The sequence below is a fragment of the Paenibacillus sp. Soil787 genome, from assembly GCF_001429545.1.
GTDB lineage: Bacteria > Bacillota > Bacilli > Paenibacillales > NBRC-103111 > Paenibacillus_E.
The window spans coordinates 193,485-251,155 of sequence record NZ_LMSP01000003.1; the positions used below are offsets into that span (position 1 = coordinate 193,485).

Consider the following 57,671-nt stretch of genomic DNA (forward strand, 5'->3'; position numbering starts at 1 on the left):
AGTTCCCAGATGCGCTCTGGTTCATACCATGCCCGAACCGGACGTTGTTGCAGCCGCCAGGCCTCTTCGAGCATCATTCTCCACGACGTGCGCGGTTCGGTGTACGCATGAAGCGCCAGAAACGCACGGGCCGTAAACGTCTCGCCCTGCACAAAGGTCCTTTCCGCTTCGTATGCCTCACCGTAACGGTCGCGGCCATCGTAGGTCGCGGGCGTCTCTGCCTCCGGCCAGATCAGCCGATGGATGACTCGTCCTGCAGCCGGCACGAGTGAGCAGGAAAAACCTTGCATATCCCGGGGAGGCTCCCCGAACAAGGCCACGGCAATCCCGCTTCCCTCGGAGTAGGTAGCGCCGGCCACTGCCGTCCGATGCCACGCAAATACCCAAGGCTGCCCATCACGCTCCAGTCCTTTCGGCTCCAGGCCGCTGCCCCAACTGTTCCCGTTGTAGGTGACGGAAGGAATCATATAATACTCAGGCTCGTAGTCGGCAGCGAAATCCATCNAGTCCTTTCGGCTCCAGGCCGCTGCCCCAACTGTTCCCGTTGTAGGTGACGGAAGGAATCATATAATACTCAGGCTCGTAGTCGGCAGCGAAATCCATCGAAAGTTTGCACGCCGCGGGCGATTCGCCTCGATAGGTGAACTTCCTCGTCCACTGCACCAGTCCTTCCCTTAACTGTTCGAACGTATCGGTTACTGTGAAGCGTTCGTCCTCGAACGCCAAGACGTCGCCAATGGTCCTTTCGCCCAAGAGGAACCTATAGCCGTTGTCATTTTCACGTTGTTTCCAGTTGATCAGCACGCTCATCACCATTTCCCTCCAATATTTGACCGGGTAATCTAAAGAGTTCAAGAAAGCGCTTCAATTCGCCATCGTCATCATACTTAAAATCCCTTTGCATGCCCGGCGCAAAATACAATACTTTCGGCGTCTCGCCTCCAACGGGTTAGCAAACAGATCCTGGCCGGAAAGTCTCCAGGAAATCCTGTTGTTGCTGCTACGCTTAATACTAATATGTCTGTCCATGCGAAATCTGAAAAGCTTAAATAACGGAACATTGTTTAATAACGAGAAAACGGCGTATTTAAAAACGTAAATTTAGAGAAAACCTTCAAAACAAGCATAAACAGCTTTCGCCGTCTTCTGGTGGCAAAAGCTGATTCATTTTGTCTTTTCCGAACCTGTCGTACCATATTCTTTAATCGTTACATCTACGCTGAACTTAACAGGAACTTTACTAAAAGTTGTATCCCAATCTTTTTTTACTTTATCCCATACTTTAGGATATTTGATTCGTAATTGATCACCAAAGCCGGCAACGTCCGCCTGGTAATTCTTTTGAATCTTAACTAATGTTTCCTGGACTAATCGCTTCACTTCGGTTTCGGTGACTTTTTCGACTCTCTTCAGAAATTCATTTTCGAAGGCTTTTTCTTTCATCATCCAATGTTCAGAGAGAATTCCCTTTGATTCTATTTTCACTTCGAAAAAGATGTTGTCTCCTATCACATGAGGTTCAATTTTGCTTTTCATTGATGAAATCTCATACACCAATAGTTTCCCTGTTTCCTTATCAAAACATTTGACCATCCCCCCCTTACCTTTGCCGGTAATCCAGACTAACCCTTCCAATTCAACTTCGTTTAGAAAACCAACCAACTTGTTTGACTTACCTAGGATCACGCCGGCTCCGGCAAACTTCGTCTCTTTATCGGCTGATATGACATTCTGCAGGAGAAAGCTGGACTTTGAATGCATCTTGCCTATTAACTTCATTAATGGCATTGGAGGCAAAAGCCTATTCGTTCTGTTTTCGTTATCTGTAATCCCGAGCAAATTAAAAGAGGGGATCTGTGACGGATCCTCTAATTCCAAAGTCTTGCTGGCCAGCCCTTTGCTGATAAATACAAGAGCGCTCGGCCTAAATTCGTTATCCCGAATAAAGAAATCAAGGTATTGCTGCATACTGATCGTACGCGCAAGGTCCTCGCCGATTACTATGATTTTGAAGTGTCCCCCGGTAATGGGCCGATCCCTTCTTAAAGAGATTTCCCGAGTATTTTGTAACATGGAATCTCCCGTCTCAGAAATATTGGTGTATGGTCTTTGCTGCGAAGCGCCTCCCTTGCCTTCCCCGCCGGCTGCTTGCGGGTTGACAACCTGATACGTTACAGTAATCTTGTCTTTTTTAGGGTAACCGCCGCCATGTTCCTTCAGTTTTTGTTCAACCTGAGTCACGTCTCCTTTGTCCAGCGCCAACCCTACAGTTATGCCGAGATCTTCAATTTCTCTTCGGCTCCAACACCCGGAAAGGAACAAAAGTGAAATACCTAGAAGCCAAACAAAGAAAAATCTGAAGCTAATTTTTCTCACTCTTGTTCCCCCCTTGCTTTTGAGAAAATAAGCAGCAGCAGCATTAACCCGGTTAATAACAGGGAGAGATATCCGATAAAATCCGACAGTTTAAATAATTCATTGATGTTTTTAGGAATCGTGGCAGTAATGTAAATCGCGGGCAGTAAACCATATATAAACGGATGAATGTTTTTCCCTGTAAGCTGCGCCAACCCCAACGCCGCGCCATAATGGCAGATCGTATAGGTGGCAAACATTTGCATGATCCATATCACGAGAAACAAAGACTCAAACCGTTCAAAGAAGACGCCGCGCAACTCAAAGCTTCGCACCAGATCAATAGTTGGAAATGTCCTTGTGGTAACCCCGTCGACCGAAAACACCCCGATTACTATTACCATGGTAATGATGTAAAATATCATGGGAATGAGAATTCCGATCATAACCGCTGTTACTGCCTTGTTTGGCCGATTCATAAACGCCGAAATGAGCAAGATGACTTCAAACCCTGTATAAGCAAAGACTGTTGTCTCCATCCCTTTTATGACAGGCATGATGCCAGAACCGAGTACCGGACGCAGGTTATCCATCTCAAATAATGGAATCCCCAAAAACATTGTCAGAAAAAATATAATCACCGTGATAGGAAAAATGATTTCAAACAGACGAGCGATCGGGTTGATGCCGCCTAGTATCAAATAGAGGCCTACCCATACAAATGAGATCATGACAGCCCAACTGGGGGTTCCCTCTAGCAGGAACAACCCGGTCACTTCCGCCAACGCACGAAGCTCGAAACCGCATAGTAAGACAAAGTAAACAAGTAAAGGGAGACTGAGCAACCAGCCCATCCATTTTCCCATCATTTCCAGACTGTACTGAAAAAATGTTTTGCTGGGATACCGTTGATTTAGTTTAGCCATAATTACCCCCGCTATCATGGCGACCAAACCGCCAAGGATAACGCTTATCCATACATCAGGCGTATTCGCTTTCTCTACAGATGTTCTGGGCAAGGTGAGGATCGCAACTCCAAGAATGATATTGGTTACTAGAACAACTGCCTGCGGAGTCGTAATTCGGTCTTCTGGGATGGGTATCATTGCTTGCTCCTTTCATAGTTGGTTATCGTTTACGCACCGGGTTTTTTGTATGCATCATTTTGGGACGACGTTTCATTAGCATAGGCGGCATCCGCACCAAAAAATCTTTCCAGTCACTCATCAGATAAGAAACCGCCGGACTCGCGTAAGGTACGCCGAAACTCTTCATCTTAACCAGATGACTGCAAAGCAGCAAGAAGAACAGAATGACCCCGTACAATCCAAAGACAGCGGCACTAAACATCGCTGCAAAGCGAAGCATGCGAAGCGAAAGCCCTACGCTGTACTGCGGGATGGCAAAGGAGGAAATGGCCGTTATCGCCACGACAATCACCATGATTGGGCTGACAATTCCCGCTTTTACGGCGGCTTCACCAATGACAAGACCACCGACAATACCAATGGCTTGACCAACCGGTTTTGGCAGACGCAGTCCGGCTTCCCTTAAAATCTCGATAGAAACTTCCATAATGACGGCTTCAATCCACGAGGGAAATGGAACACCTTCTCGTGTTGCAGCGATTGAAATAGCCAGCTTGGTCGGAATCAATCCCTGATGAAAAGAGATGAACGATATATATAAGGAAGGTGCGAACGTAGAAATTAGTGCCGCCAAAAAACGCAAAAGCCGAATCAGTGATGCGGGAATCCAGCGTTCATAGTAGTCTTCCGGTGATTGAATGAACATGCTTAACGTAACCGGCACAATCAGGGCAAAAGGGGAACCGTCCAACAGGATGGCTACTCGACCTTCCAGTAACCCGCCTATCACACGGTCCGGTCGTTCCGAGCTCTGTGACTGCGGAAAGGGACTAATGTAATTATCTTGGATGAATTGCTCCACACTACCTGAATCCGGAACATTATCGATTTTAATATTCCCGATTCTTTTCCGTACCTCTTCCACTAAATCTGGATTGGCAATATCATTGATGTAGGCGATGATCAAATCTTTTTTCACGCGTTGTCCTACTTCAAATCGAGTAATCGTTAAGCTGTCATTTTCACCGTGCTGCCTTAAAAGTGCGATATTATCGCTTAGATTCTCATTGAAACCGATCCTCGGACCTCTTACCAATGATTCGGAAGCAGGTTCTTCAATACCACGCGATTTCATTTTCCTCGTACCGAGAATGAGCACGTCTGGCGAACCGTCAATCATGAGGGCAGTCGAGCCTCTCCATACTTCGGATACCATTTCATGTAAACCTTCTACTTCTTTGACGCGACTGACGGTTAGGACTTGATTCGTAAGAAAATCCAGAGAAACCCCATCTTCCTTGCAAACAGCATCCCTTGAAAAGTCAGACATAAGTGAATTCATAATTTGCTTTTGAATTAAATCAAGATCTACTAAACCGTTCACAAAAACAAGGGCCGCTTGAATACCAGTATGCCCTAAGAGAAATGCTCGGAAAGTGACATCGGCATTATGTCCAATCTCTTGTCTGACAAGTTCCAGATCTTTCGAAAGGTCACCGGAAAATGGAGTGGGAGAATGATGTGGGGAATCATGTGGGGAATTATATTCATTTACTTTCAAATGAGCTTTTGAGAACATCTTTGATATGCTAAATGGAATGACAGCCGCAAGAACGGCTTGTATAAGAATCTTCCATTCCGGAAGATAGGAAACAATAGTTTTCCACATTTTTCATCACCTTACCTGTATTGTGCATCAAACGGAAAATGATTATACAAACTGTCCAAATGTGCTTATTGAGCAAATGTTCCTCCATTTGAAGACTCCTGGGTCTTTCGCTTGGCTTGGGTCAACGTAACAGGCGTCGAACATCAATGCCATTTTTGGTGAAATATGCACCTTTAGGTTGCGGTTTATCCAGGGAACTGGTCGCGAGGTCGAGTGGCGGATAATCCAGTATCTGGAAACAAATTGGAATTCCCCTTCTTTCTTTGCCTTCATGCAGGTGACCGTGCTTATTGGACATAAGCTGAGGTACCATCATTTCATTGGAGAAACTCCAATGGTTCAAGGATATTTACAAAAATGAAATTCAACAAGGAGTCGCTCCCCATTCTCTCTAGCTTTGTAGCTATCGATTCTGTCAGATTTTTAACAGACGGTCCATAAATATGGGAGTTGGTTTCCTCACCCGTAGTGTCAACATAGTGTGTCATTTTATGTTAATACCCGTTTTTTATCCTGTTGTACTCTTCCATTGTTATTGAAAGCACAGTTAGTAAGGCATTTGCTTCCCTCTCTGACGATGTTCTTTCAGCTTCCCCTTTACTTCGTATTCAAACAGTTGGTAAGGCTCAAGTCGGTGGCAAGAATATAAAATTTGCCGTACTTTGTTCTTACTGCTCTCACTATCAATAACAAGAAACAGCTGTCACTCAATGAATGACGGCTGTTTTATTTACGCATTTGTTTTCGCAATACTCTTTATTTCACTCTGAATACAGTAATGGAATGTTTGGGAAAATCGTAGTGAAAACTGCAGCCTTCTGTACGGAATTCCTTTTGTTTCGGCAGCACCCGTTCAGGCGACTCAAATGTATTTTCATCATCCAGCGCATGGCCGGACATCTCGTATACATCAACGGTCAAAGACGTTTTATGCAAATCCGCCAAAGCAATCTGTGCGCGAACGCTATTCTCCTGTACATTGACAAGAAGAAAATGCCGAACAAGTCTCCTAATTCCGCACCAGGCTTTTGTGTATAGACAGTTAATGTTGGTTGTGTGGCCCTCATATCCCGAAGGCGCTGATCGCCGTAAGCTTTCCAACTTCTACCCTTTAACACCGGAAGTGACGACCCCTTCAATTAAGAACCGTTGACCGATAAAAAACAATAGAATGACCGGCAGCATAAACAGAAGGGATGCAGCTGCCGCAACTTGCTGTATAACAATGGTTGCATTTCCTGGCATTGTATAGCCTACAGTACCTAACGCAGCGGCCAGCGGGTAATTGGATTCGTTCAGAAACATGAATGGACCGATAAAATCTCCCCATGAGCCTTGAAAGCTCATAATCGAAACCGTCGCCATCACAGGCAGCGAAAGCGGGAGGAATATATTCCAATACGTACGGAAGATCGAGCATCCATCTATCCTTGCTGCTTCTTCCAATTCCTTAGGAATCGCTGAAAAGAATTGTCTGTATAGAAATATAAATAGTGCCGAGCCGCCAATCCCCCAGATTAACCAAGGATAAAATGTATTGAGCAAACCATATTGATGAAATAAAAGAAAGGTCGGAATCTGCGTCACAATCCCAGGCACCATCATCGTTGATAAGACAATCATAAACAACAACTTCTTGCCGGGCGCTTGAATCCGCGAAAAAGCATATCCGACTAACCCGCTTGAAAAAGTCGTCGTAGCGACAGAAATAACGCAGATAATGACCGTGTTTTTCAAATATTTCCAAAAATCAATCATGGTTGTCGCAAACTTATAATTTTCGATATGGAAGCCTTGCGGCAAAAATCCCGGTATCGAGAACCATGGGCTTAATGAATTGGATGCCGTTAGAAAAAGCGGAATGATAAAAACGACAGAAAATACAAGCAATAAAGCATAAACCAAATACAGACCAAACCGACTTGCCCCTGTGTTCTCCATCTTCTATCCCTCCTGATCCGTTTCATAATAGACCCAATATTTGCTTGTCGCAAAGACAACAACCGTAAGCAGAAGAATGACGATAAACATGATCCAAAGCAAAGCCATCCCGTAAGCATACCGTTGGAAGGCAAACACCTGCTGGAAGGCATGTACGGCGTATAAGTAATTGGGCCGGATAGGAGCATCTAAAAACTTTAACCCAGTTAAGAGTATGGGTTGAATGTACATTTGAAACGCATTTATGATTCCCGTAACAACATTAAAGAAAATAACCGGAGTCATTAAAGGCATAGTAATGCTTATAAACCGTTTAAAAGCAGAGGCGCCGTCAATGGCTGAGGCTTCGTACAAGTCTCTCGAGATGCCCTTTAATCCGGCAAGATTGATTAGAATAGACCCACCCGCTCCCCATAGCATCATAATGACCAATGAAAGGGTGGCGTGATCATATCCCAGCCAGCTTACGGAAGGAAGGTGAAGAAAACTTAAAATATTGTTGATGATGCCATCCTTGTCAGCATACATAAAACGGAACATTAAACCTATGGAAACGACGGGAACAATAGACGGGAGGTAAAAGATCGTCCGATAAATCCCCATTCCTCTAATTTTTTGATTTAATAACAACGCCAGCAGCAAGCCAATGAGTGTTGCGATAGGCACATATAGGATGGTAATAAGAAATGTTCTCCCAAGAGCATACATGGCGTCCGTATCTGTGAAAACATTTTTATAATTTTGCAGCCCTACTAATTTTAAATGGTTAATGTTAAATCCGACAAAATTGGTAAAGCTTAAATAGAGACCATAGAGTAAAGGATATAAACCAAAAATCAAAAAAACAATGAACCATGGTGAAATCATCAAGTAAAATGCCGCCGTACGGCGCGTCTTTTCACTTATTCCCTTACGAGCTTTGCTCTTTCCAACCGTTGTCGCGCTCAGAGCAGGTGTATGCATGGCAGGTTCTCTCCTCTTTATTTAAGAGGGAGAGCGCAGGCTAAGCTCCCCCTCGGGTATGCATTCCTTATTTACTTGCTTGATGCTGCGCTTTTAGCTTCCTCAATAATTTTGTTCGCATCTTTATTTAAGGCAATCATCGCGTCATCCAGTGTTGCTTTACCAAAATAGACAGGCGTTAATTGCTTCTTCAAAAGGGTGTCTCCATTTAACAAGTAAGGGTTCATTTCGATAAATTTACCGCTGTATTTCAATTCATCTTGAAGGACTGCGTATGTTTTTTTGTCAAATACGGTTTCTTGTGGAATCATCGGAAGCATATGTTTATAGGCAGGAACTCCCCAACCGCTTTTCGCGCGATCTTCCGCTGGTTTACCGCCAAAAAACCATTCATATACTTTCCATGCTTCTTTTGGATGCTTCGTTGCCTTATTTATAATGGCGCCTGTTGCTGAGCCAGTAGGAGATATGCGTGTTCCGCCATCAGCAATTGGAGCAGGAAGCATAAGATAGTCGTCTAAATGCGTTTTTGCTTTTTCATCACCGCGCAGCACCCCTGAAAACCAATAACCGGATTGATACATGGCCAATTTATCAGCCAGAAAGACTTCGCCTCCCCACCCTGCTTTATCTTGGTTAACTAGGTTCGGTCCATAGTTGCCTTTAACCCCGTCTACCCATAACTGTAAGGCTTGTTTGACTTCCGGTTTTGTAAAGTCAATTTTACCGTAATCGTCTGTGGAGAGCTTTACACCTTTACTCAATAAATATTCCATCAAATAGGGTAAATCCGCTTCTCCCTTCCCACCTTCTGATAGACCGTATTGCGTGACCGTATCGCCATTTTTAATTGTTAATTTTTTTGCAAGATCGAAAAGCTGGCTGTATGTCATGGGGACGGTTTCACTCGGGATTGGGACGCCGGCCGCAGCAAACAATTTCTTATTAATCCATATCGTGAAATCCGAAGAAAAATCTTTAGGAATGCCGTAGATAGGGCCTTGGCCTTGTACCTTTCCGTCAAAGCGGTAAACATCAACCGCAGAAACAAAATCATCTTTCTTTATCACTGTACTTGTATCAATGAGTTTGGTTAAATCCATAGCAATGCCGCGAATGACATAGGACGGGAGATCGTTTACGCCAGTCAACCGAATAATGTCCGGTGCTTCGCCAGTTGCTAATTGAGCAGCTAGTTTCGTAGTATCTCCATCTTCTCTTTGAATTTTAATGGTCGGATTTGCCGTTTCAAATTCTTTGATTTGGTCCTTGGTAATTTCACCGTCATTCATGTTGAAACGTACCGTTACAGGTGCGCCGTTATCCGCCGAAGCTGTAGACGAAGTGCTAGTGCCCCCGGCAGTCGTGTTTTCGGTTGTCGTTTTTGCACTGCCGCAAGCCGATAGAAACAATGCGGTTGAAAGGATAAGAACGAGAGGCTTAGCGAAATTCTTTATCAATTTAGACCCTCCTAGAAGTTTTTTATATTGAGAGCGTTTTCTTTCTCTCTGATTAAAGTATATTGCTTGCAGGAGGAGACCTCAATCCGGTAAAATGACGACTTCTATGGTATTTTGCGGTTATTCCTGATAGAGAGGAAACGAAATGGTTACCGTCGTTCCTTTCATTGGGCTGCTGCCCACCTTCATGGCTACTTGTTCTTTATAGAACAAATGGAGGCGATGGTACACATTGCTCAATCCGATGCCGCCTTTATTTTCGTATCCGCCGATATGATTATCCAAGCTCTTCTGAATCTCTGCATTCACCCTTATAACTGTATCCGTATCCATTCCAATACCATTATCACTAACTTCAATGAACAGCAGCTCATCATTTTCAAATGCTTTTATTCGTATGACCCCGCCTTCTTCGAAGCCGGACAAACCATGCTTCAAGCAATTTTCAACGATTGGCTGCAGGATGAATTTGACTACAGCAAAGTGGGTCAAGTGTTCAGGGACCTCTAATTCATATTTGAATTGATCGCCAAATCGGACTTGTTGAATGGACATATAGTTCTGCACATGGTTCAGCTCCATCGCAAGCGGCACCTTCCCTACCCCATTGCTTACGCTGTAGCGGAACATTTCGGCCAATGAACTGACAATCAGACTTATTTCACTATTTCCGTTTTTCATACTCCGCATATTGATCGCTTCAAGCGTATTGTATAAAAAATGAGGATTGATCTGCGCTTGCAGCATTTTCAACTCCGCTTGGGTCTTTAAGGACAGCAACTCATTTTCCCTTAGTTTATTTGTTGCATTTTCCTCCATTATTTTCATATTCTCGTGAATCACGCCATTTAATCTTAGAACCATATCATTATGGCTTCGAATAATCTCGCCAATCTCGTTATTCCCGCTATAGCTCGTCATATGGCTGAAATCCCCCTTGCCAACGATCCTCATCGTTCGTTTCAGCATTTCGACAGGCTTTAGTAAGAAGGAAGCGATAATAAACGAAATAATAATGGACAATATAAGAATGAGAACGATAATTAGCAATAATCTATAATAATATTGACTGTTTTTAAGAACAATATCTTCATAGGAATATTCAATGCTCAGCTGCCATTGCGTGTCTGGTATTAGGCCTGACCATAGCAAAGAATTCAATTGTTTAGTAGAAAATGGCTGGAAAGAATATATTGGCTTGCCTTGCGAGTCTTTAATTCCAACGGTTGACTCCATCGGACTAACCTCTGTTAGAAATGAATCCCTTGGAACCAGCAACAAATAACTTTGGGTTATGCTGCCCTTATGCCAATAATTAATTCGTTTGATTATCGCTGGTGTGGTGTGATTGAACACATCCGTATATCCGGAAATCCAATAAGGAGCGTCTCTTTCCGCCAGATTATCGACTTCGATATTAAACATTTCGGGATTGTTTGAAAAAATAGATGAATAAAAACTATGCCCGTTGCTATCAAATAAGACAAAATAGTTGACTTCATTCAACCCGGGGAACATGGATAAATTAATGGGTGATTTTATATTCCGGAAGGCAACCGAACGCAAAGCATCCAGATCCTGTTGAGTGGTAAGGTATTCTTGCAATTGTCTGCTTGCGGATAACTGGTTAATTAACTGATTCATAAAGTCCATACGGTTTTGGATGGATACGTTCATAAACTCTCCCACCTCATGAACCGTTTCTTTCATTTGGTTTTGGACGGCTTGGTTCAAAACCCGGGAATATAAAAACCCGTCCGATAGGGTTGGAATAATGACGGCAATCGAAAAGATCATGATCAGCTTGGTGCGAAGCGATAATGAATTTATTCCTTTTTTTATCCACTCATCCGAGATGTATTTCAAAATCAACTCATCCGACCGCACCTGATCTTGCATTTTTTTTGTTAACATCAAGTACGGATAAAAAATTTTCTTTGTATAAAAATAACTAATCAAAAAGGTAACAAATGCAGTAAGACAAGATAATGCAATAAAAACAGAAAAAATGGACTTTTTAGAAAAGAGCACAAAATCTGAAGTTTGCTTAAAAATGACACGATACGGGTATGGATTTAATTCCTTTTCTAGCTTTACACATGTTTGACAATTGGTTTGAGTGTGATTATCTGCCAACACTAGCGGATCAGCGGATGACCAGACCAGCTCATCTTTATGGTTTAGAATCGAAAATTGATAGTCGTCGGAATAATCATCAGGCAAGCCAGACCGGAATAAATCGTTATTTAACTCCATAATGATAAGCACGCCATTCACATTTCCGTTTGAAATGACAAGTTTATTATTCAAGCCATTAATAAAGCTAGACAGTTCAGCTTTTCTTTCAACATTGATATTAAGCTGATTACTCATTGTGAGATGTTCAAAGTCATTTGGCGAATATCGGGTCAACCGATTATTATCTTTCAAAAAAACTTGATCCATATTATTTTCTTGAAGTAGGTCCATTCTCAGGTTGGGAAGCTCATCTAAGGTTGCACGGTCCGTATCTTTACTAAATGACAATTGATTCATATCGCTGCCTATAAAATAAATTCGCCGCACCATTTTGGTTGATAAATGAAGATCGTTTAATTTACTTAATAAATCGTTTTTTTGCTGAGTGACTGTTGTCAAATCCCGTACATTCATAGAGCTTTTAAAAAAATCACTAAAGTCCGGGGATTGCAGCAGTTGCATCAAATTGCTAAGTTCACCGAATTGTGTCAATGTATTTTTGTAAAATTGGTTCGATACATTGGTCTCTCTTTTATCCTGGACGGAATGATTCATATTATTCACATAAGACAGCCCAATAGTAAGAAGCACAATTTGTGCCAGTAAGGTGAGCAATACAGAGACAATAATGATGTTTCTGCGTGTGGGACTAAGCTTGTTGAAATACGGGTTTGCCATCCTATCAGCAGCCCCTTTCTATCCTAATTTGCTGCATCTCTATATTCCATCGGTGTTTTACCCGTATGTTTTTTAAATATCTCTGAGAAATAAGCCTGATCTGAATAACCGACTAACTCAGCAATCTCATATATTTTAAAGCGAACATCCGCTAATAGCTCAATCGCTTTATTCAACCGTTGCGATGTCACAAATTGCAAATACGATTCCCCGGATTCACGGAAAAGCGCACTCAAATGGCCGGGAGTTACATGTACTTCATTGGCTACTTGCTTTAAAGTAATACTTTGATGGAAATTGTGCTTTATAAATTGTTTAGCTTGTTGCACAACCATGCTATCTTTCTTTTTATCTTTGGCATGGCTCATTGAAGTCGATTCTTTAGCAGCTGTAACGTCCAGCTCTTCAGCTTGTACAAGTTCGCTGTATTCAAGATTGCTGTCTTCTTCGGGCGAGTTTTCCAATAGTTGCTTGGCAGATTGAGCTGAACTCCATATCTCTGTTAAATGCTGTGCGGGTTTTCCGATACTTAGCGAGAGAGTTGATTTTAACAAACCCATAAATTTGGTCAGCTGCCGTTTGACTTGAATAAAATCATCTTTAGGCGTAGATTTCGCAGTAAGCAAATAAAATTCTGCATTTTCTTTATTAACAAGATGATAAGCTGATCCTTGCATATCCCAAATATCGTATAAAATATTATCCAAAGAAAAAGCAATCAGCTTCAATTCACGATCTGATACCATTTTTGTGTTTAAAGATATTCGATCAAGCCGAATCAACGCAACTGTGTATGCGAGGCCATCGAGTAAAATTTCGCTCTCCGAACATCCCAGCTCAATATCATCCACCGACATCCTGCTCTTGAATAACATGGTTAGGAACTCTTCCCGCAGAAGCTTCGACAACAGCATCTCTTTGCGAACAAGAACGGATTTTCTGAGTTCCTCCTGTTTTTCAGCATCCAACTTGCGAACCAATCTCTCAAAAGTTTGAAATAGAATGTCAAATTGAGTAGGTTTCAATAAATAATCAACGGCACCATTTTTCAACGCTTTTTGCGCATAATCAAAATCGCTGTGGCCTGATAATATAATGACTCGAATGTACGGTTGTTGCCGCAGCAAAACAGTCATCAATTCAATCCCATCCATAAATGGCATTCGAATATCAGTCAATACAATATCTATGGGATGTTCCGAAATAAATTGCAACGCTTCTAGACCATGTTTTGCGGACCCCATTAATTTCACACCCATGGTTTGCCATGGAATAGCTGATAAGCCTTCACGAATTTCTATTTCGTCATCGACAATGAGTAAATTATACATGTGAAACGCCTCCCTCCTGATACCTATCGGTGAAATAACAGGATTGCTGTCTATACCCTTCGTTTGAAACCGTTTTCATCTTCATGTATCCTTTCATTCATTCCATTATGCCAAATCCGATAAAGTTTGAACAGCGTATCCATTTTTTTGGAATCAAACAAAAAAAAGCCAGCACTGGTTCTCAACGCTGGACACGATATCGCACCTGAATTGGTGATAATGATGATTCTTTATGATTGCGGTTATTGAATGGTGATCATGTAAGAGGCCCGATCCGTTTGAATCTCCATTCCTTTTTCATTTTGAATACCATGGAAGTTTCCGTCGAATGGAATTTCGTAGCTATCTTCAGGAAGGCTTTGCTTTTCACCATCATGTGTCTGGATGCTTCCACTTCCGCGCAGTACGATCGCTTTGGGCGATAAATAGGCGTCTAAGGTGTCTGAAAAGCTCACGACTCCAACTTCATGTACGTTAATTTCTATCTGATCTATATCTTGTTGATCTTCTTTTTTAATCATGATGCTCTTGTCTTTATTGGCTTCAAACCAGCTACAAACCTCTTGCATAGTTAAATCGCCCATCGTATTATCCATCCCTTACTTTATTTTATTTTATGTAAGCATAAGTATTCTTTACATTAGTGTGGATCGGCTATTCTATACTTTAGGTAGTAATAATTGTTATTCTTTTATGTTCGATAAATACAAAAAGACCCCATTCATAGGGGTCTACGCCATTTACGCATATAATAATTTTTTTGTTTTACGACCATACTTCATATGTGCAAACTTCATAAAGAGATTTTGAACCATTCTGATTTCGTGATCAGCTAAGTTCATGATGGCGATATACTTCTGCGTATTCCGATCCTTTAAAAAATCGTCCCAACTTAACATCTGGTCATTTTCAATAGCATTGTCAAGCGACATAAGGATCCATTTCTTGATGCCACCCGTACATATTTTCACAGGATCTGGGGTGAAATAGTTGATATCACTTATGATTCCTAGTTTGAGCTTCAATAAAAGAGTAGCATTTAAAGCATCATCCAGTGCAGAATGACTTTGTCCGATGAACTGAAGGCCATGATCCTCTAGAGCTTGCTGTAAGCCTCCATCAAAATGACGCGTCATGTCCAACAATTGAGTAGTGATCCATTCTGTATGAACATGATTTACTTTGCAATCAACCATTAAAGTGAAGAAATCGTTGGCGCCCCATGCGATCAGCTTATAATCTGTGCCGCAAAATTTTTTGAATCTTTTAATAACCGCTTCAAAAGGCTTGCTTTTTAATAACGTTTCTTTTGTAATACCGCAAAACTGCAATGCAAATTTATTTAAAGGAAATTTAGGACGAATAAAGCTTTGGAATGTCTCGATAATTTCCATCTGCTCATTTAATTTTACAGCCCCAATTTCAATAATCTCCATAGGATAAATGTCATAATGCTGCCTACCGTTGAATTCGAAATCGATAACGATGTAATGCATACTCTATTCACCTCATTACTTCTCATATACCATGTACATAAAAATGAGACCATGATGGATACGAATGTACCATATTCTCTTCATCTACTCAATCCTTCAATTCTTCCCAAGTCATTTTACTAAAAAAAGCCCTCCGTCCATAGGGATAAAGGGCTAGGACATGCTATTTGATTTCTTCTTCTTCTTCGGGAAAATTGGCCTGAATGTCGCCTTGACCGCTATCCGGTTCATTGCTCGTTATGGAGGTTAATACCACAGATGCAATGCCTAGATAGCATCACTCGAATTCAGCGTGGCATGAATGGTCACCAATTTATGATTCGCTGGCCGGCCAATATTCCATTCCCACTCGTATGCGCACTTGCGTGATGAACAAGGAAATTGCTTATGAACGGAATAGGTTTTTACGTTTCACCTTTTTGTTGCATGGAGTCGTTCATATCTGATTCTATATTCCAACTTAACTTCGGTTGAACAGCATCAATACCCATTTTAATCAAATAATCAGTACGCAAATTCAATATTTTGAACATATTTTCTCCCTCTTTCATCTCTAGTGAAGTTTCCTTATTGATCGTATGTTCGTAATGATTTCTCGAAGTGGAAGAATACTCCTCAAAATATCGCAAAACAAACAAAGAATAGTTCTTTCTTAACTTCGAACGACGTCAGTGTGGCATTGACCGTCAAAATAAAATCAAGCGTGCAGCTAAAACGCTGCACGCTTGATTTTATTAAGTTTATTCAAAAGATCATCCAATTCTTGAGATAACCCCAGCAGCAATTCCGAACGAAGATCATTCCTATTCCCTACTTGAATCCCTCGTAGGTTTCGGACGGTTTTATTAAAAATATTGAACTTTTCCTGCTCCGGCGTTAGCCGGGACAAGGGTTGGGATATCGCTTGTTGCGTCAATCGTTCCATGTAATGTAGGTGTCCAGCCCACAGATATGCTTAAGCCTGCGCTTGAAGCAACATTTACACTTGAACCGTTTAGTACTGTACCAGAATCATTAAGAGTGGTACCGCCAAAAACACCTGCAATGTTAGAAGCACTTATTCCAGGGACACTAATATAATTGTTTTGAGCGTAAATTTTTGAAGATTTTCCTACGCCCCAAGAATAGGAATATGCGTACGTGCCACTGGTGCTTCCTTCATAGTAGTTGTTATAAATATGGACTTGCCCGAAGCGCACTCGTGGAGCGCGTTGCACCACGTTTTGATAATAGTTATGATGGTATGTGACTCTGAGATGCCCAATATCCGCAGTGGCGCTGTCACTTGAACCTACCAGACCGAGTTTGTCGTGATCATGGTAGTAATTGTAAGAAACTGTAATAAGATCAGCTGCATTGCTGATATCCATTGTTCCATCGTGATGTTGATATTCGCGTCCATAGTAAGTTCCATTCAAACTGTCAGGACGTGCTCCGTCATCAAACGTACAATGGTCGATCCATACATGAGTGGTTCCTTTTATTGTAATATTATCGAACATCGAGTTCCAGTTACCTGTGCTTCCGTCCGTCGGATCCCACTGCGGGAAGTAATCGTAAGCATCCTGGAATTCAATATTCCGGATAATGATATTGTCCACACCGCTCTTGAGATACAGATTTCCACCCAGAATTTTAGCAGTTGTACCTATTCCAACAATGGTAGTGTTAGAAGGAATAGCAACTACGACCCTGTTCGCTTGATTGGTTTCAGACCTCTTTCTGGCATCTTCTTGAGAGCCAGACGGAAGGTTGGAGGTGCCCCATACGGAAGGATCATAAGTTGCCAAATATGTATTGAAATCATAAGCAGAATCTTTATAATCACTGAATCCTAACGGGTTATTGTTATCATCGACGTTAAAATCTATCGTTCCTTGTACATTGATAATTTTAGGTGTAGTGCTGCCGCTGCCTAAGGCTGCAACAAATTGGTTGCGATTGGTTACAGTATAAGTGTGTTCGGCATCAGCTGAAGAGCCACCAGTAGTTCCTGTAGTAAAAGCTCCCCACCCATCATTATTTTCTAAAACTTGTTTACCTAGTAGTGTTGGTGTTGGTGTTGGTGTTGCCGTTGGTACTGCCGTTGGTGCTGCCGTTGGTGTCGGAGTTGGTGTTGTCGTATCCGAAACAATAACATTGTCATACTTGGTAACAGTTTTATAGGCATCAAGCCCCACAGCACCAGCCGTTAAGCTTGTGTCAGTAGTTGTGAGTTGTAACACACCGTTTACATACATACTTAATGTAGAGTCGATCATTTCAAGTTTTACAGTATACCAAGTGCCTGCCGCAAGCGCATATGCTTTGCTTGCTAAAGTCGTCGACGATCCGCCCACTTTTTTCCTAATTTCTAGTGTACCGCCGCTGCTGTTAAATAAGGATGCGGCGTAGAAGTTGTTTCCGTCGGCATATCTGCCCGCAACATATGCTCGATTGGTACCATTGAAGTTGTCCACTTTTACATCAGCTTGAATGCTGTAATTTGTCCAAGATTGATTGCCTGCGGAAGTTCTACCTTCATTGGTGCTAGATTGATAGTAAACATAAGAGCCCCCATCCTGTACGACCGACCAGGTTCCCATAGTAGCTGTCCAGTTATTCGCATTACCATTTTCGAAATCATCGCTGAATAGCGTAGCAGCAGAGATGGAATTAATCATAAATAAGCTTAGAAAAATAGTGAAACACAAGCTAATTGCTGTACTTTTTAATAAAACCTTCTTACTCATATTCATTTGTAAGCCTCCTAGGATAGTGGATAAAAGAACATTTAAAACGAAATGTCTTCATGGGGACTCTCTCTTCTCCATACTTTAGTAGTTATAGCACTTTGCGATTATTTCATCTCTCCACCGTAAATCATAGTTTTTGAAATATAACAAAACCTTTCTTGCCGGTACAGGAAAGGTTCTCACGATTACCTCTTCCTTCGGTGGCTGGCTGGCATGCAGCTTAAACTGCGGGAGCCCCTTTAGCTTTGCGTCGCTGGCTTTCGCCAGTTTTGCCCTTATCGAGAACGATATTAAAAAATTTGTCGAAATATTACTGAAACGATGACAACATAATACTATACGAGATATAAATTATTTCAAATAGACCTTTTTTCCTGTTTCTGACACCTTAACTCAATTCTTTATCCCTAGACGATTGAAAATGACGAATAGAAACGGGACTTTAGAAGCAAAATTGTCCGCCGAACCGGGTGCAGGCAGGAGCATATGGGCAGAAATTTCACGAGAGCGTCAAAACCGTCTGAATAATCTATGATCGTTCCGACAATTTGCATCCGCCGATATACCATACGATCTGTGAAAGGCTGTATCCATGAATCAACTCCAAATTACCGAACATAAGCGGTTAATAGATTTAATTTTATCTCCCACTGCATCCATGTTTGTAATTTTTACTCGCTGAATGAAATGTTTGTCGTATAATCGTTGATGTCGAAGTTTCCCTTCTCCGAATTCAAAACTAATTCCCCATTGATCCGAAGATTGATGAAGCGAACGCCTTCCACAGACCGTTCGGCATCAAAGCCGTGTATGCGATTCGGGTTCGTATTCGCACCGTTATAGATTATGTTCGGAATGTAATGTTTTCAATCCGTTTGCCTGACACGGGATTATACTTGCCACAAGCCTCCTGGCGTACGTACGCTAACCGAAAAATCTTCCCGACCGATTGCACCTACTTGTGCTTTGTATACGACTAAACTATTCATGATGTCCTCCTTGGCGTGTTACTGAATTGTAATAATGGTCTATTTTCGTATCATAGAGAATATAAGCATTTTTCCATTGTAAAATCATTCAATTAAGATAATTACACTCCAGTCTATGATCTTTCCCTTACGATGGCAGGAATGCCACCCTCCGAAATTGTGAGCTGCTTTTTCATGACTTTCTGTTAAAGTTGCTTGCGACTTACCTATTTCCATCATGCTCCTTATTTTAAATTAGAGGGATGATTCATTGAAACCGGGAGGACGGCATTAAAGCCTTCCTCCCGAAACAAGGTACATTTTAGTTATTGCTTGATTGATCATGCGGCACAGTGACGGTTACAGAAGTAACCGTTTTGTTGCCCGCTTTGTCGGTTGCCGTATACGTGATGGTATAGATGCATGATTTTTCTGCACGCAAGCTAAATGAAGTGGTAGCTGTACCGAAATTGGCCTGAATGTCGCTTTGACTGCTATTCGGTTGATTGCTCGTGATGGACGTTAACACCACAGATTCAACGCCCGATGTAGCATCACTCGAATTCAGCGTGGCATTGACCGTCACCATTTTATGATCTGCCGGCCAAATCGACGTTTTATCTAATTGAACGGTTAATGTTGGCGCCGTCTTGTCAACCTTAAACTCAACGGTTTTGAGCTGTTCGATATTGCCGGCTTGATCCTTGCTGCGGTAACCGAACTTATAAGTTCCTTCACCGAAAGCAGGAATGGAACCGGTGTAGGTGATCCAAGCACCGTCATTCACTTGGTATTCGGTTGTCACTGCTCCTCCGTATACATTAGCGCTTACGGTTAAGCTTACTGTAACATCCGTCGTGTACCAGCTGTTCTTGCCGTTAGGCGCAGCAGGACTTAACGTTGCGGCTGTTACAGGGGCAATTTTATAAATGTTGCTTACTGTAATGCTGGTTATATTGGAGACGTTGCCTACGGCATCTGTTCCTCTTGCAAACAAAGTATCATTATCGGAAACGACGACTGGGGTGGTGTATGCTGTCCAAGTGCCGCTGTCGCCCACTTTGTATTCCTTCACCGCTGCGTCAGCCGGATAGCTGATTGTTACGGTAACGCCTTGGTTGGTCGGCGCTGTGGTATCTGCAGATAATTTTGCATCCACCGGTGCAATATGATCGATGTTGCTGACCACATAATTAGTTACATTCGAGACATTGCCCGCTGCATCTGATCCTCTTGCATACAATGTGTCGTTTGCAGTAACAACCACTGGAGCACCGTATGCTGTCCAAGTGCCATTTGCGCCCAGTTTGTATTCTTTCACCGCAACATCATCTGGATAGCTGATCGTTACGGTCACGTCGGCGTTAGTCGGCGCTGTAATATCTGCTGACAACGTTGCATCTGCAGGTGCAATTTTATCGATATTGCTAACCAAATAGCTCGCAATATTCGAGACGTTGCCCGCTGCATCCGTTCCTCTGGCATACACCGTGTCGTTTGTGGAAACAACGACTGGAGCCGTGTACAATGTCCAAGTACCGCTGTCGCCCACTTTGTATTCCTTCACCGCTGCGTCAGCCGGATAGCTGATCGTTACACTAACATCGCTATTGGTCGGTAATGTAGTATCTGCGGCAAAGGTTGCGTCTGACGGAGCCGTCTTATCAATATTTACTGTGTTCGTTTGAGCGGTCGTCGTATTTATCAATCGATAATTGAGCGTATAGGCGCCGTCCTGCTCCAATGTGATCGGAGATGAATAGGAATGCCATGCTGCTTCTCCGTTCAGGTTGTATTCCGTCCCATAGGTCGATAACGTGACGGTAACCGGAACCGTGTACCATCCGTTCAACCCATTGGGCGCGGCGGGATTCACGGATGCAGAAAGCAGATAGATCAAGCCTTCCAGCGCCGTGTTCAGGCTGGCGGACGCCGCATCGATCTCTGCCTGAGTTGCATTTGCATTCACCGATACGCTCGTCGCCGCCGTTACGGCTGTCTGAAGAGCGGCGTAGCTTTCTGCCGTATATTGCTTAGAGCTAATGGCTGCCGCTTTGCTGAGCAGAAGCGTGAGCAGCGTCTTATCCTTCACCTTTTGATAAAGCTGGAGTTCCGCAACATTCGCGTTTCCGGTTGTTGTGTAATAGCGGAAATAAAGGAACTCCGTGTTGTTGGTGATAGCAGCCGTATACCATTGCGCTGTGTTGATGTTGTTAATCGTATACAGATTGACGAAGTTCGTTCCATCGTTGGAGCCTTGAAGAATCGCTCCGTTCATCCGGCTTACATTAGTCGTTCTCGGATAAAATTTGACGCTGCCGATCGCCTGCTTGTTTGTTCCAAAATCGACAAGTATCCAGCTTGGATTCGATGTCGTATCAGTCGATGTGTTTGTATCGCCATCGAACGCGCGCCATCCGTTCTGTTGCGTTGTGCCTGTGCCAGGCCATTGATTCGTTGAAGCATTGACCATCGATTGTGTAACTGCTATTTGGTCCGCAATAAGCGTGCTTGTCGATACCAGCAGCCCTTCCGCTTGCTTCAGATCAAGTGCCAACTGCATCTTGTCAGCTCCCGGCTGGCTCAATGCCGCCTTAATCCGATCTACTTCCTGTTGGTACAGGTAGTAGCTAGCCCGAGTATAGCCGTCTGGGGTAAGCACTTTGGAATCAACATTGAAGTCATAATTACCATAAAATTCAACTTCTGCTACGTCGCCACTCCAAGCGGCGCTATTATACAGTTTTAAATACCGGTAATTATTTTGATTTAAAATTTTATCAATTCTTATATCGGTCCAAGTATTATCCTTTGCTCCTGTAACAGCTAGAGTAAGGTTTGTCCAACTTACATTATCGTTGGAGCCTTGAACAATGAGTCCATTCATTCTTCCACTATACGATACTCCATTGGACGGCGCTCTTGGCATAAGCTTGATTTCGTTCAGCTTAACAGCCGAGCCTGCTCCGAAGTCAACGGTATAATAGGAACCGGTGGCGGTATTCAGGTCACCATAAGTGGTCATATTGCCATCAAACAACAAATAGCCTACCTGAGCTGCTGTCAAACCACCCGATCCCGTACTCGTCCACTGTTTATCCGAAGCTGTAACGGCAGCCAGTGCTGAGACATTGATTTTTGGCGCTGTTGCCTTTCCTGTTACTACAGTATTTATAGTTCCCGTATCCGCTGTTGTACCATCTGCTGTCTTTTTGATTGTAAATACGAATGACACCACTGTGTCTATTGCAGGTTGTGTAATTGTTCCATCTGTTGCAACAATTCCTGCAGGTGTTGCTGATTTTAACGCTATTATATAGCCATTTGGAACTATTGGCAGTGTAATGCTTGTTGCACCCTTTACAGGCGCTTCCATACTAGTTATTTTAGATGCAAGTGTTGCAGGAGTTGAAACGTAATCGCCATAAAATTCAACTTCTGCTACGTTGCCGCTCCAAGCGGTGCTATTATACAGCCTCAAGTAACGGTAGTTATTATGATCTAACATTTGACTAGCTTGTATGTCGGACCATGTGTCAGCTTGTGCTCCTGTAACAGCTTTAGTAAGGTCTGTCCAACTTACATTATCATTGGAGCCTTGAACAATAAGTCCATTCATTCTTTCAGGATGCGATGCCCTTGGCATTAGCACAACTTCACTCAACTTTACAGCTGCGCCTGCTCCAAAGTCTACCGTGTAATAGGAACCTGAGGAGGTATTCAAGTCGCCGAAAGTAGCCGTATTGCCATCGAACAGCAAATTACCTACCTGATCAGCCGACAAACCGTTGCCAGGCCACTGGGCATCCGAAGCTTTAACTGTAGCCAGCATGGGGACATTGATGAATGTTGACCCATCAACAAGGAACAGCTTGGAGCCATCGGTTGTCAAATACGTGGTGTCTCCATTCGTTCCGTCATTCTTTTGGTAGTCGATTGTAAATTTAACCGGACCTGTTTGTACAGTTCCATTCAAGGATGCCGTGGCCGTCCAGTTGATATTGTCTATTGTGGTGACAGTCGCATCTACGCCTTGAATTTTGACCTTTACATTTTGGATAGCTTCTTTTGCTTTAATCGCCAATTTTGCCGTATTGCCTGTGGAAATCTTGCCACTGACGCTCTGATCTGAACCAAGGGAAACGGATTCAAGCTTGTTGCCAATCTCATGACGTTCTCCATAAATTCTAAATTCGCCCAATTCAAGCATATTTTGAACAGAATTATGAATAATATCAGGCTGTGGATCAATCAATTGGATTTTAATAAATCGGTATTGCGCATTTTTGTACGCATCGTCGACGGCTATCGTTGATATGGCATTGGTAAACGATGCTTCTCCCGGAGTTAGCCGTGTCCAATTTTCATTATCATTGGACCCGTATACCACGGAACCCGCCGCGCGATCCACAAAATTCATTCTACTTTGTATACCAAAAGCACTTGCTGACACTTTATAATTAATCCCAAAATCCAAGATATGGAACAAGTTCGAATATCCCGACCTAAAGCCCGTAAAAGTATCATTATCATTATCCACTAGAGCTGAAATCCCGGTGCCAAAGGTGGATGTAACAATATTGGAATAGTCCATGCTTCCGTCAAATGTTAATAAAGGCGTCAATAATTGAAGACCTTCGGTTGCACTCCTTAAGGTTAACAATTGTTGAGAGAAGGCTTCATCGGTCGCAACCGCAATCTGACCCACTGTATCATCATACACCGCTTTAAAATGATTCAGCGTCGCAGTCACGTAGCTTGCGTTTGAATTATAGGATGCAATCGCTGCTTGCACGGCAGAAGCCCGGTCACTGGCTACGACAATTTTGACAGTTTTGGTTGAAATCGTCGTACCGTCAGAAGCTTGGGCGACAAAAGAATACGTGCCGGCTTGTGTTGGCTGCCAAGAAAATGCTCCGGTAGTCGCATTAAACACAGCACCTTGCGGCATATTCTGAATATCATAAGCAACGACATCCGTGCTGCTTGAATCCGTGGCGGAAAAATCCAAATTCATAGGCGCCCCGACAAAGCTAAATGTATTCAAATCCGAATTTCCTGCTTTAAAAGCCGGAGGTGTCAGTTGTTTGCCCGCTTTTATATTCATGTGATCAATGTCAACCGTCGTGCCTTCTCCTTTTACGTTCATATATAGGAGACTGTAATTCCCATCAATTTGAATAACTTGGCTAATGTTGTATGTCACATATTTCCACTGCCCCTTCGTGTCAGGAAGCGCCATCTTAAAGTAAGGGGTTGAATTTAATCCTTTAGTTAACTCTAATGTTGAGGCACCGTTGGTGCGAATCTTTAATCCAATAATGGGATTCGCCGCAGGATCGGCATAGGCCATATTCTGCACGACAATTTTACTACCCGCTGCCGTAGACTTAATCTCCACGTAGGAGGTATCTCCTTCTTGCATGGTTGCGGCATTGTTATCGAATGACGTATACCGCTGTTCGATTTCTACCAACGCATCACTTGTTTGCTCCTTGGGAAGATACTTTGCCCCCTCAGACTCAACCGCCTGCGGCAAATAGAGCCAGAAGTCTCCGCCGCCATCCACGTTATTCCAGTTTTGTACAAGACCTCCGCCGAAGTAATAATTGGATGGAAGCCTCTTTGTAAACGCTTCATAATAGTATGGCGCCTTCTCCGCTACATTGATCCCTTTCACATACGTGTAATAGTAGTAAAGGTCCCAAAAATTAGCGGTCATCATTCTTCCCCTATAAGCGTTTGATATAGCGCTATAGATGCCTCTTACCGTTCCATCAGGAGAGATTGCGTAAGGAACTGGCGTCCATGTCGTGTCATAACCGAGCATGAACTTCCAAAAATAGTTCGCGGCCGCTAAAATGCGATCATTCAAAAACTCATACGGACTTACTGCATTGTCCGTAGTGGATACGGTGCCATCCACCGGATCGACTTTGGTTCCTTGGGCAAGAAGCAATCGCGATATGATGGCCGCATTCGTTAAGTCACCGCCGCCATGCGCTTGGTCTCTGCCCATTTCCACATGTTGAACATACGGGTTATCCAATTGTTCCCCTGTATCCGCATTGGTATCGACCAATCGGAACAATCGCTTAACCGATCCATTGAAGCCTTGATCTACAGCTGTTTTATTAACGGTAGACCACTCGACAGCCTCGTTATATCGATCTCTGTTATCGGTAAAGATATAACCGGCTATGGCTCCGAGCAGCGGATAATTATGCTGGTTCATAAAATGGTTGTTATCATGCAGAAAGGTTTCGATTACCGGAGTAATCAGGTTATTCGTAAAATTAGCCGTATCTTGATCCGTCCAAGCAAGTTCTGCTGTTTGATAACTTGAATATCTCAAAATTTCTGCCGCAGTTACCATCCGATTGAGCGGCATTGCCGAATGAATATGCGCATCGGTATAAAACGCGTATTTCGCAGGATCCATCTGCTCCCAAATACGGATAATATGCATGGCATTAGCCCGATATGTCTCATCGCCGGTTATATAATACATCAGCGCCTGTGTATAAGCTTTCAAACCATCATCTATAAATTTCGGTTCAAAGCATTGACAGTTAAACGCATCGATGGCCGGCTTCGATGGATCTGTAGAACTCTGATTGCTGGATGTAACCGTTTTCGAAGCAGCATAAGATTGAGTCATTGCCTGATAATTGGAATACCAAGGTTCTTTTTGTGCCTGTACCTCCGCTCTCATCGTTTCCAGTGTGGCTTTGGTTAATCCGACCCCCGGGTGGGTGAAACCGCCCGTGATCGTTTCATTAATTTGGACTTGATAGCCTGTGCTGACGGTCGCAGCCGAAGCCGCACCAATCGGCATAAGCGTTGCAAGCATACTCACTAATGCAACTACCGCAAGAAAACGTTTCCATAGATCTCCGAAATGAAGTGAATTTTTACGCATCATGTGTCTCCCCTCTTAAGCAATAGTCTCCCGGCATTTGCCGTGGGCTCTATACGTTTTTTAATATCGTTATGTTTTTACTTAAAAAAATTCTGTAAGGATCATATGTGCTGTCGCGATGCGCAAGGTGTTTTCTATTTAAAACAGCCGGCGAAGGCAAAATGGATTTGTCCTAACGCCGGCTTTGTTGCCAACCTGCTTATTTGCCGCCTGCGTCAAGATAAGCTTGAACTTGCTTCAGCAATTCAGCCCGAATTTTCTCAAGACCAAGCGAGCGAAGCTCTTTGTTAACTTCAGCCGCATTTTGTTTCCAATTCGGATCTAGACCTGATACTACAATTCCTTTTAATACATCGTATTTCGGCTGTACTTTCGCCATTTCGGTTTTTACCGGCTCTGAGTTGAATGTAAAGCCTCTGAGCGCTAATGAGTAATATGATTCGTTTTTGGATTGGTAAGCTATATATTTGAGCACTTCCGCTTCATTCTCGCTGTTGACGCGGGACAACGAAGGGTTCCAACTCAATTCATACCCCGGAAACACATAGTTCTTGGAGTTTGCCGTACCCTTATACTTGCCGTCGCCGTCTTTGGTCCAATGCTCGCCTTCGATGCCGAGCTCAAACAGATCATGGTTGTCTGGATTGCTATAGAGCCAATCGAGATACTTCATGGTACGATCGATATTTTTGGAATTCTTCGGTACGACAAGGAAGTTCCATGCTTTGTGGTCCGTTCCGATAGCGCCGGGCTTCATATCGCGGGCGGCATCGTTATAAACGAAAATTTCCATCTCTGCTTTAGGATCAACCTTCTTCCATTCGGCAAGTTTTTTCGCAGCATTGGAAAGGTTGCCTTCATCAGAAGCCGATACCACACCGGCAGCTGCTGCTCCAGCAGCTGCTGCCCCGGCATCTTTTGGAAGGTATTGTCTAAATTCTACCCGTTTGTCCAAATAATTGTAAAAATAGTCTGGATTGTTGAACGGAGCAGGGAGCTTGGCATAATCCTCATTTGGATCGCCGATCGTCGTGGCACCAAGCACTTTTTTCCCATCTTGGGACAAGACAATATTAAACGGAGTACTTGTTCCGCCTACATCGTAAGGGTTCGAACGGAAATTGGTCTGTTTGTCCTTAAAGTTCTGGAACACTCTGTACCAACCGTCTCGCCCGCCAGGATATGGTACCATTTTCGGATCGTTTTCCTTGACTTTGTCATAATAAACCTTCAGGTCGTCATAGCTTTGAATCGGTTTCAATCCATATTTCTCGCGAAGATCTTTGCGGATGAAGACCGCTTCGATATCAGAGAATGCATTGGTGATCGGAACCCCATAAATATGCCCGTTAACTTTGTTGGATTCGAGGAATTCAGGAGTGAACGCTTTCTTCAAACCAGGATAGGCATCATTATTGAAATATTGGTCTAATTCCTGATAATAGCCTTGACTGATGTTAGGCACCATGTTCGCCCATGGGGCATCGAACATCAAGTCGACATCTTCACCTGCTGTCATTTTCAATTTCATTTTCGTTTTGTACTGTTCAAACACATCGAATGAGATATCCAGCTTGGTATTGAGGGTGTCTTTGGTCCGTTTCTCGAACTCGGCAAGAACCTTGTCCATATCGGCCGGTTTTTCTCCGAAGAGCATCACCTTTAGCGTACCTGGATCTGGGGTCTTGCTTGCAGCGGCAGTCGGAGCTGCGCTGCTGGCGGTGCTGCTTGGAGAACTTTCGCCCGATTTGCTGCACGCCGCGACAACCGTTGTCATCATGGTCGCAAGAAGCAGCAGAGACACACTTTTGAGCTTACGTTTCATTTCTGTTTTCCTCCCTTATATTGCTTGCATGTTATATACTAAACCGCCCTTCGACGGGTTCAGCCGAACAAAACTATCCTTTAATGGCGCCGACCGTAAGTCCCTTAACAAAATACTTTTGCAGGAACGGATACAGGAAAATAATCGGTCCGATCGTTACAACGGTCGTCGCCAACCTTGTGGTTAAAGTCGGCAGAACGTAATTGGTCAAGTTAACTTTCGAAGCTAACTGAGTTGCGAATGCGAGGTTGCTATTGATCCGTTGGATTAAAAATTGCAGCGGGAACTTATGCGCATCATCTATATACAACAACGCTTCAAACCACTTATTCCAGAAGCCGAGTCCATAGAAGAGACCGATTGTTGCAAGAGCAGGCAGCGATATGGGAAGCACGATTTTGAAAAAAATGTAGATGTCGTTGGCACCGTCCATTTTGGCGGATTCCGCCAGCGATTCGTCAATCGACTTGAAAAAGTTTCGCAGTAGAAACATGTTCCAAGGGCTGACCAGCGCGGGGATAATCAGCACCCAGATGGAGTCTCTCATGTCTAAATACTTGGAAATCAACAGGTAGCTGGAAACCAATCCACCATTGAACAGCAGCGTAAAGTAAACATAAAAATTGATCCAGTTTTTATATTTAAGCGCCCTTACAGCTAGCGGATAGGCGAGCGCGCAGGTCACCAGCATCGCAAGAAATGTGCCGACGACGGTAACGAAAATGGTCACGCCGTAAGCTCTATAAATCGTGCTGTCTTTGAAAATAAGCTTGAAGGCTTCCAACGAGAACTCGCGCGGAAAAATGGAGAACCCGTTTTTGACAATCGAGTCCTCGGTCGTCAGCGAGTTGCTGATGACCGTTAAAAACGGCATAAGACAATAGATCGCGAACAAGGCCATAAAGACGTAGAAGCACACTTTTAATACGCGATCACTGTAACTTTCCTTAATCATGGTTGCACCAACTTTCGTTGAATTCTAGAAGAGCGCCGAATCTGGGCTGAACTTGCGGGCCAGTTGATTCACGGAGATAACAAGAATGAAACCGATGAACGATTGGAAGAAGCCTACGGCCGACGCCATTCCTATGTCCCCCAAATCCACCAAGGCGCGGTAAACGTACGTATCAATGACGTCCGTTGTTGCATACAGCAATACGTTACGTTGGACTAGTCCGTAAATCATACCGAAATCTCCGTAGAATATGCCGCCTATAGCGAGTATCGTGAGCAGGATGACGGTCGGCTTTAGCAGCGGAAGCGTGATGTTCCAAATCTTTTGCCACCTGCTGGCTCCGTCCATAGAGGCGGATTCATAGATCTCCGGGTTAATTGATGTGATAGCGGCAAGGTAGATGATCGATCCGAAACCCGCTCCTTGCCAAATTTTGATCAAAACCAGAAGGAATGGCCAAATGGCCGGTTCCGAATAAAACCCAATGGATTCGAAGCCGAAATATTCCAGCGTCTTGTTCAACAAGCCGCCGTTGGTAAGCAAAACCGTGACGAAACTAGCGATAACTGTCCAAGAGAGAAAGCTCGGCAGAATGACGACGGATTGGGTGATACGCTTAAACCATTCGCCTCTTAGCTCCGACAGAATGACGGCAATGCCAACCGAAGTGATAGTTCCGAACAGGATGAACAATACATTGAGGTAAAGCGTATTCCAGATGACATGAATCGTTTCACTGGACTGGAAAAAAAATTCGAAATTCTTTAACCCGACAAACTCGCTTCCCGTTATCCCCTTGATCGCATTAAAGTTTTGGAATGCGATCACGATTCCGCCCATGGGCAAATAAGAAAATACGAAGATTAACAGAATGCCCGGGATGGTTAAGAGATACAATAGACCATGTTTGCGGATCTCCTGTATAAATGAACCAGACTTACGTCTAATAGTAATTGGTTCAATTTTTCTTGGAATGATTGTTGCGTCTTTCATTAATTTGGCCTCCTTTTTCACGTATACCAATACGAATTTTTGATCTCAAGTAAATCCCTAGCAATTAGAAGTATGATAGTTCGGGTCTTAACTAAACAGATTAAATTTTGGTGCTGACTTTAATTATGTGTGGTTTACCAACATTAATTTTCATCATAAACATCATTTTGCTGTCATTTACATGCAAAAAAGGACATGATCGTTAATGATCATGTCCTTTTTTGCATAGTTTTACAGTTATTTCGCGTTTTTATCTAGATATTCTTGGATTTGTCTTTTTAATTCCGCGCGGATCTGCTCAAGTCCAAGACTTCGCAGCTCTTCATTGATCTTCTTGGCAGCTGCGTCAAAGTCCGCTCCATTTCCGGCCAAACCTGCATGAGCAACTTCGTTGAAGGCCTCAAATTTGGGTTGAACCTGAACCAACTGCAATTTCACCGCTTCGTTATTGAATATAAAGCCGGCTAGCTTCTTCCTCTTATAGGATTCCGGCTTTGACGCATAAGCCCATATTTTTTTCACTTCGTCGGGAGCGTCCGTGTTCATCCTGAAATAGTTCAGATTCCAAGTCAATTCATAGCCGGGAAATCGGTAATGATCTATTTGCTCAAGCTCTTTATATTGATCGTTGCCTATCGGCTCCCAATGCTTGCCGGCAATACCGTACTGGAACAAGTCATGGTTTTCCCTGCTTGAAAACAACCAGTCAAAAAAGGCCATCGTACGGTCGATGTTTTTCGAATTGGCCGGTATGACAATGGAGTTGTTGGCGCGGAAATCGGTTTGCAGACAATTTTTCGCAAAATTTCGAGCGCAGCTAGATAAGATAAAAATCTCCGTTTCTGCATTCGGTAATACTTTCTTCAAGTCTGCCTCTGATTGGGGAGCCAAGCTTACCGGCAACCATCCGGTCGAAGCCAATTTCCCCGCTTTCCATAAATTATCCATCTTCTGGCTTAATACATCCTTAGGCTGGTACTTGCTCCACTCAGCATAACGATAGTAGTTCTCGAACAGCTTCGCTCTCGTGTTATATGGAGCCGGGAATTTCGCCAGTTCCGAGTCTGGATCGCCTACAATCGCAAGCCCCTCCACTTTCTTGCCATCCGGAGATAGAGATACGAACCAATCGTCGCCGGTCGTCAGGTTCATGGTGAAAACATTCGGATTCTCAAACTCGGTCTCAAGGAAATCGGAGAAGCCTATCATACCTGAAACGGGGGATAAATCTTTGTCATTCTCCAACACCTTGTCATAAAATTTCTTTAGGTCATCGTAAGACTTGATTGCCGGAAGCCCGTACTTCTCCCGAAGATCTTTTCGCAAAACGACAACGCTTACGTCTTTTAAAATATCGACAATCGGAATAGAGTAGATGTGCCCGTTGATCTTGTTATTTTCCAACAGCTCCTTGGAAAATGCTTTTTTCAGACCGGGGTATTGGTCATTGTTGAAATATGAATCCAGTTGGGCGTATGCCCCTTGATTGATCATATTATACATAATACCCATCCATGGGGCATCGAATATGAAATCAACAGCTTCGCCGGTCGCCATCTTTAGTTTGACCTTTTGCTTGTGATCGGCTATCGTATTCCACTCAATACTTAGTTTTGTATTTAGCTGGTCCTTCGTTTGCTTTTCAAATTCCTCGAGCACGACCGGCAGATCCTTGGGAGCCTCACTAAACAGCATCCCCTTCAAGGTTACCGGCGCTGTCTGTGAGGAAGCGGATGAAGCCCCGGGACTGCCGCTCGTGCCCGAATCTGTGGTTTTTTCCCTGCTGCACGCTACCAAGGAGCCTAGAATTAAGGGCATTGTCATTCCGACCAATACAGCCCGAATCATTTTTCCATTCATCCTTCATTCCCCCTCTCATTCGTTATTATTTTTTATCCTCCGGTAATGGTCTGGCGTTTTCCCGCAGTATTTTTTGAAAGAGATATAGAAATAATTAACGTTCTCGAATCCGATCAATTCACAGATCTGGTTGGCCGGAAGATCGGTAGTGACCAGCAATTCTTGTGCTTTCAGGAAACGCTGCTCGGCAATATAGCCGGAGATCGATTGGCCGACTGCTTCTTTAAAGATTCTCCGCGCATAATTCGTTGAAAGCCCGACTTGTTCGGCCAAAGAATCGGCAGTTAAATTGATATCCGTGAACCTCTCGCGGATAATGGCCAGCATTTTCTCAACGGCATTACTGTTTTTGCCTGTGGCTTGACGCTCCCGAAGAGCGATAACCTTTTCACATAAATCAACGTACCAGGCTTCGATTTGCTCTATCGTGTCCCAATTCATAAGGTGAAGCTGCCCGCTGTGAAGCGCCAAATGGACGTCATCCCGCTCCGTATCCGTCATATCCTTAGCCGTTCGAACTGTCATTACCAGAAGCTGGTTCAATGCCAGCATCATTTCGTCATAACTGTATCCATGAATAGCCCTGACGAATTCGGAAACATCTTCTTTCAACCGGTCTACATCTCCCGCTTTCAGCCCATCCATGATCTGCTTTTCCAGCGCCGCGGGATATTCATAAACAGTTGACCCGTCAGATATGTCTTTCCGATAGGAAATCAAACTGTTCGTCCCGTAAATTAAACGGAAATGGGAAGCATTGTAAGCGGCATTCCACGCGTAAACGATCTGATCCTCATCTTCGACGGGAGGTCCGTAAGCCGCGGTAACGGTAATCTTGAGGAATCTTGAAATATGCTGCTGAACTTCTTCCAAAAGTGATTCAATACGAAGCTCATCTTCATAGGTTCCGTCTGGAACATTCACAATGATCGCAACCGCATCGTGACCGTCATCCACCGTTTCGTTCCGGAAAACCGAGGCCATCACCTCATACGCGATATTGGCGATGGCATATTTAAAGAGGGAAATATCCATATGATCGTATTTCAGCGAAAAGTCCTTATATCCGTCGATTCGAAGGACACAAACGATGAAGTTGTCATTATCGAAGACAATTCCGACTTCCTCTCCGTTTTTCCCTACGGTCCCCTTCAATAAGTCGCGAAGAAATTGCTGTTTGCGAACATGCATAGATTTCTTTACGTCGCTTTGCAAGGAATCAATTTGGGTTTCAAATAACGAAAAAGATTCGGTCAGCAGGTCATATTCGTTCATTTGATTCTGTTCCTTCGACTGAATGGAGGTATGTCGAATCCGTTGAATCAACCGATGAATTGGCGTATAGATCATCTTCGTAAAAAATAAACCTGTCACCCCGACCAGAAGAATGAAAACGCATGTGACCCAAAGAATAAATTTTTTCAAAGCCGTAACTTCTCCAAGCAGGCCCTCATATTCCGCAACTCCAATAAACGTCCAACCCAATCGATCGGACTTCACGTAGGTGATCAGACTTTTATTATTACCAACTTCGTCCACCATGCTTCCGGTATTAGTGGGGTCATGAAGAATTTTATCAATATAGGACTGGCTAGATACGTTTTCGTTAATTAATGCGCTGTCTGGATGTGAAATAATCACGCCTTGGTCGTTAATGATCAAAACCTTTCGGAATTCGTTCCGATCACCTCTGCTTACCTGGTCCTGCAACACCTGCTGATCCAGATTCACAACCATGATACCATCCGGACTACCATCTCTTTTGGTATTTGAATAGATGATGCTAATTAAATTTTTATCGAACTCCGTTCCGGGCAGCTTGAAGTGCTCCTTGCGCGGGATGAAGATTCCGAGTTTGAACAAATCTTTATTTTGCAGCATTTCTGTCATTCGTTTATCGAAGAAATCAGCGATAGGACTGACAGCCGTGATCGAAGAAAATACGATACCTGCGTTATAGTTGTAGACATAAATAGATGAAATTAGCGGATTGGAAGCAATCATTCCGTTCAGCTTTTTGTTGATACGACCTGTATCTATTGGCGTAAAAGAACGGCCGTACATAGCGTTGAACAACAAATCACCTGTCAAGTTGAATGACAGATCATTATTCAAAAATTCCTCGGATATTTCGTTATATGTGTTTGTCAGCAAAAGATCGGCCGTATTATAGGATTGGTTTACCGCAGATTCGGTATGCTCAAAAATTTGTTTCGTCAAATTTTTGGAAACTTGATTGACGACCACATACGCGAAAATACCGATAAAGAGCAATCCAATCATCACATAAGACAAAATGATTCTAACGAGGAGATCCCTCTTTTTAAGGAAATTTCTGAATGCCCCCATACCGATCATCAATTCGTTTCACCCTCTTGATTGATTTACAGCTTCGAAACCGTATCAAATATTGTCGAATATATCATATCATTACTAATCGGTCGATACTATTGCTCAATTACTTGAAAACAAAATAACCGGAACCCCTTATATATCTTGGAGTCCCGGTCTTATTAATTTCCTCCGTTATCGCACACTGCACGTATTCCGTCAGCCAGAAGATTACTCACTAAGTCTTCGCGCCGACGAACCGCTTCGGTATTCCGATGGCGAGAAGCCTGTGTATTTCTTAAAGCAGACGCTGAAATATTGGGGATTGCTGAATCCTACCTTATAGGCGATTTCATAGGATTTACAGTCTTCTCTGCTCATCAAATTTAAGGCCATTTTCATCCGAGTTTTCAGTAAGTAATCGGAGAATAAAGTATTTCCTACCTTCTTAAAAACGGCACTCAAATATCCAGAGCTCACATTCACATGATCCGCCACGTCCTGCAGCGACAATTCTTCCTGGGTGTAGTTGCTTTCAATGTATTGAAATGCTTTGTTTAGCAACTGCTTTTGATGACTGTCGCGTCTAGCGCATATTTCTGCTATGAGTTCAACAGTGAAATCTCGAATGGTTGCGAATATTTCCTTGGACGTTGTCATGATTTGCAGATTCGCGCAAAAGTGTGTAAATCCACCGAAACGTTCTTCCATTTGCGGCGTATGAATCCATTCCCAAAACTCCCGATAGAGAAGAAGCGCGATTTCGGTCCCTAATATATGCAGTTGCTGCAAAGGGACAAATTTTCTGTCCAGCACTTCTTGTTCCAGCTGATTTATGATAGATAAGGCAGGCTCTTCCATTCCCAACCTCACCTTGACCAGTAGTTCTTTTTCCAAGCCCTGTACGCTGATTGTCTCGACTTCCGGCTGTAAATTGACATCCTTCGCAATCAGTACCTGATTAGTTCCAGTTATATGACGATATTCGAGCACTGCTTTCGCTTCCGTATAAGATTGATAGAGGGAAAGCGGTCGTTCGTAAACTGGACCGACCCCCACCGTAATCGTGGTTTTCAAAAACTTTTCCACGTTTTCCCGAATCTCCTCCATGAGAGCATGAATCTCATGCAACATAGTCATAGGCACATCATACGATCCGAAAAGAAGGACAATTTCCTCTCCGTCATAATGAACAACATAGCATTTGTCCAGGTGCCCAATCATTTCTTCAATTATATTGCCTACGCAAAACTTTAACATTTCTTGTCCGAAGCGGTTGCGGATTTTTGGAGATTGGTAGTCGTCAATTTTGATAACACTCGTTGCAAAGTGCACAGCCTGTAAATCAATTCCTAGAAATTCGGATTCCTTAGCTAGTTCCGTTTCTTCGAAACGTCCGGAAATCAAATGTTCCCAGAACAACTGCCGCAGCAGAGGCATGCTTTCGAATATTTGTTTTCGCACTGTCTTTTCCCGACGATATTCAGCGGCTGCCCGGTTAACGGTATCCAATAAGGTCTCGTTCTCGAAAGGCTTTAAGATATAGTCGAATACTTTCAACTTTAAAGCTTTTTGTGCAAATTCGAACTCCTCGAAGCTTGTCATGAGAATCACTTTTACATCCGGATATTTAGCTATTAGTCGTTCCGTTAACTCGAGCCCGTCCATATGAGGCATGCGAATATCGGTGATGACGATATCAGGTTTCCGACTTTCCGCTAGCATCAGGGCTTCTTTACCAGTTCCTGCTGTTCCAAACAAATCAAACCCGTGGCCTTCCCAATCTATGTTTTTGCTCAAACCTCTCCGAATGATAACATCGTCGTCCGCAATGATTAGGTTATACATGTCGGTATTCCCCCTCAGCCGGTCGGTTGTTCTGGGACCTTGCGAATTTTGATCGTAACAAGCGTTCCCTTCCCAGGCTCGCTTTCATAATGCAACCCATAATTGTATCCATAATTCATCTGCAGCCGCTTGTGCACGTTGACAACCCCGAAACCGCCTTTCACCGGACCAGTATCCGATAAACCCGCTCTGAGCTCTGCAATTTTTTCGCTTTCCAATCCAACACCGTTATCTTCCACAAATAGATAAATATCTCCATCCGTGCAGTAACCGCTAATTTGAATCCAACCTTGATGCTCGCTCTTCTTGATCCCATGGTAGATGGCATTCTCTACTATGGGCTGTAAAGTAAGTTTGACAATTGTACATGTTAGAAGCGACGGCTCGACATCGATCTTGTATTGGAAAGCATCTCCATACCTCATCTGCTGGATAAATAAGTATGTTTGCACTTGTTCCAGCTCTTGGGCAATAGAAATCACTTCTTGACCTTTGCTGATCGAAATGCGGAAGAAGGTAGATAAAGCAGTTATCATCCTTCCTGCTTCTTTCGCTTCACCCAAATCGCAAAGTTGTTTAATGGAAAATAAGGTGTTATATAAAAAATGCGGTTGAATTTGCGCCTGTAGAAGAGATATTTCAATTTGTCTTTTCATCTCTTGCTCATCTTTGACCTGCTGGAGAAGCATTTGAATTCGTTCAACCATATCTTTCAATCCGTAGTTTAAAACGGTCATTTCGTTCTGCGGCCATTCCTTGACGGAGATGTTCAGATTGCCTTCCTCGATCCGATTGACTTGCCTAATCAAATGTTTAATCGGCTTGGAAATGTATCTGGTTAGCAGCGTTGAGAATAAGATGGCAAACAGTACAGCCCCTGCAATGACCAAAATATTTAAATACTTAATATTGTTCACTTTGCTCAATACTTCTTCTTCCGGAAAAACAGCGGCGAGTTTCCAGTGATTTGCACCGAGAGTATCATAAATGACGGTCATGTTCGAACCGTACTTACTGCGCATTTCCATTCTGCCGAAGGCGCTCGGCGTTTCCTGCAAACGCTTTCGAAGTTGTTCGTCATCAAGCTCATACTTTTCGCTCACCGTCTTGAAGCGCATAAGTCCGTCAGGACTTGCCAAAAGTAGGTATCCATTATCGCTGATTTTAGGAGAGCTCAATATTTTCTTGAAAAAATCCGCCTTGATATTGACGATAAACACGCCCTTCGGGTCTGTGCGATTTTGCCCGACCCACTCGTAAATGCTCGCCACTTTAGAGTCATTTTCGCTGTTATACTGAATATCCCGGTCATGAAGGTTTTTCCAAAAAACAGTGGCTAATGAGCCTTCCGTACGATTCAAATAAGGCATAACCGTAAAGTGTAGAGGCTTGAATATATGATCCGTTCTCGCTAACGCGATTTTTCCGTTGTTGTACCATAACACAACAGAATCAACCATATCATAATTATCGTACGAATAGAACTGATTGAGCGACTGGTTCCAGACGATATAATCAATTGGACCCGCGGCAAAGTCGGGGTTGTCGGAATGGATCAATGACTGCACCAGATCCGTGTTATTGTAGTTGTTATTAAACATGGCGACGACCGCCGACAGCAGAACACCGAGACGGTCGTCCAAATAATTTTTGGATTGAGATACAGTATCGTTAATATTGGCGTAGGCATTGGATTTTAATTGTTCAGCTGACAGTACATAGGATGTAATGCCGGTTGTGACTACGAAGAAGATTAATCCGGGAACTAGCCGCCACAGAATTGTTGATTGAATTGAACGCGTTCCTCTCATGCTTATCCCTCCACTGCTATTGTATCACGTTTCCCAGTTGTAGAGGGGCTGCCTGCGGATTCCTATTTTTTCATCGCCTTTTTATAATCTTCGTTCGATTTTTCCATCGCCTTCGCCCAACCGTTCAAGAAATCTTCCGCCGTCATGGCACCGGAAAGCACTTTTTGGAGATTAGGTTCTAACTGCTGCGTTTGAATTCCTGCATAATCAGGCAAGTAGATCGGTACTTTCAGCACGATCGTATCTTTGTCCGCCAATGCTTTGGCACCGTCCTGAATATGCTGGGCATTCTTCGCGTAGTCGCTGTTCATTGAATCCTGGTTGGTAGGCATCTGGCCGATGTTTTGATTCCAATAAGTCTGAATATCGCTGGAAGCCAGGAAACTGACGAGCTTCCATGCTTCTTCTGGATGTTTGGTGCTTTTGAAAACGCTGTATCCATTCGGGTTGGTTACCGTTACCCGCTTGCCGTTCATAGATTTAGGCAAAAGAACGCCGGCGAATTTATCCGCGCCGAGAGACTTTAGATTATCGTTGTAAGAGCCGAAATTATGCTGGATGATGGCTGCGGTGCCGCTGTTAAACTCAGCAACCATTTCTTTGTAGCCGTTGGTAATGTCGCTGACTGCCGTATCTTTTTTGTACAATGCCGCGAATTTCTTCATAAACTCTACATTTTTCGGATCATTTACGGTCGCCTTGCCGTTGCCGTCGAAATATTCGGTGATACCGGAGTAAGCATACATCGCGGTCGTCAATTGGTTGATGCTTCCTGTACCGCCGCGCATGCCGTAACCGAACTGATTTTTACCCGGATCCGTCAATTTGTCTACATCTTTAAAGAAGTCGTCCCATGTAGCAGGCGGGTTCAAACCGGCTTGTTTGATGATGTCCGCACGGTACCAGTATAAATCCATAAAGAGCGTATTTGGCAGCATATCCAGTTTTTTATCTGGAACTAATGAGCGAACGAACGTCATGATAGACGGAATCATCTTGTCCTTTTCTTCCCATTTATCAAAATAAGTGTCTAAGGGCAGCAAGGCTCCCTTCGCGGCAAAATCGGACACAAATTGATTGCCCACTGCCCCGACATCGGGCATGTCGTTCGAAGCGATCGCCACATCGAACTTTTGTTTGTACGACTGCTGGGGGACACCGACATATTCCACATGAATATTCGGGTATTTTTGCTCAAACTTTTTGAAAATTTCCTGATAATACGGAGTGCGGTTAGGACCTGCGTTATCATCCCAAAACGTAATTGTGACCGGACCGTCACTCTTGGCTTGTTTGCCACCGGCGTCCGCCTTGCTTCCGACTGCCGGACTGCCAGCCGGCGTGCTCTGGCTATTCGTGCTTGTGCCGCAACCAGCTAGTACAATTGTGAGACCTGAAGCAATCGTTAACAGCTTCATCCATTTCATTGTAATTTCCCCGCTTTCAATATTATTATATATGACGAATCCCTGATCAGGAATACATCCGTTAGTATTACCCTTTCACTGCGCCAGCGGCCATACCTTGCACCATATATTTCTGAACAAATGCGAATAACACGACGACTGGCAGCAACGAAATGACGCTTCCGGCCGCCAATGCGCCGTAAGCCATATTAAATTCCCCTTGCATGTACCTCAATCCGATTGGAAGCGTGAAAAAATGCGGTTTATTGATCAGCATCAGCCCGAAAAGAAATTCGTTCCATGCCCCGATGAACGTAAACACAGTAGTGGCAACAATACCCGGCAACAAGATAGGGAAGATGACGAGGAAGACCGCTTTAAGCCGACTGCATCCGTCTACCATCGCCGCCTCTTCCAGCTGCTCCGAAATGTTCGAAACGAATCCGCTCATGAGAATGGAATTGAATGGAAGCTGAAAAGTGCTGTAAGTAATCACTAAACTGAGCAGGTTGCTGGTCATTCCAAGCGTTTTAAAAATGAGGAACAGCGGAATAAGCAGCATCGCTCCCGGTATGAATTGGGTGCAAAGCAACAAGAGAAGAAACGCCCGTTTCCCGTAAAATTGGAATCTGCTTAATGCGTATCCCGTCAGAATGGAAAGGACGAGGACAATAACGACGGTTGAAAGCGAAACGATTAGACTGTTTTTAAAAAAAACGGAAAACCCGACCGTGTCCCAGGCCATTTTAAAATTTTCAAACGTCGTCGGATTCGGCCAATATTTGATAGGCAGCTTGTTAATATCCGCTTCTTTCTTAAGCGAAGTCACAATTGTCCAAAAAAAGGGCAACAGGGTAAACAGCATGGCGGCCAGCAGCGGAACATATAGGGTTGCCGCCCGATCCAATCTTTTGATCATTTATTTGTCCTCCTTTCCGAAACCGCTGATTTTTAAATAAACGATGGCAAAGAGCATGAGGATAAAGAAGGCAACAACCGTCAATGCCGAGCCGTATCCGAAATTTTGCGCCACAATCGCTTGATTAGCTACATACATCGTCATGGTCATCGTATGATCGGCAGGCCCGCCATTCGTTAAAGCATAAATTAAATCGACATTATTGAATTCCCAAACTGCGCGAAGCAGCGTTGATAAAATAATAGAGTTTTTCAAGAAAGGCAACGTAATGTGGAAAAAAGCTTTCCATCGGCCCCCTCCATCTACCGTACACGATTCGTACAACTCTTGGGGTATAGTTTGAAGTGCAGCGAGCATCGTGATCGTGAAAAAAGGAATCCCTCTCCACAACTCCGCCAAAACGACGGAAGAAAAGACCCATTCGGTATCCCCTAACCAGGCAACCGGAGAATGAAGCAAATGCGCCTTAGTCAGTATGTCATTCAACAATCCGATGTGCTCGCTGAACATAAAGGACCACATTGTAGCCGTAATTACGCCGGAAATGGCCCAAGGGATAATGGCGGCGGTACGAAAAAAAGAACGAAACCTGAACGTTTGATTAAGCACCAGCGCGATCAGCAAGCCAAAAAATAGCTGGAGCACCACTTCCGACGTTACCCACTTTAGAGAAATCCCCAGGCTATGCAGAAATAGCGGATCATCCGTGAATACGGTTACAAAATTATCGAAACCTGCGAAACCGTTATAGTAAGGTTTGCCTGGGTTGTAATTTTGCAGACTATAATAGAAGACATTAAGCATAGGGTAGAATAAGAAAGCAACAATCAATAACACAGAAGGTGCGATAAACCAGTAAGGCATCCATTTTATACGTTCTTTTTTCACGATTATCGTTTCAGGGATTTTGGACTTCAATTCATGAGCTTTCGCATCCATCTCTCTCAAGCCTCCAATCTTTGTGATGCTTTTATTGTAAATGAACTACTGCTGCGGCAGAATTAAATAATCGCATCAGAATGTTTAAAATTATCATCAGTTGAGACGGCGAAACCAGTTATTAAAATTGTACGCCAACATGGAGATTTGAAGTTTGACCTCATTCGCCCCAAAATTCGTGCTGCTCATTTTTTCACACGCAAAAGCCAGTCCATTGGAAAGGAGAAATCAAACATGTCTAACAAACTCGCAAACTGTAGGACCTGTCAAAAAGAAGTATTCAATTGAAAATCGAATAGCACATCCTAATCCGACCCAAAGAAACATGGCAGGATGTTAAGGTGGTGTTAGATATTTCAATCCACACACCCTATGCAGGATGCGACGCTAACGGGAATCATAGAAAAAAATGTAATAAGCGTTCACCCAATAGATTGAGTGAACGCCTACTTTACTTCAAAACTTAATTTGTTACTTCAAGACTTTATTTGTTACTTCAAGACTTTATTTGTCACTTCAAAAGTTTATTGTCTACTTCAAAACCAATTTGTCATCCAACAAACATTGTTGGGAGACAAATTGCTTTTGAAGTGCAGAAAGCCAGCAAACTCAAAAGTTTTCTGGCTTTTTTGGTGAAAACAAAATGACAAATAAAGTTTTGAAGTAGATTATCGGCCAAATTGTCTCAATTACAAATTAGTTTTGAAGTACTTCTGACAAATTAAATAAAATCAGACGACTTGTTGAACTAACGTTCGCCGTTAGCGCAATATGGACTTGTTCATTTTGTTCAATCAGATAGATAAACTTTCTGACCAACATGAATTTGCTCGGGATTTTTAACAGAGACATGTCTTTATTCAGCTATCGTTTCCGTTAGCATAATGACCTAACCCAAGCTGAACTTCTTTTTTATTGACTATTTTTCTTCATAGTTGCTTAAAGAAGGCGTTCCGCTTCTGTTCTTTCTAACGAATGATCGCCTCCACCACAGGCTTATTCCAATCTGCAAAAAACTACGCTATTCACTCTTTTGACGACTTGGCACCTTTGCTTTTAAGCCAAGAAACTAACGTATCTCTCCGAGTGTCGAGACTGCCCGCCGCATCGAGTGGCGTCTGATCCGTGTAACCAGGGACCCCATTTATGTCGGCTCCTTTAGAGATGAGATATTCGGCAACACGACGTTGGCCCCCACTGCACGCTTGCCAGAAAGCCTCGGTAATGTCATCCACATTAGGTGCCGGATAGGAGCCCATCAGTTCCTCTATGCGAGACATCATCCCTAGAGCAGCCGCTTGCCAAAGTTTGTCCACACGCGCGCCTCGCTGTACCAAAAGTCTCGCAACGTTCCAACATCCATAACCGACTGCATTGTCCAAAGGGGTACCACCAGCGATGGAGCCACCACGCACTCCAATGTCGGCTCCACCAGCGATTAACGCAGCGGCAACATCCACGTCGTCACTGCTGGCCGCCCAGTGCAATGGGGTCTCCGAAAAGGTCCCCCCTGTAGCTGGGGCATTAGGATCTGCTCCTGCATCAATTAGCATTTTTACAATTACTGGGGCGTTTGGGAAGTATCCAGGCCAATCTGTAACCACGTGCAAAGTAGTACGAGAACCCCCTTTATTATCCGTGGCTCTCTTTGAGGCCAAGCCTGGAACCTCGTTCAGAAGATGACGCAATGCATCCAAGTTGCCCGTTTGAACTGCCCGCACGAACGATACGACCAGCGGATCGTTATGTTTGACTATCTCCATAAATTCGCTCCTTGGGTTTTGTGTATGATGCTGCACCTTTACAAGGTTATTGTACTTCTTTCTAGTTACCTATACCATGTTTCCTTCTTGCGCTTTTCTGCCAGTTACTTCAACGAGGCTGCCGATTCATGCCGGCAGCCTCGTCCTGCTTTCATATTAAATAAACGATCGCCTTTAGCGTAAGGATCATCTATCTGACAATCATTATAGCTCGAATTCAGGAGTACTGATGCTCACTGTCACATTTTTACCGTTATCATCGAAGCTAATTTCTTTGATTAGACGGTATGTTCCCTTAGGCAGCCATTGAAAAAGACCGACTTGCATTGTTCGTGATTCACCTGGCTGTAATTGGTATCCGACCGCAGGAAAAGCAAGGTTACTTAGTGTCAACGTATACCATTTAACAATCTCAAATTTCTGAATGATTAAGAATTCGCCTGTCATAATCGGGTGCGAGGAATTATTGGTAACTTGCATTTGCATGGTTTCTTTATTGCCGTAGCTGCTTTTGTCTATGGTTATGTTTTAGTAGTCTCCTCCCTATTTTACGCCCGATGTGAATTCAATTATTTGATATAGACGAATCTTTATTTCAAATAGTTGCCTGAATAAATCTCTATCGCCCGTTTAGTTTAAAAACCTCCTATAAGTGAGCAGCTGCCGAGGCGATCTGCTCCCTGATTAGTTTGAACTATCGTTTGTCGTTAGTGGAATGATTTTCCTCAAGAACTATTTGCCATCTCGACGATGGATACGGCTTCTTCGCAGAACAATCATCTGCATCTCGATGCTTTTTTTATCCTAAAATAAAAATGACCCCCTATTAAAAAAAGGGGGTGAGAGTCGGTAGTGGTGGGCCGTCAGGAAAAAGCTTAATAGAAAATTACGACGATGTCACAAATTGGTTGCACCACTCCTCTCCGTATGGATGAAACGGATTGGTGGTCGCGGCCTTATATCCTTGAGCAATGCTCCAATCGATGTATGCTTCGACTTGTTCCTTATTTTTCATGGAGCGTTCCGGACTTTCTGGCGCCAGATGATGGAAAACTGCCGAAAGCTCTTCGAGATCACATTCCGAAAGATCCTTTTGGTAGCTCATTTCCATCACTTCGACCTTGTCGAATAGACGCTCGATGTTGGACCGTTCGTCGTCGTTGACCTGATCTATGAAGCGCTGCTTTTTTTTATCATTGTACATAGATATGCATCCCTCCCACAAGTCATTATTGCCAACAACGCGCGAAAGAAGTACAGGTACAGATATTTCTTTGTGCTTTCATATGTGCTGATTTCTAATGTATTCAACATCAAACTAACGTATCCGTTAGTTCAGTAAGCTCACCTTATTCCCACCGCTTCTTTTTAAGTTGTCTTAACTCAATATATTTATCGCAAACATCACAACAATAATGGATTTTTCTTCTAAATATTTTTCCATAAGTATACATGGTATCTACGTATTCAGTTTCGAACCACCCCTTTTTGATTAATACATCTTCATTAATACGCCTTAGTTTGGATTGACAAAAGGGACAAACTTTTTTAAAAACGATTAGTCTATATAACTCTTTAAACGTAACCTCATACTCATAATGGCTCATTAAATCAACCCTTCAGCGAGACTCTGTTTCCATTTTTCACCTTACAGACCCACTTTATTCTGTTATCCTGCCCGTCCCTCGGTTTAGCTCAATGAAAACGGCAGCCGATTTTCTCTTACCTGCACCAATGCAATCGCTACGCTCAGGCTCTTCTCTTTGCCAAGAGAAATCAATCGGTTGAACACGGAACAAGTCCTCGATGGTTGGAAGCAGTTACGGACATTCCGCCGCGAATAAACTCCATCCAGGCGACTACGGCTTCTGGTGACACAACGCTAATCTCATTTTAATGACCTTGCATTTTCACTTCTACGGGATAGCTTACTCGTGTTGCCAACGCAAAAACACCTCCAAGTTGTCCACCATATCTTACGACACGGCTCATTTTACTTGAAGGTGTTTTAATTTGTCTCACGTTACGAGGTCAGTCCCGACTTCGTTGTATAGAATGTTTTTGTCGTCCGAATAAATGACGTCAAGCTCCCGAACGGCGTCACGCCGCAGGCGATTCAGGGGCTTATTGTGCAGCAGGGACGGTTTAACGGAAAAACTCTCTGAACAGCTTAATGGCGGCTTGCGGGTTCTCCTCCATGATCCAATGTCCGGTTTTCTCCAGCTTCACCGTCTTTGAATTCGGCGCATGCTCGTTTAAGAACTGCTCCAGCATGCCGTAACCGGACACGCCGCCGATGCCGAGCACGGGCACGGACAGCGGCTTGTACGTTTTCAGCGTTTCGATATCATCCCTGAACGTCTTGTACCATTCGTTCCCGGCGCGAAGCGCATCGGGCTGGGAATAAGCTGCGAGGTAAACCTCGCGTTCCTTCTTGCTGAGCGCATCCTTGGTGTAGCCCATATAATCGTAAATCCAATTATAGACGAGATCCAGCTGTTTGTCCTGCAGCATCTGCTCCGACAAGCCCGGGATGGTATTAACGGCAAACCACCAGTAGAACTTAGGGCGTTCGGGGTTGCTCTCGTCGTACACGCCAGGCGGCGGCAAGATCGGGATTTTCAGGAAGTTATCGTTCGGATGGGAAGCATCCATCAGCACGACTTTCTTCGTGGCCTCCGGGTAGTTGGCTGCATATGCGTACGCGATCGTCGCTCCGATATCATGTCCGGCGATGTTGATGCTCTTGTAGACGAGCGCTTTCGCCAATTCATAAATATCCTTTGCCATCGTCTTCTTGTCATAACCCGACTGAGGCTTGTCCGAACTGCCCATGCCCCGGTATTCCACGACATAGACATGATAGTACTTGGCCAGCTCCGGCATCATATTGCGGAACGAATACCAGGTTACAGGCCAGCCCGGCAGCAGAAACAGCGGCTCGCCCTCCCCGCCCTCGACGTAGTGAAGCTTGACGCCGTTCGCTTCTTTGTAGCCGTTCTTGAAGCCCGGAAGCTCTTTGACGAGCTCCTCGTCGGAAAACGCCTTACCGGGCGTTAATTTGCCTGCAGTGGTTAATGCCACTTTCTTTGGATTGATATCGGCGGCGCGCTCGCCGTCTTGCTCATTGCTGTTTCGCGCGCAGGCCGAAAGTAGCATAAGCGCCGCGATCAGCAGTATTGCCGTGCATTTGGCCGGCCATCTCGATTGGTTCCCGAACATCGCATTCCCTCCTATATACATTCATTATGCACGCTCATGCGCGTGACTTACATCGACTATCATTTTCCTTATCGAGTTAACGTATGCGAAGCCTAGCAACGTTATTTGGTTGTCCTACGGATTAGTTTATTGATCGTAGATGCCATGATCACTCCTCTTAAGTTTAATTATTCGAATAACTAACACATGACCTAGGAAGGAATCCGCGTAATGGCTTCTCACAAGGAACGGCCACTCGACCTCATTCTGCTGCGTTAAAGCGAACTGCAGCTTCGTCAGTGATTCCATCCTTTCCTCTAAAATAGAGCCGACCACCAGCACCAGCAGAACCGATACCGTTGCAATCCGCAGCGTCATCCTAATTTTTCCCCGCCATCACTTTCGCTCTCTGATCGCTAAATGCGCTCGGTCCTTAGGGTTTCGCTCGTTCTTGCACCTTAATCTTACCAAGGATGACGGAGTACTAAATCTGTTAAAAGTCATGAATATGCAAAAAAAAAAGCATCGCCTTCGGTCATTACGCATGACAATTTTCATGCGCCATGCCAAAAGTAATGCTTCCCGTACTCAGATCGAATGACAACGACAGCAATCTAACCAGTTATAGACACGTGCTTGCACTACGCAAAGGTCAGTCGTCAGGTGATCGCGAATTTTCATTGCTTCCCTCAGTTCGGCATAAACGCCCTCCCTGGTGTTTTCAAACGTAATGGGCTTCCCGAACTCGACTCCGCGGTTTCGTCCGTTAGCTGCCCAGCGTCGTGGACCCATTAACATCATACCAAGGAGTCTTTTTATTTCTCAAACCTCGTATTTCTTCATAATAGGAATGCTGCCCGTTAGAGCTTAATCTCATTTCAAGATACTGGTTAGAAAGGTATCAACGATACAGTGAGTGGAATCTGGAGTGGAACTTAATTGGGGAACAAACAACGTGCCGATAAAGAACTTATGTTCAGTTATCTCGATAGCTCTGGGGTTACCTACAGAATCTGTTCCGACTATTCTTAATCCGGCTTCATGAATTTGTTGTTCATATTCTGGACTAAGTCCATAGTTACATCTGAATTGTTCGTTCGTATTTTCCGCCTGATAAATATCGAATAGTCTCGAGTTCTTATTAACGATGACATTCCCTTTTTGGCCAACTAATGAGCAAGCTAGTTTACTAATTATTAATTGCAGTGTGTGTGGGTCGCGTTCCTCGTGACCCGCATTCTCCAGCAACATTTTGTTTTTTGCATATTCCAAAATGATGTATTGAAACCCACCGCATGTTCCTAGCAAAGGCACATTATTTTCGCGTGCAAATTGAATTATTGTAAGTACACCTTCAACGGAATCCGGATACCCAGGGCCTATCCAAAAACCCTGGTATGTTTCCTTTATAGCATTCATTTGTTTACTTATTGTAGCTGTTGGAATCCATTCATACTCGAAAGAAATCCCTAATTTACTAGATGAATGCAGAATCGCATTGTTAGTAGCAGTCTGTGATGGATATTCTGGACTGAAATCACCGACAATCCCCACTTTCATTATTATATGCCCCCTTTCGAATTCAACTTGAGATTTATACCATAAATTAATAGATACTTCAATGAGAAGGTTATCTGTTCTAAGCTCTTCCGATCCAACGCTTCTATTCAAGAAAACTGCCCGTTAGATCAACGAAAGGCAGCCATTGGTCGGCTGCCATCCTGGTGAAGCCACCGATTTTAAGTCTGGCCCTCAGTTGGTTCGGCCCAACCTTCAGCGACTTGATGGCACTGTATTGGAACAGAGCCATGTCCCACTGCAGTGGTGCAACCCCTTCGAGAATGTCTGGACGGCCTCTGTTGGCGGAGCTCCGAGCTCCTCCAGCATCAGCTTAGGCCGTAGCTCAGGTGATGCATCGACCGGGATCTGCTAATATACTGTCCCTGAAGGATACATTGAGCTCCATCTGATCTGAATTGATCGATGTAGGGATGGCAAGAGCAGTCAGACCAATGGTGCCGATCGAGATCAAATCCTCCAAATCTTCCCCTGTATTGTAGAATTTTTTGAGGTTGTGTACTCGAAGCAACGTAAATGATTTATTTATTAAGTAAGTTAGATATAACTTTTGCCGTTTCGGTATGGGTTGTTGTATTGTTGCCATTGTGGAGCCATCTATAAATGAACGGAATCACTAGTAAAGTTACAATGGTCGAGCTTAACATTCCGCCAACTACTACAACTCCAAGTGTTTTAGAAACAATCGTGTCTTGTGTTGGAACCCATATTAGCGGCAAACAAGTGAGTATGGTCGTACAGGCAGTCATACAAATCGGGCGGATGCGTCTCATTACCCCCATTGCTACCGCTTCAGATAACTCGGCTCCTGCTCTTCGATTTCTCTCCAACTGAGCAACTAGGACGATACTGTTTGTTACAACAATGCCTGCAAGCATTAACACACCGACGATCGCCGACAAGTTCCACTCTCCATTTGTCACCCACAATCCACCAATAGCCCCAACTACAGCAAAAGGAATAGAGACAATCACGGATAAAGGCGCCCTCCAACCTCTGAACATAATGCCTACGATTAAGGAGATTAGTATAACTGAGAAAAGCAAAGCGATGCCCGCCTCAAGTATCATCTCCCGAACCTGAGAAGACACTCCTCCCGTAATAATTCGAACTCCTTTCGGCAGCTCGATCTCTTTCAGTGCAGCTTCCATTTGAGAGGTGGCTTTGCCTATGTCGGAGCTTATCATATCAACAGTTACAAGGGAAAATGGCTTTCCATTTCTTTCTCTAATCGTTGGAGGATTAATCAGAGGCTCCAAGACGCCAAGTTCACTTAATCGAATCGATTTACCTGCGGGTGTTGGGATCGTTTGTTCCCCGAGAAACAGCAGCGGGTCTACGGTGCTCAGATCTTTTCTTAAGGAAACATGTACGGGAATGTTTTGACCGTCCATTCGGATCACTTGATCCTTTGGCATCATATCGGCAATCATTCGTAAGATCTCTACCTTAAGCAGACCAAGCTTTTCGAGTTTGTTCCCATCCAACTTTATTTGATACCCTTCCTGCTCACTTACCGCTTCTTGAACGCGGATTCCAGGAACAAGCTTAAGCTTTGCGCTAATAAGATCAGCAATACGATTTAAGGCCTCCGCGTCCGCTCCTACCACTCTTAATGTAGTCCGCGCATCATCGCCGGAAATGTTTCGATTGGAGATCGAAAAGGATGAACGTAGGGGAAGTGAAGTGATATGTTGTTGCATATCATGAATAAAGGAATTTTCATCGCTTTTTCTTTTTAAGACGACATCGATTTGTGCCTGCTGCCCAACATCTACCCATCCCCCCCCTTCATCGAATACGTCATCGAATTGTGGAGTGAAATCGGTGCCGATAACGCTTGAGAGAGTTTGAATCCTTGCGTCCTTTTGAAGCAGGGCCTCCATCCGCTTAACATCCCCATCCAAATCCTTCCTGCTATCCGCTCCGACCGCCTTGATGGTTACAGCGCTTATCCCGTTCGTCGGCATAAGATTGACCGGCAATCGAGGGGCTGCAAAAAGCGAAAACAGAAGAGCACTAAAACTTATACCAACGATCAACTTACGTTTACTCACTGTCAATTCCCAGCATGTAAGCAATCTTGGTTCCCAGTTGGCCGTCTCTTTATGCCTAGCTATTCCTCCCCACTTAGCAGCAAATATCGGAATGACCAGCAATGCTACTATCATGGAAACCAATAAGGTAAGGATAACACACCAAGAAAACGACCAGAACGAGGAACTAATCATCCCTTTGGTCATTAAGATCGGTAAAAACACGCAGACAGTTGTAAGCGTAGAAGAAATCACAGGAGCAGCCATATCCTTAACGGCCTTAGAAATAATAAGCCTCTGCGGAAGCTGAGGCGAATCTTTATGTAATCTCAGAATTTGGTCTACAACAACGATAGAATCGTCGACAACCCGCCCCATAGCCACTATTAACCCCGCCATCGTCAAGAGATTTAAAGAAATCCCCATCAGATTTAATAAACCGGTTGACACGAACAAACTGATGGGGATAGATACGGCTGTAATGACTGCAAATCGGAAAGAACGAAGAAAGAGAATAATACTCACTAAGCTAAAGAAGACACCCAAAAGCCCTTCTCGGATTAGATTCTGAATGGATTCCTGAATATTGTCGCCTCGGCTATAGATAACATGTAATCGCGTACCTTCAGGCAGAGAGGCTTCCAATTCTTTGATACTTTCGCGCAGGTCCTTGGTGACATCCAAAACATTGAAAGAAGGATGTTTGACAACTTCGAAGGTCACACTGGGGCGACCATCAGATCTTACTAACGTAGCACCTTCTTGCAAAGTCTCTTTAACATCAGCTAAGGCAGATAGCGGGGTTTGAACACCATCTTGACGATGAACCGGCATTTGCTTTAATTTGTCATAAGCACTGTCTTCTGTTCCCGCTACTTTTATCGATATGGCATTGCCGTTCCAGTCCAATTTACCTGAAACGGTGGAATAGTGATTTTGCCCCAGAGCCTGATGGATGTCTTCCATTGTGAATCCACGCTCGGTCATCGCCTGCTGATCCAAATCTATATGAATGATGTTCGAATCTTCACCAATGACCCGCACTTCACTGATCCCCGGGAGGCTTTGAAGACGGTTATGGATTTTATGTGCCTCTGCCGTTCTTAGCTGAGTTTCATTCATTTCGTCCGTCAGACTTTCCAATTGTATTCGGGCAATGGGAAAAGCATCCGTACTAAGCAAGGTAATGATAGGCTTCTCTGCACCAATAGGCATGCTAAAACCCGCAAGAAATTGCTGAACATCGGATTTCGCCCTTTCCATATCATAATCGATAGGAAAATATAAGCTGCAAAAAAATCCGCCGTTAAAGGAATTGGATTCCAAGGCTTCCAACCCTTTCATACTGCTTAATATTTGAACCACCGGATCGGAAACAAAGGATTTAACTTGATTGGCATCCAATGAACTTGCTTTTACAGTTACCATAATGGTTGAATTTTGGATAGAGGGCAAATAATCGGTTTTCATTTGTAAAGCACCATAAATCCCCCATAGGATCAACAAAATCAAACTCACGGAAATCAATGAAGGTTTTTTAATATTGACATCCAGAAACTTTTGGAAATCCATTATGTTGTCCAACTCCTCTAAGATAAACAGCGGCAGCTCGTTACCACGAGCCGCCGGCAGGTTGCTAATTATGTTTTTTCGGGTCAGGCTTGGCTCCGTTAGTCGTCTGCCAGATGGCATCGTTCAGCTTGTCACGATCAGCCGAGTCAGGACTGGAGAAATCGAGACTCTTGGAAATTTCCGCATTCGGAGCATCTTCGCCGTTGAGCTGGTCTATTGGATATCCTGGGATTTCCACATGATAAGGCGTAAAAACCGGATTCGTGGTAAATGCCCCTAACATCGGGATGGAAGAAGCATCAAACTGAGTCATCGGCTTTAAACCGAGAATCAATTCCATCGTTCTTAGCATAGAGGTCGTATTATATGGCGTACTATCAACTCGACCGGTCTGTGTATACGGGCTTATAGCCAGAGCTACAACCCGATGGGCCTCTACGTGATCAACGCCGCTCTGTGCATCATCCTCGATAACAAAAATCGCTGTATCTTTCCAGTACATCGAATGACTGATCGTATCGACCAATTTACCGAGTGCCAAATCATTAGAGGCCATCATCGCTTGCGGAGTTCGAAATCCCGGAAACGTGCCTGCCGTATGATCGTCCGGCAAATAGACCGTTTCTAGCTGCGGTAAATTGCCGTTCTTCTCATATTTCTTAAACTCTTTCTCCCATTCTTGGTAACGAGTCATATCCGATAGGCCTAAATCCCATCCGCCGTAGTAAGGGTCGTAATTTCCGCCGAAATCAGTCGTTTTCTTATCATTAGGATAATATTGTTTTGTCTTGGTATCATAGTTCTGCATAAATTGACCATAATTTCGAAAAGTAATCCCCGATTTTAGAGCTAAATCCCATAGAAATCCCTCTTTCGATCGGGTGAATGGCACCCCGCTCGGCTCATCTCCCCCGCCGCCGCCTTCAAAGTCGTAATCCCTGTTCCGGCCCGAATAATTGGCGTGCCAATTTTTCTGCACATAATCGTTGGCCTTACCGGCTGTTGACCAGTTCTGTCCGTCTGCACTAACATCCGAAACGGCATAAAAATGATCCAACGTAACAAATTGTTCCGCCAGTTTATGATGGTTCGGGGTAAAGTTTCTTCCAAACTCCACAAGACTCGGGTCGCCATTACCTCTGCCTAAATCGCCAAGAATGTCGTCGTAGGTCCGATTTTCCTTAATGACGTAAATAATATGCTTAATCGGTGACGTTTGCGAAATATGACTCGGAATCGGAAATTCTTTCTCCTCCGCTGCCGGGGAGGCTGATTCGCTGCCACCTAGCCGATTGTTGTATTCCACTTGCTTTGTATATGCTTGAAGCTGGTCTTCCGCTGGAATTTTGATGGTAGACAAGGTCCCCGTCGACATGCTTCCTACCCATTGAACCGGCTTCGCGTTCGGCCCCGATCCCAGTCCTTTGGCATTAAGCACGAATATTTTAGACTCATCCTTACTAAGAAAAACACCGGTCGGATACCAGGCTGTAGGGATTAATCCCGAAATGCGTGCACCGGAGGCTTTTCCTGCAGAGTCCAAATTCACGACTGCTACATCATTGTTCCCGGCATTCGCTATATACAGCTTGGTTCCATCGGAACTAATGGCAAGTGCATCTGGTTGACTACCTGTAGGGGCATTGGGATACGGCAATACGGAAATGGTTTCGATAACTTGTAGAAGGGAAGGATCAATAATTGAAATATCATCGCTATCGGAATTGGATACATAAACTAGGCCTGAGAGCGGATTCTCAGCAATAGCATTCGGGTGAAGCCCCACTGGTATGAGCTCTTTGAGCTTCATGGTGTCGGCATCAAGCACAGCTACGCTGCTCTCTCCCCAATTACTAACATAAATCGTTTTCCCGTCTCGACTTAGCAAAGGTGAATAGGGCCTTTTTCCAACGGAAACGGTAGATTCGATCTTTTGTGTCAATAAATTGATTCGAGATACGGAATTATTTACATTATTAGCGGTATACAGCCATTTCCCATCCGGCGAAACAATGACTCCTGCCGGATAAAAGGAATCTCTAAGGGGAATTGAATTTTGTTCCGTTAAAGTCCCACCGGTAAATTGAAATACCCGAATTTTATTATTTCCGCCGCCGGAAGCATAAAGCTTGGATCCGTCAGGGCTGAAAGAGAGGCCTAAATAAAGAGCTTCGGGGGCATTATAGGACAGTGTTTGCAGCACTTTCTGATCTAAGGCGTCGATAACCTGTAGAGATTGCGTGGCAACACCATCATTCGATACAATCAAAAAACGTCCATCCGGGCTTAGCACGCCGCCCATCGGAAAACTCCCGAGAGGAATTTGATTACCTGCTGGAGTCAACTGCCAGCCTGTTGTTGTATTAGCTCCATTTTTGATGAGAGAAGGGGAATTTCGTGGTTGATTCACTATGGAGGCGTATGCCATTGAAGGTGAAACAGCTTCCTCACTATCCGTTCCTTTAAGGTTAAAAGAAAATGCCGCGTATGCACTCGAGCTAACGATCAAACTTAACATTCCGAATATAAAGAGCCATTTTCTCTTAAACATCGTTTTTCTCACGCTGTCACTCCGCTCTCATCTTTTGTTGAAGTCAAGGGAATTTTAACATTTGAGTGTAATCTGCTCGTTAACAAGTTATTTTGTTTATGTAAAAGAAACTGCTTTCATTAGTTCCAAGCTTGGTTAGGCGTGGCGGATGACAAAAAGCCGGAAGGAATCTTTCTCCTTCCAGCTATCCGTGTGAAATTCCATCCTATTTGTTCGCTTTAAATTCAAATTGTCCGGATCAGTTTTCATTACAGTTTTCATTTAATAAATTCTACTTTTTTGAAAAAATAAAGGCATAAATGATGTTTATCAATGTGGCTGCAACGGCCGAATTCCAAATTAACATCATAATTAAGCAGCCCACAGGATCTATATCAGCCTCTATTACAGTGTTCATTTTTATCTTCCTCCCACTATAATTTAATGTTTTCTCTGTATTTCTCACTCATTCTTACGATCTCTATTTCTGACTTCCACAAATCGCCCTTGGGGATGACGGCATTTACACCGGTGTGTAAACAATCATGTAATAAGTCATGAAAGAAGCGGCAACCATATGCAAACAACTTATCAAAACATAAACCAATCTGCCTGTTTTCAATGACATCGGGGCAAGAAGCCTTATTATCATAAGCGAGAGGATTGATAAGCCCAACAGGACGAAGAAAAACCTCAGGTCGACTATCTGTTCTTCAGTTATGATTAGGTATAAAACAGGACCTAGTGATGTTAGGGCAAGGAGTAATAAAGGCGCAATAAGCTGCCTGGCATAATTTCGCAAATTGAAATGCTGCCAAAACTTTATGGGAATTAGCAATATTACCACCGATATAAAATACAAAAGGGAAAGCATGAATCCATACCACATGTTCCTTTGGTTTATAATATTGGTTTTTCTCTCTGCATAATTAAAATGTTCTCCCGGATTTCCCAGCACCATTACCTGATCTATGGCCCTGATAGCCTTGCCGTAACTATGTTGCTTAATGAGAATGTTGGAATACAACTTCAGGGCCAGGGCTTTGTCTGTACTTGACATGCTGACCTTATCAAAGCTGTTTATGTATTTTTTTGCATGCATTCTCGCATTTTGATATTGAGTAGTTTCAAAATATTTGTTTGCCAAATAGATATGCATTTCGGGCGCAATTATTGCGTTCTCATTCTTTGAAAGAATGGTTTCGACATCCTTCAGGCTTTCTTTGATGCGCATATCGTCTTCTTCTAACTGGATTTTTCTAAAATCTCGCAATGCTTGCCATTCAGAACGTCTTTCATTTAGATAAGCAACTCTTTCCCGAAAGGTACTGGCAAATTTCCCCTCAGGGAAATGGACAAGATACATTTCATAAAAGGACAAGGCTTTTTCAAAATTAAAAAGGTAATTATCATAGATATGGGTCAATTGCTTGTAGACCGTTTCATTATTCAGATCCGGATTCTTTGCCAGAAGTTCTTCCAAAACTAAAGCCGCCTGCTCATAATTTTTGTCAACAAAGAATTGGTTCGCTTTAATGCTGTATTCCTGTTCAAGGTCCTGAGAACTGTTTTGAGCCATGCTGGTACCAGGACTTGTAAGTAAGATAATTAAAGCAATCATCATTGAAACAAAAAAATAGGGTGATTTATTTTTCTTCATGTACTTCTCCATTAGAACGGTACCAGCTGCAGGTTGAATACCCGATCGACGAACCAAATTGAACCAAGAATAAAGATGGCTGTGGACGCTACAGCGGTTATTCTTCTAATAGCGAACTTTTTCCTCATCAGCAGCAGAACAGGCACTATGATTAAAAAGATCATCAACTGTCCGAGTTCCACGCCGACGTTAAACGAGACAACCGAAAGGACAAGATTCGATTTTCCTGCGATGAACTCCTGAAGAACGCTGGCAAAGCCGAATCCATGAACCAATCCGAAGATGAAGGTTACCAGCCATCGATAATTGATCTGTTTTGCCAACAGGTTTTCCAACGCGACATAACAAATGGAAAGGGCGATCACGCTTTCGACAAACCTGGAGTTCATAGTGACAACCTGCATGGCCGCCAGCAGCAAAGTAATGCTGTGCGCCACAGTAAAGGCAGTGATCATCTTTATGGCTTCCCTATTGGATAAACCTATCACAATTAAAGCAACCAGGAATGTTATATGATCATATCCGGTTAGGATATGTTTGATTCCAAGCAATAAGAAGGTATATATGCTCGACCATAAAGCGGCGGCTTTAGATTTAACGGAGAATTCCCATACGGTATTGTTGGATTCGAATGTATACTGCAAATCCGGTTGGGTATAATCGAAGACCTTCTGCACCGAGTCGTCATCGGCATCAGAAAAATAGATATAACCAATATTCACATGCTGCTTATTGGTTTCTTCAAGTAACAGCCGGTAATCAATCTTCACCTTGTTATCTTGCTGGTCAAAATTTATATCGCTTACCCTCAGCCATATTTTCCATAATGTTCCTTCCCGCTCTATTTTGTCTGCCTTTACTGGGTAAGAGCGGTCATCGATGGAAACCGACAGCTTTTCGTTAATGTAAGGTTGAATAATGCTGGTTGTCATTTCCCGGAGCTGCTCGCCTTGGGGGTTGTCAAGGTCAGGGCCGAGTTCCTTGATCCCTTTTATTTGCTGAAACAAGGCGGGGTCGAGTTCAATGGTGAACAGAATGCGATCCTTGCCAATAGCCCATCTTGACCCTCCAATATTCAAATCGTGAGCAGAAACGGGGGTAGCGATTAAAAAAAATGAAGCAATCAGGATTAATGACGCTAGTCTTCTGAACCATTGTACAGGCATGACGATATCCTCGTTTCTTCTTTGAGTAATGGAGCGGCCGCAGGGAAAACCCTGCGACCGCCTGTTTTATCATGCTGCGATCAAACAGATCTTACTGGTAAGTCACAACCAGCAAGGGGGCTTTTGTAGCTGAGACTTCGTAGGCTCGAGCGGTCCGATGGCCGGTACCGGTGACGATGAAGACCATGGAATTGTTCTGAACCCAACCGGTGCGGTTGACGATTTCCTGGATAATGTTCTTCAGGTCCGGTGTCCTCTGGTCAACACCGGCAGCGTCCACCGTGTTCCAGGTGACCGGGCTCCATGCAACGGAAGCGGTCGTGGCGGCACGGGAGGAGATGTTAAAGGTCGACGTGGTGAAGGTGCCCGGGTTATCGGCTGCCTGCCCCTTGATGGTCAGGTTGGTAGCTTCGGAGTTCGCCTCATCCACGGTGAACTGGATGTAGGCATTAGTAATGGTCTTGCCTTTCGGCACGTTGACGTTGTTGAAGCGCATTCCGACGTACTGGTTGCCAGTGGTCGCGGTGTCGTATACCAATTCCAAGTCGGAGCTGGTGATGTACATGGTGCCGCCGGTCTGCTGCTGCTCGACATCATCTGTGCCTGCATTGACTCTGGAATTGACGGTAGTGGAAACGCCGCCGCCTGCATTCACGGTGACGACCACCGTATCCGTGGCAGTGGCGCCGCCGTTATCTGTCACCGTAAGGGTTATTGTATGAGTGCCAACAGCCAGGCTGACGCTCGGAGTGGCGCCGGTGGCAATCTGGGTTGCCCCCTCTTTCCAGACATAGGAAGAGATCGTTCCGTCCGGATCGCTACTTCCTGTCCCGTTCAGGGCAACCGTTTCGGAACCGCTGCTGTCGCTGTCGGTTACAATCTGGTCAGGGCCGGCATTAGCCACCGGAGACTGGTTGCCGCCACCGCTGCCTTGGGGAACAGATATAGTTTCAATTACCGTACCGTCTGCCCGGCGTGCGGTCATGGTCATTGTGTTTCCTGCAACGTCGAACTCGGTGTAGTGGAACGACTGATCCGTTTTGACGAGGTTCGGCATGCTTGGAYTTGGTACATACAAGGGAGCGCCGCCGCCGCCGGTAGTAACGTACTGAACCCCTTCGACGACCGCACGGGCATAGTTATGGTTATGTCCGTTGAGGTACATCTGTACCCCATATTGCTTCAAGAGGGGATGGATGGCAGTCTGGACATTGGTGTTGTTCGCATGAGTGCCGGCACCCCACCCAGGCTCATGGGCCATAACAATTTTAAAAGGCTTGGTTGTGGAGGCAAGGTCGTTGACCAGCCAGTTGTACTGAGCCGAACCGGAGGTAAAGGTCGCATACTCATCTACCACTGCGAAATGGACCGGGCCGTAATCGTAGGACCAGTAGTTGTTAGCCACGTATGGATATGGGAAGTACTTGTTGNTGT

The 57,671-nt window shown here is 43.9% G+C and carries 36 protein-coding genes, 2 pseudogenes and 1 riboswitch; all 38 genes and pseudogenes read right to left on the minus strand.

Annotated elements, in window-relative coordinates; all coding sequences use genetic code 11:
• Positions 1–1,164 precede the first annotated feature (1,164 nt).
• Positions 1,165–2,376, minus strand: a complete 1,212-nt coding sequence (locus ASG93_RS06930; protein WP_056830212.1) for a Ger(x)C family spore germination protein — start codon at positions 2,374–2,376, stop codon at positions 1,165–1,167.
• Positions 2,373–3,461 carry a spore germination protein gene (locus tag ASG93_RS06935; RefSeq protein ID WP_056830214.1) on the minus strand — a complete coding sequence of 363 codons (1,089 nt, stop codon included), beginning with the start codon at positions 3,459–3,461 and terminating at the stop codon, positions 2,373–2,375. The genes ASG93_RS06930 and ASG93_RS06935 overlap by 4 nt, the downstream gene beginning before the upstream one ends.
• Positions 3,462–3,483: 22 nt before the next feature.
• Complete coding sequence (locus tag ASG93_RS06940) at positions 3,484–5,022, minus strand: spore germination protein (RefSeq protein WP_056830363.1); 1,539 nt, start codon at positions 5,020–5,022, stop codon at positions 3,484–3,486.
• Positions 5,023–5,868: 846 nt separating this feature from the next.
• On the minus strand, positions 5,869–6,213 hold the full coding sequence (locus ASG93_RS33925) for an alpha-L-arabinofuranosidase C-terminal domain-containing protein (RefSeq protein WP_082614751.1): 345 nt from the start codon (positions 6,211–6,213) through the stop codon (positions 5,869–5,871).
• Positions 6,214–6,216: 3 nt separating this feature from the next.
• Entirely contained in the window at positions 6,217–7,053 is an 837-nt protein-coding gene (locus tag ASG93_RS06955; protein WP_056830220.1) for a carbohydrate ABC transporter permease, read from the minus strand.
• A 3-nt stretch (positions 7,054–7,056) separates the two neighbouring features.
• Complete coding sequence (locus ASG93_RS06960; RefSeq protein WP_056830222.1) at positions 7,057–8,016, minus strand: carbohydrate ABC transporter permease; 960 nt, start codon at positions 8,014–8,016, stop codon at positions 7,057–7,059.
• Between the two features lie 71 nt (positions 8,017–8,087).
• Positions 8,088–9,476 (minus strand): ABC transporter substrate-binding protein, encoded by a 1,389-nt coding sequence (locus ASG93_RS06965; RefSeq protein ID WP_056830224.1) that lies wholly within the window; start codon positions 9,474–9,476, stop codon positions 8,088–8,090.
• Between the two features lie 120 nt (positions 9,477–9,596).
• A complete protein-coding gene (locus ASG93_RS06970) occupies positions 9,597–12,392 on the minus strand; it encodes a sensor histidine kinase (protein ID WP_056830226.1) in 2,796 nt (931 codons plus the stop codon).
• A gap of 23 nt (positions 12,393–12,415) precedes the next feature.
• Positions 12,416–13,723, minus strand: a complete 1,308-nt coding sequence (locus tag ASG93_RS06975) for a response regulator transcription factor (protein WP_056830228.1) — start codon at positions 13,721–13,723, stop codon at positions 12,416–12,418.
• 242 nt (positions 13,724–13,965) lie between these two features.
• Complete coding sequence (locus tag ASG93_RS06980) at positions 13,966–14,307, minus strand: hypothetical protein (RefSeq protein WP_056830230.1); 342 nt, start codon at positions 14,305–14,307, stop codon at positions 13,966–13,968.
• A 156-nt stretch (positions 14,308–14,463) separates the two neighbouring features.
• Entirely contained in the window at positions 14,464–15,219 is a 756-nt protein-coding gene (locus ASG93_RS06985) for a 3'-5' exonuclease (RefSeq protein WP_056830232.1), read from the minus strand.
• Positions 15,220–15,623: 404 nt separating this feature from the next.
• Complete coding sequence (locus ASG93_RS34885; protein WP_156410825.1) at positions 15,624–15,770, minus strand: hypothetical protein; 147 nt, start codon at positions 15,768–15,770, stop codon at positions 15,624–15,626.
• Between the two features lie 158 nt (positions 15,771–15,928).
• Positions 15,929–16,144: an aspartyl-phosphate phosphatase Spo0E family protein gene (locus ASG93_RS37080; protein ID WP_156410826.1), complete on the minus strand. Its 216-nt coding sequence runs from the start codon at positions 16,142–16,144 to the stop codon at positions 15,929–15,931.
• The gene (locus ASG93_RS06990) at positions 16,065–17,354 is read right to left on the minus strand and encodes a pectate lyase family protein (protein ID WP_414858845.1); all 1,290 of its coding nucleotides are present in this window, start codon (positions 17,352–17,354) and stop codon (positions 16,065–16,067) included. Before ASG93_RS06990 ends, ASG93_RS37080 begins: the two co-directional genes overlap by 80 nt.
• A gap of 3 nt (positions 17,355–17,357) precedes the next feature.
• Positions 17,358–17,957, minus strand: a pseudogene (locus ASG93_RS36225) (family 16 glycoside hydrolase); the annotation flags it as partial.
• 193 nt (positions 17,958–18,150) lie between these two features.
• A riboswitch (cyclic di-GMP riboswitch) is annotated at positions 18,151–18,238 on the minus strand.
• A gap of 1,006 nt (positions 18,239–19,244) precedes the next feature.
• Positions 19,245–25,847, minus strand: coding sequence for an OmpL47-type beta-barrel domain-containing protein (locus tag ASG93_RS06995; protein WP_056830235.1), 6,603 nt, complete (start codon positions 25,845–25,847; stop codon positions 19,245–19,247).
• Positions 25,848–26,043: 196 nt separating this feature from the next.
• Complete coding sequence (locus ASG93_RS07000; protein ID WP_056830236.1) at positions 26,044–27,669, minus strand: ABC transporter substrate-binding protein; 1,626 nt, start codon at positions 27,667–27,669, stop codon at positions 26,044–26,046.
• A gap of 73 nt (positions 27,670–27,742) precedes the next feature.
• Positions 27,743–28,624 (minus strand): carbohydrate ABC transporter permease, encoded by an 882-nt coding sequence (locus ASG93_RS07005; RefSeq protein WP_056830238.1) that lies wholly within the window; start codon positions 28,622–28,624, stop codon positions 27,743–27,745.
• 24 nt (positions 28,625–28,648) lie between these two features.
• Entirely contained in the window at positions 28,649–29,617 is a 969-nt protein-coding gene (locus ASG93_RS07010; protein ID WP_056830240.1) for an ABC transporter permease, read from the minus strand.
• A 237-nt stretch (positions 29,618–29,854) separates the two neighbouring features.
• Positions 29,855–31,477, minus strand: coding sequence for an extracellular solute-binding protein (locus ASG93_RS07015; protein ID WP_056830242.1), 1,623 nt, complete (start codon positions 31,475–31,477; stop codon positions 29,855–29,857).
• Between the two features lie 15 nt (positions 31,478–31,492).
• Positions 31,493–33,835, minus strand: coding sequence for an AraC family transcriptional regulator (locus ASG93_RS07020; RefSeq protein WP_056830244.1), 2,343 nt, complete (start codon positions 33,833–33,835; stop codon positions 31,493–31,495).
• A 204-nt stretch (positions 33,836–34,039) separates the two neighbouring features.
• Entirely contained in the window at positions 34,040–35,656 is a 1,617-nt protein-coding gene (locus ASG93_RS07025) for a response regulator (protein ID WP_056830246.1), read from the minus strand.
• Between the two features lie 14 nt (positions 35,657–35,670).
• Positions 35,671–37,467 (minus strand): sensor histidine kinase, encoded by a 1,797-nt coding sequence (locus tag ASG93_RS07030; protein WP_056830248.1) that lies wholly within the window; start codon positions 37,465–37,467, stop codon positions 35,671–35,673.
• A 62-nt stretch (positions 37,468–37,529) separates the two neighbouring features.
• Positions 37,530–38,894 (minus strand): ABC transporter substrate-binding protein, encoded by a 1,365-nt coding sequence (locus tag ASG93_RS07035; protein WP_056830250.1) that lies wholly within the window; start codon positions 38,892–38,894, stop codon positions 37,530–37,532.
• Positions 38,895–38,961: 67 nt separating this feature from the next.
• Positions 38,962–39,792: a carbohydrate ABC transporter permease gene (locus ASG93_RS07040; protein WP_056830252.1), complete on the minus strand. Its 831-nt coding sequence runs from the start codon at positions 39,790–39,792 to the stop codon at positions 38,962–38,964.
• Positions 39,793–40,731: a carbohydrate ABC transporter permease gene (locus tag ASG93_RS07045; RefSeq protein WP_056830254.1), complete on the minus strand. Its 939-nt coding sequence runs from the start codon at positions 40,729–40,731 to the stop codon at positions 39,793–39,795. It lies immediately after the preceding gene.
• Positions 40,732–41,756: 1,025 nt separating this feature from the next.
• Positions 41,757–42,494, minus strand: coding sequence for an ankyrin repeat domain-containing protein (locus ASG93_RS07050; RefSeq protein ID WP_056830256.1), 738 nt, complete (start codon positions 42,492–42,494; stop codon positions 41,757–41,759).
• A gap of 204 nt (positions 42,495–42,698) precedes the next feature.
• Entirely contained in the window at positions 42,699–43,019 is a 321-nt protein-coding gene (locus tag ASG93_RS07055; RefSeq protein WP_321166675.1) for an immunoglobulin-like domain-containing protein, read from the minus strand.
• 361 nt (positions 43,020–43,380) lie between these two features.
• Positions 43,381–43,698 (minus strand): hypothetical protein, encoded by a 318-nt coding sequence (locus tag ASG93_RS07060; RefSeq protein WP_056830261.1) that lies wholly within the window; start codon positions 43,696–43,698, stop codon positions 43,381–43,383.
• Between the two features lie 941 nt (positions 43,699–44,639).
• Positions 44,640–45,716, minus strand: a complete 1,077-nt coding sequence (locus ASG93_RS07070; protein ID WP_056830265.1) for an alpha/beta fold hydrolase — start codon at positions 45,714–45,716, stop codon at positions 44,640–44,642.
• Positions 45,717–45,842: 126 nt separating this feature from the next.
• On the minus strand, positions 45,843–46,073 hold the full coding sequence (locus ASG93_RS07075) for a hypothetical protein (protein WP_056830268.1): 231 nt from the start codon (positions 46,071–46,073) through the stop codon (positions 45,843–45,845).
• 495 nt (positions 46,074–46,568) lie between these two features.
• Positions 46,569–47,255, minus strand: a complete 687-nt coding sequence (locus tag ASG93_RS07080; protein ID WP_056830270.1) for a glutamine amidotransferase-related protein — start codon at positions 47,253–47,255, stop codon at positions 46,569–46,571.
• Positions 47,256–47,700: 445 nt separating this feature from the next.
• Positions 47,701–47,859, minus strand: a pseudogene (locus tag ASG93_RS37085) (RNA polymerase subunit sigma-70); the annotation flags it as partial.
• On the minus strand, positions 47,795–50,881 hold the full coding sequence (locus ASG93_RS07085) for an efflux RND transporter permease subunit (protein WP_056830271.1): 3,087 nt from the start codon (positions 50,879–50,881) through the stop codon (positions 47,795–47,797). The pseudogene ASG93_RS37085 and the gene ASG93_RS07085, both read right to left, overlap by 65 nt.
• A gap of 64 nt (positions 50,882–50,945) precedes the next feature.
• Positions 50,946–53,444, minus strand: coding sequence for a bifunctional YncE family protein/alkaline phosphatase family protein (locus tag ASG93_RS07090; RefSeq protein WP_056830274.1), 2,499 nt, complete (start codon positions 53,442–53,444; stop codon positions 50,946–50,948).
• Between the two features lie 490 nt (positions 53,445–53,934).
• Complete coding sequence (locus ASG93_RS07095; RefSeq protein ID WP_056830275.1) at positions 53,935–55,071, minus strand: tetratricopeptide repeat protein; 1,137 nt, start codon at positions 55,069–55,071, stop codon at positions 53,935–53,937.
• An 11-nt stretch (positions 55,072–55,082) separates the two neighbouring features.
• Complete coding sequence (locus tag ASG93_RS07100; RefSeq protein WP_056830277.1) at positions 55,083–56,237, minus strand: HupE/UreJ family protein; 1,155 nt, start codon at positions 56,235–56,237, stop codon at positions 55,083–55,085.
• Positions 56,238–56,328: 91 nt separating this feature from the next.
• The coding region (locus ASG93_RS37090) for a PKD domain-containing protein (protein ID WP_414858844.1) at positions 56,329–57,667 on the minus strand (1,339 nt) is incomplete at its 5' end.
• Between the last annotated feature and the right edge of the window lie 4 nt (positions 57,668–57,671).

What these genes read in the sequence shown, in the direction of transcription:
- ASG93_RS07045 (WP_056830254.1), bottom strand. Translation starts at nt 40,731, where the DNA reads ATGGATGCGAAAGCTCATGAATTGAAGTCCAAAATCCCTGAAACGATA.
- ASG93_RS07085 (WP_056830271.1), bottom strand. Translation starts at nt 50,881, where the DNA reads ATGGATTTCCAAAAGTTTCTGGATGTCAATATTAAAAAACCTTCATTG.
- ASG93_RS06985 (WP_056830232.1), bottom strand. Translation starts at nt 15,219, where the DNA reads ATGCATTACATCGTTATCGATTTCGAATTCAACGGTAGGCAGCATTAT.
- ASG93_RS06960 (WP_056830222.1), bottom strand. Translation starts at nt 8,016, where the DNA reads ATGCATACACCTGCTCTGAGCGCGACAACGGTTGGAAAGAGCAAAGCT.
- ASG93_RS07050 (WP_056830256.1), bottom strand. Translation starts at nt 42,494, where the DNA reads ATGGAGATAGTCAAACATAACGATCCGCTGGTCGTATCGTTCGTGCGG.
- ASG93_RS07095 (WP_056830275.1), bottom strand. Translation starts at nt 55,071, where the DNA reads ATGAAGAAAAATAAATCACCCTATTTTTTTGTTTCAATGATGATTGCT.
- ASG93_RS07080 (WP_056830270.1), bottom strand. Translation starts at nt 47,255, where the DNA reads ATGAAAGTGGGGATTGTCGGTGATTTCAGTCCAGAATATCCATCACAG.
- ASG93_RS06935 (WP_056830214.1), bottom strand. Translation starts at nt 3,461, where the DNA reads ATGATACCCATCCCAGAAGACCGAATTACGACTCCGCAGGCAGTTGTT.
- ASG93_RS07025 (WP_056830246.1), bottom strand. Translation starts at nt 35,656, where the DNA reads ATGTATAACCTAATCATTGCGGACGACGATGTTATCATTCGGAGAGGT.
- ASG93_RS07015 (WP_056830242.1), bottom strand. Translation starts at nt 31,477, where the DNA reads ATGAATGGAAAAATGATTCGGGCTGTATTGGTCGGAATGACAATGCCC.
- ASG93_RS34885 (WP_156410825.1), bottom strand. Translation starts at nt 15,770, where the DNA reads ATGAAAGAGGGAGAAAATATGTTCAAAATATTGAATTTGCGTACTGAT.
- ASG93_RS07060 (WP_056830261.1), bottom strand. Translation starts at nt 43,698, where the DNA reads ATGTACAATGATAAAAAAAAGCAGCGCTTCATAGATCAGGTCAACGAC.
- ASG93_RS07100 (WP_056830277.1), bottom strand. Translation starts at nt 56,237, where the DNA reads ATGCCTGTACAATGGTTCAGAAGACTAGCGTCATTAATCCTGATTGCT.
- ASG93_RS07030 (WP_056830248.1), bottom strand. Translation starts at nt 37,467, where the DNA reads ATGAGAGGAACGCGTTCAATTCAATCAACAATTCTGTGGCGGCTAGTT.
- ASG93_RS06970 (WP_056830226.1), bottom strand. Translation starts at nt 12,392, where the DNA reads ATGGCAAACCCGTATTTCAACAAGCTTAGTCCCACACGCAGAAACATC.
- ASG93_RS07040 (WP_056830252.1), bottom strand. Translation starts at nt 39,792, where the DNA reads ATGATCAAAAGATTGGATCGGGCGGCAACCCTATATGTTCCGCTGCTG.
- ASG93_RS07020 (WP_056830244.1), bottom strand. Translation starts at nt 33,835, where the DNA reads ATGATCGGTATGGGGGCATTCAGAAATTTCCTTAAAAAGAGGGATCTC.
- ASG93_RS07075 (WP_056830268.1), bottom strand. Translation starts at nt 46,073, where the DNA reads ATGACGCTGCGGATTGCAACGGTATCGGTTCTGCTGGTGCTGGTGGTC.
- ASG93_RS07000 (WP_056830236.1), bottom strand. Translation starts at nt 27,669, where the DNA reads ATGAAACGTAAGCTCAAAAGTGTGTCTCTGCTGCTTCTTGCGACCATG.
- ASG93_RS06940 (WP_056830363.1), bottom strand. Translation starts at nt 5,022, where the DNA reads ATGTTCTCAAAAGCTCATTTGAAAGTAAATGAATATAATTCCCCACAT.
- ASG93_RS07010 (WP_056830240.1), bottom strand. Translation starts at nt 29,617, where the DNA reads ATGAAAGACGCAACAATCATTCCAAGAAAAATTGAACCAATTACTATT.
- ASG93_RS06975 (WP_056830228.1), bottom strand. Translation starts at nt 13,723, where the DNA reads ATGTATAATTTACTCATTGTCGATGACGAAATAGAAATTCGTGAAGGC.
- ASG93_RS07035 (WP_056830250.1), bottom strand. Translation starts at nt 38,894, where the DNA reads ATGAAATGGATGAAGCTGTTAACGATTGCTTCAGGTCTCACAATTGTA.
- ASG93_RS06955 (WP_056830220.1), bottom strand. Translation starts at nt 7,053, where the DNA reads ATGGAGAACACAGGGGCAAGTCGGTTTGGTCTGTATTTGGTTTATGCT.
- ASG93_RS06995 (WP_056830235.1), bottom strand. Translation starts at nt 25,847, where the DNA reads ATGATGCGTAAAAATTCACTTCATTTCGGAGATCTATGGAAACGTTTT.
- ASG93_RS37080 (WP_156410826.1), bottom strand. Translation starts at nt 16,144, where the DNA reads ATGGAACGATTGACGCAACAAGCGATATCCCAACCCTTGTCCCGGCTA.
- ASG93_RS07005 (WP_056830238.1), bottom strand. Translation starts at nt 28,624, where the DNA reads ATGATTAAGGAAAGTTACAGTGATCGCGTATTAAAAGTGTGCTTCTAC.
- ASG93_RS07070 (WP_056830265.1), bottom strand. Translation starts at nt 45,716, where the DNA reads ATGTTCGGGAACCAATCGAGATGGCCGGCCAAATGCACGGCAATACTG.
- ASG93_RS06980 (WP_056830230.1), bottom strand. Translation starts at nt 14,307, where the DNA reads ATGGGCGATTTAACTATGCAAGAGGTTTGTAGCTGGTTTGAAGCCAAT.